Source organism: Mesorhizobium sp. M6A.T.Cr.TU.014.01.1.1, from assembly GCF_004022765.1.
GTDB classification, from domain to species: Bacteria; Pseudomonadota; Alphaproteobacteria; order Rhizobiales; family Rhizobiaceae; genus Mesorhizobium; species Mesorhizobium mediterraneum.
Genome location: NZ_RZPG01000001.1, coordinates 342,889 through 400,559 on the forward strand (window position 1 = coordinate 342,889; position 57,671 = coordinate 400,559).

The window sequence follows — 57,671 nt, forward strand, 5'->3', positions numbered from 1 at the left end:
GACGAACAGGTCGGTGCCGAAGAAATCGAAGAAGTTGACGAAGGTAAACGTCCCGGTGCCTTTTTCCGTGAACGCTGTGTAGATGACCGTGCCTGCCGGAACGATGAGGAACACCCCCAGGAAGAGTGCGATCACCAGCACTGCCGCCGTTTGTCCTGGTCTCGACGATACACGCTGCGAGGGGCTGGAAAGGGCATAGGTCATGCTTGACTCCCGATGAAAGCTGCCGCTCGGCGACCGCGCTGTCACGCGTTCGACCTCGACGAGACGTTCAAGGCGGTCACCCGGCGACGCCGCGAATGACGGCTGTACCGCTCCGGTGGCGCTGCCCGGAAACCGGACAGCCTTCGAGTGGCGCTACGCAGATTGCAGGCGCCGTTACTGGGTGAGCGCCAGTGCCTCTTCCGCCTTGGCCTTGGCAGCAGCGTATTTTTCAGTCGCAAAGGCTGCCCACTGCTGTTCGAGTTGGGCCTGGCGGGCCGTCTTCTGATCGCCGCCGGTGAAGGCGTCGCCGATCTCGGCGCTCGCCGCCTGCTCGGCGCTGATCGGTATTGCAGCAATCATGCCGCGTGCCTCGTCGAGCAGAGTCCGCGCTTGGGCATTCTCGCCAGCCGCCAAGGCGATTTCCGTGTCGTGAATGGCCCTCGTCGCGGCCTTCAGATTATCGAGCTGAAAGGTGATGAGTTGATCGTAGAGCGTATCAACAACGTCGGTGCGCTTCTTCGAGACGTCGGCATCGAAGGAGACCATCGACTGGAAGCGGGCATCCTTGAACGGGTTCGGGAATCCCTCCGGCGCTTTTGCATAAAGTGCTGGATTGATCGGCAACCGGCGGATCGAAGGTTCCAGAAGCACCGTTTGACCCGGCTCCGAAAGCAGATAGTTGATGAACGCCTCGGCGCCCTTCCGGTTCGGCGCGTTGGCGACGATCGCGACGTTGGCCGGGACCACCGTCGTCACCGACGGATAGGCGAAGCCGACCGGAAAGCCGCTGGCTTGGGCCGAGAAAGCGAAGAAGTCGATGACGACGCCGATGCCGGTCTGCCCCGAATTCACCGCATCCGGAACTCCAAAGGAGCGTTCGGTCACCTGCTGCAGATTACCGCCCATCGCCTTCAGCGTGGCCCAGCCCTTGTCCCACCCTTCGCCCTGCAGAATCGTCTCGATGGTCAGATGCGTCGTGCCCGAGCGCGACGGCGCCGCAATCGCGATGTGGTCGAAATATTCGGGCTTCGTCAAATCACTCCATTCGGCCGGTTTCGCCAGGCCGTTGGCCTCGAGATAACGCTCGTTCCACATGATGCCGTACCCGGAAGCGGCGAAACCGAAATAGAACCCGTCCGGATCGTTGACATTGTAGGAACCGACCCTGTCGGGCAATCCGGTGACCGCCGGCGTGAATTTCGCCAACAGGTTCTTACCCTTCAAACTGTCGAAGGCATCGGGCGCCGACGCCCAGAACAAGTCGACCTGGTTGTTGGCTTTGATCTCGTCGAGATATTTGACACCTGAGCTGGTGCTTTTGTTCTGCACATCCAGGGTGAAGCCGGGATTGGCAGCCTCGAAGCCGGCCTTCAAAGGATCTGTCACATCCTTGGAAAACGAGGTGACCACCGTAACCTTTCCGCCATCTTGCGCGTAGGCGTTCATCAATCCGGCAGCCGAAATCAGCATTGCCACGGCAATGGTCTTGAGCATGTCTTCTCCTCCGTTGGCCGCGCCCTTTAATGCGGCGGCTCGTTGAAAGAGGATTGCAACTGCCATGCCAGATGGAAGAAGCCCGCAAACGCGGGTTTTCCCGGCAAGTGATGGGTCACCAAGGTAACATCGACGGTGCTCCGGTTGGGAAAGAACCGTAACGGCCCGGGCACTTATTCCGCCGCATTATCCATTCTGGCGGCGATGTCGAACTTGCGCATTTTCAGATAAAGCGTCTTGCGCGAGATGCCCAGGGCTTCCGCGGTCGCGCCGATTTTGCCGTCATGCGCGGAGAGTGCGTCGAGGATGACCAGGCGCTCGTGGCAATCGAGCTGAGCTTCCAAGGTGTCGGTTCGAGCCGCCGGAACGCGCGCGCCGGTGCCGTCGGCGATAACTTCCTCCAGTCCGAGCACGAAACGCTCCGCAACATTACGCAATTCGCGCACATTGCCGGGCCAGGAACGAGCTGCGAGTTCCGACAGCCTTCCCGCATCGACTTTCGGCGCGACCCAGCCCTGTCGCTTCGCGGCGAGGTCGAGAAAATGATGGAACAGCAACGCGACGTCGCCCCTGCGGTCACGCAGCGGCGGGATTTCAATGCGCGCGATGTCGAGGCGGTAGGCAAGGTCTTCACGGAATTTGCCTTCGGCGGCCAGCTCGTGAAGATTGTGCTTGGTGGCCGAGATGACGCGCATGTCGACCGGCAGTTCCTTGTTGGAGCCGAGCCGCTCGATGGTGCGCTCCTGGAGCACTCTCAACAGCCGCACCTGTGCGGCGAGCGGCATGGACTCGATCTCGTCCAGGAACAGCGTTCCACCATGCGCATACTCGATTTTGCCGATGCGACGTTCGCGGGCGCCGGTGAAGGCGCCCGGCTCATGACCGAAAAGCTCGGACTCGAGCATGGTTTCTGGAATGGCACCGCAATTGACGGCGACAAAGCGGCCGTTCGCATGGCTACCGAAATCGTGAATGGCACGCGCGGCGACCTCCTTGCCGGTCCCGGTCTCCCCGGTGATCAGCACGTCCGTTTTGGCGCCGGCGATGCGCGCCAGCGTATTGCGCATGGCAACCATCGTCGGTGAATGACCGATCACCCGCGTCTCCCATCCGTCCGGCAGCGAAGCCAGGCGAAGTCGTCGGTTTTCCAGGACGATGCGGCGGTGCTCGCGTGCGCGGCGAACCGATTCCACCAGATGGACCGGATCGGCGGGTTTTTCGATCAAATCCCAGGCCCCGGCCCGCATTGCCTGCAGGGCCATCGGTACGTCGCCATGACCGGAGATCAAAATGACGGGTATGTCCACATCGATCTGCTTCGTCATGCTGACCAGATCGAAGCCGTCATGGTTCGGCATCCGCACATCTGAAACGATGATTGAAGTGCTGTCGGAACCGAGGCCGAAAAGCCCCTCCTCCACGGAGGCATGGGCAGCAACGGTCATCCCTTCCAGCTCAAGCGTCTGGCAATATGCCTGCAGCACCTCCGGATCGTCGTCGATCAGGATGACGTCATGCATCTTCATCTCTGGACCTCATCCAGCGTAACAAGAAACCGCGTACCAGTGGGTCCGGTGTCCTTGACCGAGATCGTTCCGTTGAAATCCTTGACAATGTTGTAGGAAATCGAGAGCCCCAGCCCAAGGCCCGATCCTGCGGACTTGGTGGTGAAGAAAGGGTCGAAGATGGAGTCGAGATCTCCCGGTGCGATACCGCATCCCGAATCTCCGACCAAGAGAAATCCTCTCGCACCCTCCGCCCACACCCGGATGCTCACCCGCCTGACTTCGCCCCCAGCTACCGCATCGAGGGCGTTGGCGATCAGATTGACCGCCACCTGTTCGAGCCGCACCGGCTCGGCCAACACTTGGAGTTTCGATTCCTTCGGCAGGGCCAGGTCAAGCTCGATCCCCTCCTCGTCGACACGATGGTCGAACAGGCTCAGCGCGTCCTCGACGATAGCGCCCAGATCGACCGGACCGAGATGCGAATCCGGCCGGCGGGCAAAACGCCTGAGATGGCTGATCTGCCCTCCCATGCGTGTCGACAACGACTTGATCTTGTCGAGATTCCGAAACGCCTGATCTGCCTGCCCACGCTCGATCAGCAGCATTCCGTTGTGCGAATGCGATCTGATCGCGGCAAGCGGCTGATTGAGCTCGTGGCCGATGCCGGCCGCCATCTGGCCAAGCGCCGCCAGTTTTGCCGACTGGATGAGTTCGTCGCGAGTCTGCCGGAAAATGTTCAGGGCGCGGGCAAGATCGCCAAGTTCGTCGCGGCCGCCCGACGGAACCGCCGTGCCGGAACGGCCGGCGCTGATATTGCCGGCGACGCCAGCAAGCAAGCGGATTCGCGCCAGAAGGTTTCGGTGCACATAGAAATATCCGATCGCGATAGCCAGCGTGACCGCCAGTATTGCGATTGCCAGAAGCAGCTTGCGGCCGGTGGCAATCGCCGTCTCCGCGCGAGCGGAAGCTTCGGCAGCACTTGCCTCGGTGGCAACGACTTCAGCCTCGATACGGGCGCCAAGGTCCTGCACCAACCTTCGGTTTTCCGCCGCCAGCGTCTCCAGCCTGCTGGCTTCAGCCATCTCCGAGCGCTTGAGGTTTGGAATCCCGATGTGGACATCCGACTGCTTGAGGACGCGCTCCGCCAACTGCCGGACGGTGATGCTGTCCGGCCAGTCGGAGAGGCTGCGAATGCGGATCGCAAGATCATCAGCACTGTCTCCCAGGAATGCATTTGTCTCCTGCAAGTCTTCAAGCGTGCCGATGTTCACCAGTCGGCCGATCAATCCCGTTGCCAGGTTTGCCTGCGATACAACTGTCAGCAGAGCTTCACTTTTCCTTTGTTCTTCGAGCAAGACCCCACTGTTGAAACCGGTATGGTCAGCCTCTGTCTCCATGTTGAAGCGGACATCTTCGACGAGCGGATCGGCCTCCTCCAGCAAGTCGGCCTGAACCCAGCGGAGTTCGTCAACAGCCGAGCGCATTTCTTCAACCAGGGTAAAACGCTTGCCGGCAGCCAGATCGATCTGCTCCAGATTGCGGTGGACCGCGTCGGCCAGCGGCAGCAGAAGATCATTGCCGACGCTGTTGTTGCCAGCCCCATCCAGCAGCATTTGCAGCGCTTCCAGGCGCTCGGAATAGGATCGCCGTATTTCGGTGTAGGCGCCACGTGTCTGCGCACCGGCAAGGCTCGCCATTACCGCGTTGATGTCGGCCCCCGCCTTAGAAAGGCGTGTAGCAAAGGCGAGCTGCGGCATGTGTGCTTGGGCTATCTGCGACAATTCCCCTGCCAGCCGGACATAGGACAGCCATCCGACAAGGCACGCGCCGACAGCCAAGCCGACGATCACGACGAAGGCGGTGACGAGCCGCGCGCCAATGCCAAAACGCCATTTGCCCTCCGGCTCGGCTGCCCATTGTTTCGCCCCTGCCGGAATCACTGCCTCCATGGTTTGAAACCGGGCCGCGTATACTTGCTGGAGGCTTGGGACATAATCCGCTCGGCTTCGGCGAGATTATGCTCAACCGACGTGCGGACTGCGTCCAAGAACACCGCCTGTTCCGGAGGCAGGGGCAGGCCGGTTGGAATGTCGCTCAGGTCTGCAAGTTCGTTGTCGCCGGCCGCCTGTTCGCGCGGGACGGGCGCTCGGCCCAGATACTGCACCGCCTCGGCCAGTGCTCCTGCGAGTTCGCTGCCCGGATCGTTAATCGCCGCCAGCTCGGCGGCTTGCTTCCACAGCCTTGCGAGAGCAGCGCGTTTTCGCACGATAAATTCGTCGAACACCAAATTGACCAACTGGTAGCGGCGGGCGGAAAAATTGGCGTCGAAGCGCATTCCACGCAGCAGCCCGGCGCCAGCGTGGAGAGCAATGCTGTTCCGATCCGTTTTCCCAGCGAACTTGGGAAGCACAGGGATACGATTGATTTCCGGCTTCAGCAAAAGCTCCTGGCCCTCTTGCGACAGGGCAAAATCGACGAAACGCTCGGCTGCGGCCACGTTGCGGCTGCGCGCGAGGATGGCGATACTGGCCGGCACGAATACGGTATCGGGCGGCAGCACGAATTTCGTGCTGCCGGGGGGAAAATTCGGCGCAGAACCCAGGAAATCGATCGTGATGCCGACGCCAAAACGGCGCTGCGCGACACCTGAGGCGACACCGAAACTGCGTGCCGTCACGGTCGAAAGATTGCCACCAAGCTTTGACAGCAACGCCCAGCCGGCATCCCAGCCATATGTCTGAAGGATCGCTTCGACGATAAGGTGAGTGGTGCCGGAGCGGGAAGGCGCGCTGATGCCGACATGGCCGGAATAGATCGGCAAGGTCAGGTCCGACCAGGTTCTGGGAACCGGCAGCCGGTTCTCCGCAAGATAGGCTGGATTGTAGACAAAACCGTAGCCGGAAAGAGCAAAACCCAGATAGAAACCGTCCGGGTCATTCACAGGGTAGCCGGAAACCGTATTCGGCGCGCCTGTCGGCCGCGGCTCGGTTCGACGCAACTGGCCTTGCTGTTTCAACACCTCGAATGCGTCGGCCGAGGACGCCCAGAATATATCCGCCGGAACATCCGGCTTTTCCCGGATGAAACGCACCGCGCTTGCTGTGTTGCGCTGGACGATGGTTAGTTGAATGCTCGGCTCCCTGGCCGAAAACGCCTTCTGAAACGGCTCGAAGAATGACGGCGGATAGGATGTGACGACGGTCAGGTTGCCTTTGTCGGTTTCCATCGCCGTTGCGGCACCGCACCACAGCAACAGTATTGCCAGCGCGCGCAGTTGCACCGACCAGCTGCCGCGCACTCTTATGCAAGCCGACTTTGATCCGCGCACAATCCTTATCCATTCGGCATGCAGTGGAAAATTCCTAGTGATCGTGGGGGCGGAGATGTTCTTCGCTCTTGTCTCCAACCAGCTGCAAACGGAAATCAACAGCCGGCAACAATGCGAAATGCGACCTCGACCTGAGAGCTTCGGCGGTGGCCTAATAAACCTTGAATGCGCCAACATTCTCCCGCGCCGCGACATCGGTGATCAGCATGTGCCCCGGTGTCTGTACGATCGCGAGTTCGAGTCTGGCGCCGGCCACCACGCTTTGAGCGGTGGCGCTACTGGCCCAGAACACGGGTACTTCGCCTTCCCGGACTTCGACAGCATCGCCCCAATCCGGGTCCCCAATATCTTCGATGCCGATCACCCTGGGATCACCGACATGAATTGGCGCTCCGTGTGCGTGCGGAAAACGTGCGGTAACCGCACGCACGGTGTCGACCTGACTCAAGCGAACCGGGCGCATCGAAACCACCATATCGCCACCAAACACCCCGACTCGCGTCGTCCTGATCGAACTGCGGAACATCGGTGCCACCCTGTGCACGACAAAATTCCTGGGCGCGACGCCCCGCTCGATCAGGGCGTGCTCGAATGTCGATGACGAACCGAGCGCGAAGGCGGCAAGATCTTGCCGCCAGATGTCTAGGATATCCGGCTGCTGGCGGATCAGCTCGCCGAACCGATAGACCTCGTACTGTGGAATGTCGGTTCGGACATCGACGTCGCCGAGCGTTGGCATCGACGGGCTGCCGGCGCGACCCACGGCCACCAGCGGACACGCTTTCGGATTGCTGATGCAGAACCGGTGAAAGTCGGAAGCGAAGCTGCGCGGCACGACGACCAGGCTTGCTTGCAATCTGCCGACAGCCAGGCCTCCGGTATGGCCTTCATAGGCCCCCAGCCTTATGATCCTGCGCAACCGGGCAACATCCACAAGGCGCAGGTCCTCGTAGATCGGCGGCAACAGGCGAGCGATCGATTCCACACGCGTCTCCCTGTCATGGACGCATTCTTGTCCTGTCATGGACGCATTGGTGATGCAGGATCGGCTGGCGACCAGCGGACTGTCAAATCGTCAGAATTTTCTCTGGTCGATAAATCCAGTTTATTACCGCATACCGCTAATATAAATCCGACGTTGCTGTTTTTGGCACAAACAAAGCCAGCCGAATGGACCAAGATCACAGGCAGTCGCGGCAGCCAATGGCCTCGATTTGCTGCGTGTTATCATTGAGGAAACCGAGGTCGCGGCTCATATAGGCAATCAGGAAGGCAGCGTAGAGCACCAGGACGAGGCTGAAAACCAGCGTCTTCACAATAAGCGACAGCGCGAAGATGTTGAGATGTGGTGAGGCGCGCGCGAGAAAGGCCAGGACCAGATCGGAAAGCAGCATGCAGATGATGAGCGGAAACACCATCGTGAGCGCCATTGTCAGCACCTGAGTGAGCAAGCCGAGGAAGACCGTTGCTGCCTCCTCGCTGAAAACCGGCAATAGGCGGTCGATGGGCCACAGGCTGTAGCTGTCGTAGAAACTGTTCAAGGTCAGTTCCAGCCCGCCGGCGGCAAGATAGAGCGCCACCATGATGATGGCGAGAAAGGTGCCTGTGGTGCTGGTTTCGTGGGTCATCATCGGGTCGATCAGCGAGCCCATTGTGGAGCCGCGCTGAAGGTCGAGTATCTCGCCAGCGGCTTCGGCGGCCCAGAAGGGAATTCCCATCGCGATGCCGAGCGTAGCGCCGACGAGAACTTCCTTCAGCATGAAGGCGAGGACCATCGCCAAGGTCAGGTCCGAGCGTCCGAGCACATCGGCGATCATTGGGATCAACGGAAGCGCGAGCGCCAGCGCCACGCCATTGCGCAGCACGCCCGTCAGCCGCACACGCGAGAATAGCGGCATCAACAGCATCAGACCGGCCATCCGAGCCAGCGCGAAAGCCGCAGCAAGAATATAGACTTGGAATTCCTGCAATACCGCGACGATCGGATCCATCTTCAGCGTGTAATGACCGGGAATTCGTCCAGCGCCGTGGAGGCCTGTTGGGCAATCTGCTGGCCGAGCAACGGCCCGAACAGCAGGATGACGACCATGATCGCCACCAGCTTGATCGTTTGGGGCAACGACTGATCCTGGATCTGGGTAAGCGCCTGGGCGAGGCCGACCACAAGGCCGATCACCAGCGCCGCGACGATTGCCGGCGCCGAGGCGAACAGGATAGTCAGCAGAGTACCCTGGACCTTGGTCAGCAGGATGTCATCGGCCATGGCGCGTGATCCCCGTGAATGAAGCGGCCGCGTCACCCATAGCTCAGTATTAGCCCGTGCATGAGCCGGGACCAGCCATCGATCGCGACGAAGAGGAACAGCTTCAAAGGAACGGAAATGAGCACCGGCGATACCATGATCATGCCGAGCGTCATGAGGATATTTGCGACAACCATGTCGACGATGAGGAACGGCAGGTAGAGCAGAAAGCCGATCTCGAAGGCGCGGGTAAGTTCGGACGCAACGAAGGCGGGCACGAGAATGGAAAGATCGTCATCGCGAAGGTTTTCGCGCGCATGTTCTGGCCACAGCCGGTTGGTGCCTGAGAGGAAGAACTGCCGCTCCTCCGGCTGAGTGAAGCGTATCAGGTGCTGTTTCAGCGGCTCTCGCATCAGTTGTGCCGCATTTGCGATGTCATCGGCCGTCTGGAGTTGGATCTGTCCCTCTTCGAAGCGTCGCGACATCTCGCTGATCAGCGGCATCGTCACGTAGACAGTGAGAACCAGCGCAATGCCGTAGAGCACCATGTTCGGCGGCATTTGCTGAACGCCAAGGGCGTTGCGGATCAAGAACAGCACGACCGAGATCTTGAGGAAACCCGTCATCGTGACCACGACGAGCGGCAGCAGGCCGACAAGGCCCACCGCGACCAGAATGCCAAGCAGGTTGGGCGAGCTTTCAAGCATTGCCGAACATGCCGAAGAGACGCACGCCGAGACATTCGCCGATCCGCACGATTTCTCCGCGCCCGACACGTTTGCCGTTGGCAATGACGTCCACTGTCTCGCTCTCCAGCCCGGGGAGCGGCACGATCGTGCCGGCCCCCAGCTGCCTGATCTCACCGATCGGCAGCATGGTGCGGCCGAGTTCGAAAACCAGCGACACCGGCAGGTCGTCCAACGCGGCATCATCGAGTGTTTGCACGGCATCCGGAGCCGTCTTCTGGTTCATGATCCACTCCCATCTTGATCCGTTGAATTGACAGGGCGAAGCCATCAAGCGGGGACCGGCATCGATCAGCTCGACAGGTGCGACCAAGCGCTCTCCGATCACCAGCAGCGCCGTCGACCCAATGCCATCCAAAAGCACGACGTCGCCCGGCCGAAGGCTCTGCAATTCACCGATGCTGACCTCGACCGCCCCACGCCAAAGACTGACGAGTACCGGAACCTTGTCCGGCAACGATGCGCCCTCGCCCGAAATTGCATTGAGAAGCTCGCCAATAGCAGCAGCATGGCCGGCATTGTCGAAGCGGAGAGCGCAGGAAAACGCCCCTTCGCCGCTGTTGACGACGAACCCAAAAGGCGGCGATGCCGTCTTGTTTCTGCCATTCACCGAATCGAGCGCGATCGCTTCCCCGAGCTTTGCCTCCAGCCAGGACAACTCACTGGCGAGGAAGGATTCCAGAAGCAGCGCCGCGTGCCCGGGCGCAATGCGCTCGAGGTCTACGGTAGGGTCGGCCCGCACCAGCCATTTGTCGAGCTGCGCCCGCGGCAGCCCCAACGATGCCTTGGAACCTGCGATCTCGACGCCAATCTTGCTGCTTGGTTCCTGTCCGACAAGCAGTGGCCAGACAGCCTCGATCGTCACGGATTCGGCACCCACGGCTATCTCGACTGGCCGACGGCGGCGATAGAAGGCGTTCAACACGTCGAGATAGATCGCCGCGACCTGTGTCAGCTCAAGCGGTTCTCCGCGAGTCATCCGGGTTGCCGATACCTTGGAAGTCGCTCTCTTTTTTCGTGGCGTGGACTGAAGCATCAGCGGCTCACGACTGGTCGCGCGAGGTCAGCATTCCGCCACGGTCGTCTTCGTCGCCCAGTTCGGTGATTGCCGTCTGCCGGCCCACCGCCCGGCGGGTTAATTGCTCCAGCAACCTGTCCAGTTTGGTGACCGCCTTGAAATGCGAATGGTGACGGCGCCACGCTTCCGCAAGGTCCGCATTGCACTTTTCCTCCGCCGCGCCTGCTGCCCTGCGGCTGTCTTCAAGCTGCATTGCTTCTGCGGCCGCCCTTTCGAATTTTCCTTGTAACCGGTGGAGGCTCGGCATGGTCACCGGTTGGCCGATCATTGCGTCGAATGCGGCCTGCTCATCGGCGACGGCCCGCCGGCGATGCGCCGCAATCGCGTCAGCCGTTTGCTGCACGTGGCTTGCCGCGCGTCTGGCTTCAGCCTGACGTCGAATAACCATTTTCTCCGAACGTTGCTCGCGCCGCTGACGCAGATCCCGCAGCCGGGAGATCATCTCATGCTCTTTCATCGACGATCTCCCGCATCCACTGTTGCGTCTTTTCCATCGGCTCATGGGTGGCTGACGATTGCCGCAGAAAGGCATTGATCCTGTCGATTTTGGCTACCGCCTCGTCGGCAACGGGATCGCTGCCTTTTTCGTATTCGCCGATCCGCAGCAACAGCTCGATGTCGGCGTAGCGAGCGATCAACTCGCGAAGGCGCCCGGCCTGCGCTCGCTGCCGGGGCGACACCACAGTATCCATGAGACGGCTGCGGCTGCGCGTTATGTCAATCGCCGGGAAATGATTGCGTTGAGCAAGTTCGTTGGACAGGAACACATGGCCGTCGAGGAGCGCCTGGACTTCCTCCGCAACAGGGTCCATGGCGCCGTCGCCCTCCATGAGCACGCTGTAGAGACCGGTGATCGAACCGATCTTGCCGGGGCCGGAACGTTCGAGCAGCCGTGGCAGTGCCGCAAACAGCGAGGGCGGAAAACCGCGGCGCGTCGGCGGCTCGCCTGAAGCCAGGCCTATCTCGCGCTGCGCGCGCGCAAACCGGGTGATGTTGTCCATGGCCAAAAGGACGTGCTTGCCCTGATCCCGGAAGTATTCGGCGATCGTAGTCGCGACGTACGCGGCTTTCACACGCTCGATTGCCGGCCGATCCGAGGTCGCCACGACAACAACGGCGCGCGACAGGCCCTCAGGCCCAAGATGGCGTTCGACGAATTCGCGCACCTCGCGCCCGCGTTCGCCAACCAGCGCGACCACGGCAACGTCGGCATTCGTACCGCTCACGATGTCGGAAAGCAGGATCGACTTGCCTACCCCGGGTTCGCCGAAGATGCCGACACGCTGCCCACGCGCACAGGTCAGCAAACCATCGAGCGCACGAATGCCGAGTTGGATCGGCTCGGTGATCATCGCGCGCTCCAGCGGCGATGGCGGGTAGGCATTGACCGGATAGTGGGAAACAATGCCGTCTGGCGACAGGGCGCGGCCATCGAGCGGCTCTCCAAGCGCGCTGATGACCCGACCGAGCAAACCCGGCCCCACCGGGACTTGCAGATTTTTTCCGGTCGGAATCACTTCAGTCAGACTGGACAGGCCGGCAAGGTCCCCAAGCGGAACCAGGACGGCGGATTCGTCGAGCAGGCCGATTACCTCGGCCTTCGTCCTCAATCCTGTCCTCGGATCGACGAGTTCGCAGATTTCGCCGAGCCGAACCTCTTCGACTGTCGCCTGGATGACGACACCCGTTACGCGCCGCACACGCCCCTTTCGAGGTCTGCTGGTGTCCTCGCGCAGTCCCTCTCGCAGATTGGGAACAATCCTGGCAAGCTTGCTGTCGATGCTATCGGCGATCGTGCCAGTCATGCCCGCTCCTTTCCCGCCACTGCGGACGTGATGGCGGCGAGTTGAGCATCGATGCTGGCATCGACGACAGCTACATCGGTTGTGACGAGGCAGGTGCCTTCGGCAAGTTTGCTGTCTGCGTTAATTTCGATTGTAAAGCCCACATCGCTGTCGCGCAGGACGGCATCCAGTTCGTCCCTCACGACGGCCACCGCATTGGGGTGCACGGATATTTTCAGATACTTCGCCCGACGGACCTCCGCGACGGCTTGACGAGCCGCTTTGGCGACGAGAGTGGTGACGTCGAATTCGCCGAGCATGCGCTGCACCACATCAAGAGCCAGGTCGATCACTTCCTGCTCCAGCGTTCCGAGGTAGCGGTCCACCTTGACGGCGGTCTCACTGACCAAGCGCGCGGCTTCCGTGCTGCCTGCGGCTATGCCGTCTTCGTAGCCCTGGGCGTACTCGCTGGCGTAGACCTTGCGCGCGGCGTCCCGCAACTGATCCGCCTCGCGCCGCGCTGCTTCGAGAAAAGCATAGCCGTCACACCACGCTGCGGCTTCGGCCGCACGCAGGATGACGCCGCGCGGCCGCGTGGGCAAATCCTGGTTCGTTGCGGCTTCGCTTGCCATCATGCCGCACCTGCCGCCCGCCGAACGATCGCCGCTCCGGTATCCGCGAAGGGCGCGTCTGGAAGCCTGTCAACCAGATCGTCGGGTGGCAGCTTTAGAAGCACGCGGCGTCCCACCGATGCCGGGGCGGCGTGGCACCACGCACCGATGCATCGCCATCCGTCCGCAAAGACACGATCGCGAATGCCGTCCAACGGATCGAGCGGCCGTGCTGGTCCCGCCAGATCGCGGTGTGTCATCGCGAAAGTACAAAGCGCTTCGCCAAGCTGTTCGTGCAACGCCGCCGTCGTGTGCCCAAGGATGCTGCCGGCGAAGCTGCCCGACCAATAGATGGCGCCGGCGCGAAACGCGATCTGTTCGAGTTGCTCGGCAGACGACAGCGCTATCGTCGCGTCAAGCTCCTCGACCTCTGGCATGGAAGCGTCGAGCCGGTAATGATCCAGCAGCAGCGCCGAAAGTCTGGAGCGTAGCCTCTGCATGCGCAGCATGCGCTCGCAGGCATCCTCACCGATTGCACCCTCGAAGCATTCCGCCAACCGTCGTGGCTCGGCATAGTCGGCCGGCCATTCTAGAAATGATCGCCACTCGATACTGTGGCGTGGCGCAGTCGAGATCGATCCGCTCATGTTTTCTTCACGGACAGCGGTGTTTCGAGCGCATAAACGCCGCGCGGCCGGTTCCAATGGAGGTAGACGAGCCTGCCGGCAAGCGCGATCACTGCGGCACACAATCCGTAGAACAGCCACATCGCCGCGACGACGCTGTCCGGATGCAGCCAAAGCCCGAGAAATGTCGCGAAACCAGTGTCGCCGGATGCCGGGCTGAGTGCCGCCGCCTCGACCGGAACCAGCACCACCGAAACTTTGTCGTAGGTCAGCCCGGAAATGCCGTTGGCCACAAGCATCTTCACTTGCGGTATCAGGTCATTCATCGATGTCGACACGCGATGCCGAATGAAAACTGAAGCCGAGGACGGCACCAATCGCTGCCTTAGCGGATCGTTCTCCGGCAGCACCAGATGAACGCGCGCGGAAAGCACGCCATCGATGTCCGAGATCGTACGCGACAGTTCCTGGCTGAGACCATAAATCATCGCCGCCCGCTCCTCGACTGGCGATGATACGAGGCCGTCTCTCTTGAACACCTCGCCCAGCGTGGCGAACTCCTGTTTAGGGAGCCCGCTCTCGTCGAGAATAGCCATCGCGTCGGCAAAGCGGCCCTTCTGCACTGAGACCGTCATCGTGCCGCTTTTGTCTGACTGGCGTTGCGCTGGGATGCCGTGGCGCATCAGCGTTGCAACGATCTCGTTCGCCTGACGCTGGTCGAGGCCACTGTAGAGTTCGACCGAGCAGGCCTGCAGGAGCAGCATGCTCAGAATAACGACTGCCAAGCGGCACAATGCGCTGCACTTCTTCAAGGTCGGCAGCCATTTCGGAAGGAGGCTTGGGTTCTGCAAAATCCCCCCGCTATTGCTGTTTGACGAGGGTGTTGAGGGACGCAGTCGCGGAAGTCACGCTGTTGCTGGCCAGCGACGCACCGAACACCGCCCATGAAACCGAGATGTAGTTCTGCAGCATTTTTTCAACGATTTGATCGCTGTTGGCTGCTCCGCCATCGTTGGGTTTGTGCGGAGCTTCCGTGCGGGCAGATGCTTCTTCGGGGCCGGCCGCCGGCCCCGCTTCGGAGGCTGGAGATGCCGGCCGGCCGGCGGCATCGAAAGCCTTTTGGAACTGCTCCATCGTTGCGCCGAGCGAATCGAACCCCTTCCTGGCCAGCGCCGAGGGATCGACATTTCCCGTCGCCAACCCCGAACTTTCCAGTTCGGTGAGATAACGGAAGAGTTGTTGTTCGACGAGCGGGCTCGCCGGCTCGGTTTTCACGGACTGCGCGGTTTTGACCGAGGCACTGTTTGATGGCGATGGTGCGACTTGCGCACCGGCAGGCAATGCATCCGCACTGCGATCCGGCGCCTTGAGCTTCGACGCCGCCTGTTTTTCCTGCATGGCGCCCACCATGCGATTGCCCGGTTGCGCGGTGACGGCGACAGCGGCCTGCTGTTGCGAGGCCACGCTGGTGGCCATGTTGGCGAGTACAACCTCAAGGGCGCCGACGGGTGCGATCTGCATGAGCTTGCCTTTCTCTTCAATTATCCGGCTTTTTGGCCGGAAAGTTTTGCGCTTCCGCCTGCCTGCCGCGAAAGACACGGACCGGAATGACACCAGTGTTTTGAGCTGCGCGCGACGCGGAAACCCCGAGAGTCTTTCTGACCAACGAAACGTAGGATGGCGGGCCCGACACGGAGATCACACCGTCCTTTTCGGATACCTTGATCGGAAAACGCGCTTCGCTGATGCCCAGTGCGTCCAACCGTTCGGTCGCTCCGGCCGCCGCCTTGGCGTCCAGCTTGATTATCTCGGTCTGCATTTCGGCTTCCGCCACGACGTTGATCGCCGAACCGTCGAAGTGCCAGACCAACCCGTAGCGCTTGCAAACCGAGTCTAGGAACTTCCGTGCGGAGCCCGCCGGCATGCCAGCGCTGAGACGCCCCTTGACCGAACGACTGACATGCACCGGGGTGCCAATGTTACGCCCGAATTCCACCAGTGCGTCGGCGACCGCCTGGTTGATGGTGATGTATTTGTAGGTGCCGTCCGGCCAGTGCGGTTCGGCAGCGTCCGCACACGCGATGCCCAATATCTGACCCATCACGAGTACTGCCGCGGCCAGCCCCTGCACCTTCACCGCCCTGTGGCGACAATCTGGCCTGCAGGTCTCGCGTTCCGTCACCATCAGTGCCCTAACAAAGTGCAACATCGCTAAAGCTTTCGCGCGGCGTTGCTGGTTTGCCCGCTCATTCACTGTAGTGCGCCAATATTGAAAAAGAAAGTCCATTTGGAATGTCAGGAGACTATCGGTTCCAAACGTTGCGCTCGTATTCCAAACGGGTATGGTGTGCCGCGCCATGTCTCGAGAGCATGTCAGCTGGGCAAAGCAGGAGAATCCACGTGTCGGGCGCCATTCTTGTCGAACCGCTGACAACCAGCTCTATTGCCGCGACACGCTCCACCGCCGACGGTTGCGCGTTGCTGGGCCGGCTAGGCCTGTTTGTAGGCCTTGCCTTGCTTTTCTCCGGGATTGCGCCTCAAGGCGCGCAAGCACAAAGCGGATACGATCCCAGGACGTGGAGCTACGATGAGACGCAAAACGTCCTGATTTCGCCGTCGTACTCCGAGCCGGACTCCGGCTACGTTGACGACCGTAACCGGATGCCGATCCCGCGCGAGATCGTCGCGTCCAGCGAAGCCCAGCCGAAGGGTTCGATCGTCATCAACACCTCCGAACGCCGCCTCTATTACCTCATGGGGAATGGGAAAGCGTTGCGATATGCGGTTGGCGTTGGCAAGGACGGATTGAGCTGGTCGGGCCGCGACAGGATATCGAGCAAACGTCAATGGCCCGATTGGAGGCCGGCGGCTGAAATGGTGGCAAGGGAAGCTGCCAAAGGGCGCGAACTGCCATCGTATGTCGAGGGCGGCCCAAACAACCCGCTCGGCGCCCGCGCGCTCTATATCGGCAGCACCCTTTATCGTATCCATGGGACCAACCAGCCGTGGACTGTGGGCCAAGCCAATTCTTCCGGTTGCATCCGCATGACGAATGAGGATGTGATCGATCTCTTCGAACGCGTCGATGTCGGAGCCCAGGTGATCGTCCGGCATTGACAATCCATTTCGCGCGCCTACCGCTGCAGGCCATCAGACAGATTGTTGCCGATGATCCCGTTCAACATCAAACAGCTAGAAACGTTTCTTTGGGTAGCGACGCTCGGCAGCTTTCGAAAAGCCGCTGAAAGGCTGAACACGACTCAGCCCGCAATCTCCAGCCGCATCGCTGGCCTGGAGGAGGCACTCGGCGTCAAGCTGTTCGAGCGCCATAGCAGCTCCGTCCGGTTGACCGCGAAAGGGCACCAGTTGCTGCCGGCGGCAAAACGCGTTCTTCGCATGGCCGACAAGCTGCAGATGGCTGCGCATCCGGATGCCGGAGCAGGCGGCGTGCTGCGGCTTGGTGTTTCGGAGACGATCGTCCAGACTTGGCTCCCCGATTTCCTACGAGAGTTTCAGGTCGACTTTCCGTTGATCGAGACGGATCTTCTCGTCGATGCGACGACGAACTTGCGCAACGAACTCATCTCGCAGCGAATCGATCTTGCAGTGTTGATGGGCCCGGTTCTGGAATTTCGTATCGAAAACGTCGGAATGCCACCGGTTCCGCTGGTCTGGGTCTGCGCCCCGCAGCTCAAATTGGCGAACACGAATAAACTTACCCTTTGCCAACTGACGCAGTTCCCGATCATCAGCTATGGCCGAACCACACGGCCTTACAGTGAAATCTACCGCAAGCTCAGCAGCGAATTCGACGAACCTCCGCGGGTGTTCCCGGCAAACTCGCTTGCCGCCTCCATCAAGATGACACTGGACGGGATCGGTATCGCGTCGCTTCCGCGCGACCTGGTCGGCGACCATGTCGCCCAAGGCAAATTGCTTATTGTCGACTGCGACTGGCACCCCTCGGACCTGCTGTTCACCGCATCCTATGCGATGGAACCCACAAACCCGGTGGCTGAACATGCTGCCGAGCTCGCCTTGCGTACCGCAAAGGCTTACGCAGTCCGGAAAGACAACGCAGTCGTAAAATCGCCAGCCGACGGCTTCGCCAAATTGTTGCGGGACTACGCCGGCAGATAGATCCGGTCTCCCTCGAAGATCGCCTCGGGGCGAAGAATGTGGTCCATGTTCAAGGCCACAGTCTTTGCCACGTCCGCTGATCTGCTCCTGGCGATCAGCCCAATGCTCTGGCCAAGCCGGGCATCGACCCAACGATAGCCTTGCGCCTCGAGCGCGGGATTCGTTCTGCCGCGTGCATTGCGCGACCCTTCCGGATGTGGCTCGACATACTCGGCCGCGACCCATCCGTTGTGGAGCTTTTCGTCGGCGCCGTATCCCTCAATCGGAAGCCAGGCACCGTCGTTTGCATTCGACGGTCCACCCGTCTGCTGAGCGAGCGTTCCGGGTTCAAAGACGCTTATCACGTCCGCCTGTTGTCCGGGCTCTGCCCTGACGTTCAAGCCGTCATCGGCGAGCACGACGAGTTGCGGAAACGGCTCGGCAGGGTTCTCAGGTTCCGGTTTTGCCTTCCCTGGAACCTCATCGACTGGCGGCGCGACGTCGTCGGCCGGATCGATGTCTTCATCGGGATCGCTCGCCGGCGCGGCGTTGTTCCATGGCTCGGAGCGAAGCGCCGACCATGAGAACAGGAACATGCCGATGCCGAATGTGACGCCGAGCGTGACACGATCCGCCATCGCCCAGCGGGCATCGGATTTCGCAGCGGCAGCGACTTGCTGATCGGTGATCGGCACCGGTTTGCGATTGCGGAGATCGGTTCTTACCGCCGAAGCCCAGAATTCCGCGCATCCGAACGTAAACATGGTGCCGGCCGCGATATCGACCGGATCGCCGGTCTTGATCGACTGCCACATATAGGCCGCCGACCCCGCGATATAGGCTGGTCCGGCGATGTGCTCGGCAGCGTTGCGGAGCACTGGACGTTGCGTGACGACCTGCAGGGAGGTCTTCGTGCCATAGATGAAGTTGCCCACCGAATACGTGCCATTCACGCCGAGATTGGTGCCTTCCACCGAAGGCAGCAACGCGCCCGGCGCTGCCGCGGAGAAAGTCAGTCCTCCAATCGCGTTGAGCGTGCGCCCGAAACGCGTGTTCATTCCGGTCGCATTCGGGAAGAACGATTGCAATGTGAACACCGTACCGCGCACGGAGAAAGCGACGCCGCCGATGGTCAAGGCCCAACCACGCGGCAGCGTGGTCCACATTGCGGTTGACACTCCCGCCATAACGCCGAACGTAAGCAGCACCTGCTTGAGTTCCTGCTTGCGCGCGGTCTTTACCAATTGCTTGAGTTCGGCCGTCTGCTCGGCTGTCAGCTGTTTTTTGTGCGTGGCCCGGAATGTGGTCAGTTGAAGGAGCGACAGGGCCCCCAACTGTTCGCTGTTCATTCCCAGCACCTGATCGGGCGAAAATTTGCGTAACTGGCCAGGACTCATCGATCGAAGCTGGTCGGGCGTCAGCGCCGCGATCTGCCTGGATGTCAGTCGCCCAACCTGCTGAACCGTCAGAGCACCGAGCTGGCTGCCGGTCAGCGCCGCGATCTGCTGCGGTGTCAGGCTCGCGATTGTGCCCGGCGACAATGCCGCGATTGTCTCCGGCTTGAAAGCGGCGAGATGGTCAGCGCCGACCTTGCCCAGCCGACCAGGCTTGATAGCGCCAAGTTGCGCCTTCGTAAGCGAATTGAACTGTTCGGCGGTGAGTATGGACAACTGTTCCGTGCTCAAGCTACCGATCAGCTCCGGCTTGAACAAGGCGAGTTGTTCCCCGGACAACGCCGCCAGTTGTTTGGTTGTGAGCGCCGTGAACTGTTCCGGTGAAATCGCCTCCAAATGCTCTTTCTTCAGCGAACCGACCTGTTCAGGCTTGAGCCCCGCGATTTGTGCCGGTCTCAGGGCCTTGAACTGTTCCGTAGTGAACGCGTTAAACTGTTCGGACGACAGCTCGGCGAGTTGCGCCGGGGTCAGCTTCTTGGTCTGGGCGACCGTCAAAGCGGCGAGCTGTTCGGGTGAAAGCGCAGCAACCTGCTTGGAGCTGAACTGCGTAATGCGCCCCGCCGGAATGGCATTCAGCAAGTCCGGTTTGATCGCCCGCAATTGTCCGGGGGTCAATGCGCGCAATTGCTTCGGCTTCATCGCCGCCAGCTGCTGCGCCGAAAGCCAGCCGATCTGCTCGGGCGTCAACCCGCCGACCTGCTCAACACTGAGCCGGCCGAAGAGGGCTGGCGCCATTCCCTGCAGTTGAGCCTCCGCCAGCGTCGCCATGTCCTCGCCGGACATCTGCTTCAGAGCCTTGGCGTCGGGCGCCGGCTTTGGGCTTGCTGCCGGATCGGGCAAACTGCCTGGCACGTGCTCTTCCGAAGCGCCCCGCATCCACGGCAAAACAAAGGCCTCGCCGGTCTCGGAATCGCGCACCAGTTGGTGCGACTTGTGCATCAGCGTCGGTTCATCGCCGCGCGCAGGCGCTCCCTCTGCCGGCGGCACATAGACGCTGTCTGCATTGCGCGGTACCGGCCCAAGCCGGGTCGCCGTTATCCACTCGCCGTACTCGTCCCTGATGCGGATCGGTCCGCTGCCACGGTGGCCCACTTGCAGGGAAAGGAAGGTCACTACGCCATCAGCCGCGTCCGACCGCAGGAATTTGCCGTCGGCAATGACATCGCCGAAATCCTTTCGAAATTGCGCGATCGCCCTCGCCTGGTCAGGTCGCGCCTGCTTTTCCAGCTCGCCCAGGAATTTGTCGAGTGAGGCCTTGCCGCCCTTCGGCACAACCGTCGCCGCCCCCGCGGGGGTATCGCCAAGGGCATGCGCAAGCCAGGCGGGAACAGTGATCTCCACCGGCTTGCCGTCCACTCCGTCGAACGTCAGGACGGCATTCTTGCCCTTCGCGATGGAGGAAGGCGCCTTTGCCGCGCTGGACTTGAACTGCACCCGCACCTCGGCGCTGTAGGCAAAGGGGCCGGACGGGAGGGGAGGCGTGGAAAGCGAGGCCGTATAGCGCGTGGCCGGCGTGCCGTAGGAACCGTAGAGGCCCTGGTAGATGTTGCCGTCCATGGGCATGGATCTGGATTGTGGCGGCCGGTTGGGCTGCATCCCCTCCGGAAGCCAAGACTGAACCTGGCCCTTTACCTTGTAGCTGGCTGACGTGGTCATCTTGTCGGGATTGAAGCCGAGCACGCCCGGCAGCCTGTTGTTGTCGTTGAAGATCACGTCGATCAGCATCGCATCGGGATTGCCCATGCGAACCGTCTCGCCCGTCAAAAGATTGATATCCTTGGACGGTGTCTTGCCGGGCACCGCCGAGAGGCGAAAACCGCTTGCTATCGGATTCTCGACAAACGAAACAGTTTTCGCGGGATCGATCTCGCCAGCCGCGACAAGAGCGCGTATCGCGTCGACATCGCCCGTTTTCAACGCGGCGACAAGGTCGGACGCTTTGGCCGGATCCTTGACCGTGAACCGCACATGCAGAGTGGTCGAACCCAAAGCGGCTTCGATCTGATCGAATGCCTGCTTTGACACGACATCGCCGGCCTTGAGTGTGTCTTTCACCGGTGATTCCGGGCGCTTCTCAAAACCTGCCCTCGGCAGCTGATCGACCGTATCGACATGATTGGCAAGTATGGGCAGGCGCAGGCCCGCCTTGAATTCGGTCATTACCCGGTCGAACGGTAGCGCGCCTTGCAGGCGCACATGACCGCCGTTGCTTTCAGCGGGGACGCCGAAGAAATCATGCTCGCCGGGAGCAAGCGACACCTCTTCGCCTTTCAGCGAAGGGGTATAGCCCAGCTCGATCACGGTGGCGGCGCCATCCTCGTCTGGCGTCTTTCCGGCCACGCGGACATCGCGCACTCGCGCGTTGTAACCAGCCTTGTCGGTGAACAGCGCTTCCTGGGCTACCTTCGCCAGATCATTGGCGCGGACCGGGAATGCCGTTTGATTGGAGACCGGCCAGACACCGGCCTGCAGGCCGGTGATGTTGAGGTATTCCCTCGCCCGGAACGACACAACGCCCTGTGTGCTGAGCGCGTCTTTCAGCGGCGCCATGCTTTTCTGGCTAAAGCTGTCGAGGATCGTCCATCCGATGACGCCAAAATCGGTTTTTGTGCCGATGCCGAACCCGACCGCCGAGATGGTTGGCGAACCGATGCCCACGAACTCGCCGGTATTCAGCCGTACCCGGAAGGTGACGCCGACCCGGAAGTCGGGCAATACGTCCTTCAGCGACTTCGCCGGCAGTTGCAAACCGTCCGGACCATAGCGCTCGGCCATTTCACGCGCGGAATAATACCCGGATTCCCGCTGGTATCTGGCCAACAACTGTTCAGGCGTCAGGCCGTCGAGATAGGCCGAACGTGTCCTGGGATCCTTGCCGCTTGTGTAGGTGTACTCTCCTGGATTGCGCTCCGGCGTGCCGGAGAACGTTTTTGTCGCCGGATCCCAGACCAGGCGGCCAAGGCCGCCATTGCCGCCCGAGGCGGTTGGCACAACAATGGGTGGTTGGCCGCCTTGCCGTCCGACAGGCACGTTGGGACCCGCCACATTGACCACGATCGGCGCTGCCGGCGGATTTGCTCCCTTTGGACCGCCGGCCAAGGGTGGCGATGGCGGTTGATTTGGCACATGCGGGATTGCCGGCGCCGCGTTCGGCGGCACTGCCGCATTGGGGCTGGCGGGGGATTGGCCGCCGGAACCCGGCCGCAGGTGGCGCAGGCCCCGGATGCCGAGCCCGGTGCCGGCGATGCCGGTTCCAAGACCGGTGATCGCGTTGGCCAGTTCAAGGCCCGTCATCTGGTCACCGTTGGCCGCCAAGTCGTACCCCGATGCAACCAGCAACGGCGCGCCGACGATCATGGCGCCGACATCCATGCCCCAGGCTGCCTTGTTGAGGGCGGCGGTGGATTGCATGTAGGTTTGGGTTTGCTGCGCAAGTGGAGAACCCGCCTTTGTCGCGCCGATGCTGCCGCGGAAGGCTTGCGTCCACGTCATTGAGGTCGTTCTTGCCATACCAAATGTGCGGAAAGCGCTGGACGCCGTCGGCAGGACGGTCGTGACGACGCTCGCCACGTTCATCATGGACTCAGTGTCGCTCCATTCGCCGCCGTGATTGAGGTGGTTGACCTGCCGTATCACCGCCCGCGTTCCCAGGTAGGCGGCGCCGCCGTAGGCCAGGGGTGCCGCCACCGGCGCAAGCGGCGTGAACGAGGCGATGGTGGCCAAGCCGGTGCCGATGCCGATCACCGGGTCCACGACCCGGTCCATGACCGACACGTTGCGCGCCTTGACGACCTCGAGCGCCACGTTGCCGTCATCGCCCGCCTTCATCTCCAGGCCCTTCGGCGCGACCAGCTTGCCGTGCTCGCTGAACTGTATGTTGTTGTCCTGGAAATCTCCGAGATTGTCGAACGCCCTGCCGGTGCGGTCGACGTAGCGAACGCCGTCGCCATTCTTGACGGCGAACAGGGTCACCTCTTCCGTCGACGCGCCATCGCTCACGTAGAACAGGCGCACCTTGCGCACTTGTGCATTGTCGCCGCCGATCTCGCGGATCTCATCGGTGACATCGGCCAGGATGTCGCGGTCCTGTTCCGTCGAGGTGTCGAGATGAAGCGCGGTAGTGACGTCCCGGTCGAGCGCATCGCCGTCCAGCGGGCGGAACTGGTTGTCGAAGCCGTTCTCTAGCAGGCTCTGGAACTGGGGTTGAAAGAGGCCATCCAGCGTTTCCTGCTGGTGCCTATCGAGATAGGCCTTGTCCGAATAATTGTTGCGATCGTGGAGCAGGCCCGGCTCGCGGGTACGCACATCGTGCCAGGTGGCGAATCCGTCGACCTGCCGGCGCAGCTCCTCGGTATTGTCGAACTGGTCCTGGGTGTCGTCGAGCTTGATCCTGGCGACCGCCAGCCTGGGATCGACCCAACGCCCTTGGCTGGAATCGTCTGGATCGAGATCGATCCAGACCGGCTTACCGGCTTGCGTCAGCGCATCGATGCCGTTCTTCTTGACCTGGGCGGCAACATCCGGCGCCACCTTGATCGTTTGTCCGCCAACGGGGATCGCGACCGGCTCGACGCCGTCGGGCAACGTCCCTTTCGGAGGGGTCACGCTTCCCGGCCCGAAATCGGCGAGTGCCTTGTCATAGTCGGCTTGAAGCGTTTTGAGCTGCGCCGTCAGGTCCTCCAGGCCGTTGCCGAGTTGATCGGAAAAAACCGTGTTGAGGTCTTTGCCGGCCTGGGCCTCGGCCATCCTCGCGCCCTGAAGCCCATCCGAGCCGCAGCCAAGAAGCTCCTGCCACTGCCGGTTGAGCGGTCTGTCGCGGTATTCCTCAGTCGTGTTCTTGTCGCTGAGGTTGACGGTGAGTTTCTGTTCGGTGGTGCCTTCCTCGAAATGATTGATAACCGAAATCTGGCCGTCTTCGTGGTATTTTATCTCCTGCTCTACGAACTTGCCGAGATAGTCGCCGCCATAGGTGCTGTGTTTCTTGTCCGGTTCGAACAGATGCTGATTTTTCTTGTTGTATTCAACGAGCAGCTGGTTCTCGAGGGTTGTTGCCTGCGCGTTTACACCGGCGGCATTCGCATGCGCGCTATAGAACGTCTGATAGGCTTCGGCGAGCTCAACCTGGCTGCCAGCCGCCTCCTGCATGCCCTTGAGTTTCTTGAATTCTTCGGAATCCGGCGAGACCCCGAGAAACTCTGCCTGGCCGACCATATAGTCGACCGTGAGTTTGTCGCCCTTGCTCATATGCAGACCGATATCGGCGAAGAGCGATTTTACGCCGGCATGGTCGGCAAGCCCCTGGGCATATTCGGCATGGCGATCGACACGCGGACCGCCGGCTGGATAGGCGGCAGGCGCGTTGGGATCGCTCAGAGGCTTCAGCTGCGCATTCTTGGCGATCGCATCCGCGAGGCCGCCTTCGGCGCTCTCATATTCGATCCGCGCGTTCGTCGCATTCTCCAGAAGTGTGTTCGCTTTGGTGAGCCGGGCATTGGCCTCGGCCAGAGTGCCTTTCGGTTTTTCCGGGGCCCAGATGAGATCGTGGGGAGCAAGTGCCTTGTTGATGAGGGTCAGGGCTCCCGCAACCGCGTCCTTATAGGCCGGGTCGAGCAGATAGACGTCGATCTGCGTCTGCTTCTGGGTGGACCGCGCTTGCGCCTCGGTGACCCGTGACAACGCCGTGTTTTCGGCGATGATCGCCTTGCCGACTTCCGGGTCGACCCAGCGATAGACGCCATCAACCTTTATCGGAATCCATTTGCCGCCTGACGGTGCGTTGCCCGGCGGCGGAGCGCCAAACGGGTCGATGACCTTGTTGCTTTCATCGCGCGTCGGCGATGCCTCAATGCCCAGCCCGTATTTGTCGATGAGCTGCTGCTTGTCGACACCCTTCTGCTTGGCGGCCGCCAAAAGGCCTGGCAATGCGTCTCCGGCGAACACACCCTCCACAAATGTCTTGACGATCTGGCCTTCCCTGGCGCGCGCCGGATCGCTGCTATTGGGGTTGACCGACATCAGCGTCTCGGCCAGCGCCGCGTTGCGACTACCGGCCTCGATCTTCAGGTCCGTACCCAACTTGTCGTCGTGCAGCGTCATGCTACCGTCGGGATGCGTCGTCAGCGTATAGCCATTAAACGTGACCTTGACGGTCTCGCGGGTGCCGTCGTTGAGCTTTTCCGCCGTCGTGGTGGTTGTGCGGCCCTCCTTGTCGACGACGATCTTGACCTCGGTATTCGCCTTCGGATCGACGATGTTCGTCGTGCTCTCACCGGTCTTGATGTTCTTGACGCTATGGCGGGTACCGCCAAAGCCGTCCACGGAGTGACTGGTTTCCTTGCCGTCGACAACAGTCACGACGGTCCGTACATCATGCTGATATTCGTTTCGGTACGTGACCTTGTCGCCCGTGTGCGGATCGACGGTCTCGACGGTCTGGATGTCTCCGTTGTCGCTTTTCGGGTCGGTCGACTTGACCTGCAGGCCGCTCGCCTCCAACTCGGCGACCACCTGCTCCCGGGTCAGCCCTTGTTCCGTAGCGATCTGTTCGAGGCTCTTGCCTGCGGCAAGCCCATCCTTGATTGCCTTCGTGCTGTCTCCGCCGGGGTCTTGCTTGGCGGCCAGCGTCGTTTTGCGACCATCGGGAGAGGTCACCACGGTCACCGGCAATGCAGGACCGCCCCCCGGCGCCGTCGTCTCGACCGTCGCGCCATTCGGCCGGGAAGTCCGTGTCGTCACCGTGCCGCTGCCGAGATCGTCCTCGTATCGCGTGGTGATGGCGCCGGTGTCGGGGTTGTAGCTGTTTGTTTGCTTGCGGCCAAGTCCGTCGCGAAGCGGCGTGGTCGTCTCCGCGCCACCCGGGCCGGTCACCTGCGCATGATAGTTGTCATGCTGAAGATCGTAGTATTCGGTGACGGTTTTGCCGCTGCCGTCGGTTATCCGCGTGGTCCGCACATCGCCATTGTCGCTGGTCGGGTCGGTTGTCGCTACCGTCATGCCGCCAGCTTTCAGCGCAGCGAGCACGTCCTCTCGCGTCATCCTCCGGTCGGCAGCGATGTTGTCGATGCTTTTGCCCTCCGTGATGTCCTTGACGATGCCGCTGGCCGTGGCTTGCGGGTTCTGACCGGGGGCCCCGTCCAGCGTCACCAGCCGCGTGCCGTTCGTGGCGCTAAAGGTGGTCGGCATCGTGAAAAGCGCCGGCGTCGTCTCACCATTGCCGGACGGACTGCCGGTGGTGCCGTTGACGCGGGGCGCGACGGGCGTCGTAGTCGGCGGGGTCTGCAGAGAACTCAGCTCGGATTTGACTTGCGAAAGCCTTTGACGGGCGTGCGCCGCCCAGTCTCGCTCGCCCATCTTGTTGGCAAGCCTGATCTGCTCCTGCAGCCTGGCCGCCTCATTTTGAAGCCTCGATGTCCGATCGGCATTCGTTTTCGACGTGACTTTCTGGGGTGGATTTGGCGGATTTGAAGGCTTCAGAGTAATCGGGCGGACCATCGAACAATCTCCGGAAACACTTCAAATCCTGTTCCAGCAGTCAGTTACCGTCACGCCCCCGCGCCCGACAAGTCCGTCGGACGGCTATCGAGACGGCTTCCAAAAAACATCAAGCGCCTCGAGTTCGCGCTCGACATCCTTCGCATTCTGATCGGTACTTGCGCCGGACTTGGCCGCGATCAGCGCGGCCAGTATTTCCGCCGCAGCCAGGGCCGGTGCCATGCTTCTGAAAAAGGATTGCGAACCGCTGGTCACCAGCACGCTTTCGTTGGCCATACGGGCCAGCGGCGAAACGCTGCTGTCGGTAATGGCGACGACCGCCACGCCCTGCCTGGTGGCTTGCCGCGCCGTCTCGATGGTCATCCGGCAATAGGGCGCCATGCTCACAGCAAGCACCGCGTCGGCCGGACCGGCTCCACGCAGGAGATCGATGCCAAGCCCTCCGGCCGCATCGAGCAGTACCGCCCGCTTTCCGAGTTGCGACATCGTGTAGGAAAAATGGTGCGCAACAGAATGCTCCGAACGGAAGCCCAGACTGAAAAGGCTACGGCAGCCGGCAAGAACCTCGGCTGCGGCCATCAGCTGCATGGCGGTGCCGTATTCGCCAAGGCTTGCGATTTGTGCTGCGAGCGTGTCGGCAACGACGCCGGCTATAGCATGGCCGCCATCGCCGTTCGCCCTGCGATCGAGGCCAATTGATCCGCCAGCGGAAAAGCCCGGCGCACGCATTGCCTTCGCGTAAAGGCTGCGCATATCTTCGTAACGGTCGAGGCCAAGCCACCGCGCCAGTCTCATCATCGTCGTGTGCGAAACGCCGGCCTGATGCGCCTGTTCGCGCATCGACATCAGCGCGACATCCTGCGGATGATCCAGCACAAACCGGGCAGCTATCTGCAGCTGCGGCGGCATTGCCTCAAATCGTTCCACCAACTGTTCCGTCAAAGGACCTTTTTCCATAACCCTTACCCCATTCACCCCTCATGGAGATTACTCTTGGATCGCAACAAACGCAACATATGGAACTTCCATCCCAATTGCATTCCAAATGGACTTCCATTTCGGTTCGCGCTGACATAGATTGTGGTGGTGAAGCACCTTGAGTGCCTCCGGCATTTTTTGGGTCTTCGAAGTTCAACCAGATGAAGGACGAGCGAGATGGGAGACGTACCAGGTATCAACAACAACACTCAGCTGACACCGGAGCAGCTGCTCGAGAAGCAAAAGGCTCACGATATCAGAATGCTTGGCCTGAAGTTCGAATCGGCAATGCAGGAATCCAAGCAGGCAGCGATGAACCGCATGGCGGAAGGAATCGCCCGAGCGAGTTCGTAATAGCGTTGTTCATGTGCGCCGCCTGGACCTGGGCGGCGCACATGCTTTGTCCGGCATTGAGAAACTTTTGCACACCAGCCCGGTGTCAAATGGGTGGATGGAAGGGCAATCGGCATGACCGCAAAATCGACTCTCGGACAGTGGAACGCCGCATTGCCGCAGCTTTTTGCCGGACGCTCTGACAGGCAGCCGGCAACGCGACCAGCCATCCTGGAGATCGTCGGCGGGCTGCATAGCGGTGCCAAGGTGGAATTGGAGGAAGCCCTTTACACGATCGGCTCCAGCGTCGGGTCCGGCATAGTTCTGAGAGATTCGGGGATCGCTGCCGAACATGCCCGCCTTCGCCGAAAGGCCGGCCTTGTCGAGGTCGAAGCTGTCGGAGGAGATGTCGTCCTGGCAAACGGCGATGTCGTGCCCATGGGACATGGCCGCCGCTGCAAATTGCCTTTCGAAGCATCGTTTGGGGAAGCCCGGCTGAAGCTCACCGGCCCCAACCAAGCCGAAGTACCGTCACGGTTATCGAGGCGGTCCTGGCTGGTCGCCGCGAGTTTGCTCGCGGTCGCATTCACCGGCGTCGTGGCGGCCAACAGTCTGTCCGTGGCCGGCTCCGAAATAGCCGGTTCGGATGCGGGATTGACGAAAGCGGCGTTCGTCGACGGCATACCACAACATGGGCTCACCGACGCCTCGCATGCCGATAACGGGCCGACGCCGCCGGCAACCGCCGACGCCGCCGGCAGGCAACTCGAACGTCAATTGGAACAGGCAGGGATCGATGGGCTCGCCATCGAACAGTCCGCCGGCCGCCTGACGGTTTCAGGCACCATTCCCGCGCCGCGGCTCCAGGCCTGGACCGACGTCCAGTCGTGGTTCGACCGGACCTATGGAGAGCATCTGCTGCTTGCCTCGGACGTCACCACCGGCAACGCCGACGCGCGCGCCCCGCGTCTGACCATGCAAGCGATCTGGTACGGCGAGCGGCCCTATATCATCACGACAGAAGGCGCGCGCTACCATGAAGGCGCCTTTACCGATGACGGCTGGACCATCGAAAGCATCGGCGAAAAACAACTTCTGCTGACCAAGGGTGGCGCCAAGGTCGCGCTGAAATACCAGTGAACCGTCGCCTGGAAGGGCCGCGCCTCGATTCGGCCAGACTGGATACATCTGGGCGCGGAGCGCAGCATGCCGAAAGCCTTCGCAGCCAGCCCATCAATCGGCGGCGGCTGAATGGCATCGGCAAAACCACCAGCCGGACCAATCAAGCGGGTGCAGCCAAACAGTCCGACCGACCGGAGGCAGCCGATTTTCAGACGTCTCAGGATGCTGCGGGCACATCTCTGGAAGACGCCCTCATCGATTTTGTCATGCCGCGCATTTCCGACCCGGTGATCCTGCGACGGTCGGTCTCGATCCTCCAAGATTGCATTACCCACCTAGTGCCCAATCTCGATGGAGGCGAACAGCTCAAGGATCTGGCGCGAACGCTGATGTGGGACGAAATCGGCCGCCATCGGGATCTGCTTGGCCAGTTGCAGGGAGGAGACGAGACCTGACCGACCCGCATGACACGGTCCAGCTCTTGCACGTCTTGGGCTATCTCTACGGGTGTCATGGGCAGGTGAAACGGGGAGCAGCCTATCTTCTCATCGCCGCCCAGCTCTCCCCTGGAAACCCCGGCGTTCTGCGCACGCTCGCTCACCTGCTCATACTCGACGGCGAAGCAGACAAGGCGCTCGCCACGATCGCTAGATTGGAGACTTTGGAAGGCATGGAACATCCCACGCTTGCTTTGCTGAAGAGCCGCGCGCTGCTGGCAGCGGGCCGCAAGGCGGAAGCACGCGCCATGTTCCGGACGTATCTTTCGCGGCGGGGGGACGACTAGCCGTGTTGGATCGAATGACGCAAGTGCTTGCCAGGCTGTCGCGGCGCGGCGATCTCGTCATCGCCATCCTGATACTCGTCGCGATTGTCATGATGATCATACCGCTACCGACCTTCGTGGTCGACACGCTGATCACGGCCAACATCGCGCTCAGCGTGCTGATCCTGCTGGTTTCATTCTATGTCGTGCAGCCACTGGAATTTTCCTCGCTGCCCTCCGTCATTCTGATAGCAACCCTGTTCCGGCTGGCGATCACCATCACGACGACGCGCCTGATCCTGCTTCAGGCCGATGCGGGCGACATCATCACAGCCTTCGGAACCTTCGTCGTCGGCGGCAGCATAGCGGTCGGCTTGGTGATATTCCTCATCATCACCGTGGCCCAGTTCATCGTTGTGGCAAAAGGCGCCGAGCGCGTCGCCGAGGTTGCGGCGCGGTTCATGCTCGACTCCATGCCCGGTAAACAGATGAGCATCGACGCGGAATTGCGCAACGGCGACATCGACCAGGCCGAGGCCCGCCGGCTGCGCCAGAAGCTCGAGCGTGAGAGCCAGCTGTTCGGTGCCATGGACGGCGCCATGAAATTCGTCAAGGGCGACGTCATCGCTGGCATCGTCATCATCCTGGTCAATCTTATCGGCGGTTTTGCGGTCGGCACGCTCCAGCATGGCATGTCGCTCGGCGACGCTGCATCCACCTATTCACTGCTGACCGTTGGCGATGGCCTGGTTGCCCAGATCCCGGCACTGCTCGTGGCAGTGGCGGCCGGCACAATGGTCACGCGCGTCGCCGGAGCCGACAACCAGGGTGACCTTGGTCGCCAGATCACCGGCCAGTTGCTGCGCGACTCGCGCGCGCTCGCGATCGCCGCCGTGATCATGGTCGGGCTCGCCCTGGTGCCCGGCTTTCCGTCATTCGCCTTCCTGGCGCTCGGCGCGGCTTTCGGTGGTGGCGCATATCTCATCCGCCGGCAAAGCCCGAAACCCGATGCCCTGGAAGCAAGCTTGCCGATTGCGGCCCCGCAAGAGCACATGCTTTCCGATGCGAGTTCCGGCGGCGACATAGAGACGTTGCAATCGTCATTCCGGATCATTGCGCGTCTTGGCCATGGTCTCGGCAACGCGATCACCGAATCCGACTTCAGCGCCCATGCAAATCGCGTTCGTCGCGATCTCTTTCGGGATCTCGGTGTCGATGTGCCGGCAATTGGCTTCCATATCGACGAAACCCTGGCGCCGCAGCGCCTCCGCATCGACCTGGAAGGCGCCCCCGTCCTGGAAGCCGAGATACCTGCCGGCTGCGTACTGGTCGAGGGGGACGACGCGCATCTTGATCTTATCGGCGTCGCCTTTGAGGAAGGTCCGCCGGTGGCCGGTCGTCCCAACACGATCTGGGTCGACGAGGCGAAGACAGCGATTTTGAAGGAAGGCGGTCTCAGCTTCCTGCTGCCCGCCGAAACGTCTGCCAAATGGGCGTCGTATGCACTTCGACTCTATGCCGGTCATTTCGTCGGCATACAGGAAACGCGTCGGCTGCTTTCCGACATGGAACAGGACTACGCGGACCTGGTGAGGGAAGCGCAAGACGCGGTACCGTTGCAGAAGATCGCCGAAGTCTTGCGGCGACTGGTCGCAGAAAATGTGCCGATCCGTAACTTGAGGCTCATCCTGGAGGCGCTCATCGAATGGGGCAGGCGCGAGCAGGATGTCGTGCTGCTGACCGAACATGTGCGCTCAGCGCTAAAGCGGCAGATCAGTTTTCGTTCAGCCGACCGCAACAACATTATCGCAGCTTACGTGCTACAGCGGTCGGCCGAGGACGTCCTGAGAGCGGCGGTGCAGTCATCGCCCACGGGCACTTTCCTCGATTTTTCCGGCGACGATACGCAAGCGCTGGTAACGCAGATCGAGCGTGCGCTCGCGCAGGCGTCGGTCGGGGCCCTGCCAGCGGTACTGACCGCAGCGGACGTGCGCCGCCACATGCGCAGCCTGCTCGTGCATCACGGCCTGGAGCTTCCAGTGCTTTCCTATCAGGAGCTCTCGTCCGAGTTCAACGTACAGCCACTCGCCACCATAACCGGCGGGTCACGTCAAAACGGCCGGCAGACCTCACACTCACTCCCAGCAGGGAGAGCGGAGAACGGGGCGATCCCATGACCGAGCCAGAGGGCGATGCATGCTCAAGAGGGGGACAGAATGAGGAACCACGATTTGGCTGCGGGTATTCGGCCGGCTTTTGGTCCGATGGAATGCCGCTTGCTGGCTATCGCGGCGTTTTGGTATTTCGTAGCGCTTTTTTGTATGGTCACGGCGGGGTCGGCGCAGGAGGTGACGCCATTGCCGAGCCGGCCGATGATCGACCTGCCCGTCGGCCAGGGGCGCATCCTGCGTTTTAACGAACCGGTCGAATCGGTTTTGATCGCCGACACCACGATCGCGGATCTGCAGGTGGTTTCAGCCGACGTGGTCTATGTATTCGGCCTGAAGCCCGGGCTTACCAACCTGATCGCGATCACCGCCGATCAGCGCATCGAAGCGACCGCGCAATTCCGCGTTTCCGCTGAGTCGGCACCGGCGAACGAGGCGAAACAGGCATTGCAGCCAACCTCCTCGACGGAGCTCATGATCTTCGGCAATCGTATTGTGGCGACCGGGCAGACGCGCAGCGTCGAGGAAGCCGTCGATGTTGACAACGTTGCCCGCACCTATTCTCCGCCGGAGGCGCCGCCGATCAACGACACCACGATCCAGGGGTCCCAACAGGTCAACATCCGCGTCCGGTTCGCGGAAGTCTCGCGCAGCGAGTTGCAGTCCTACGGCGTCGACTGGTCGGTCGGTTACAAGTCCAGCGGCTTCGAGTTCAGCATGTTCCAAGACAACGCCGTGCCGTCAGCCGACGGTGGAAACTTCGGCGCAGGCATAGAACAGGCAACCGGCTTCAACTTTGATGTGCTGATCGAAGCTCTGCAACGCAATGGTATCGTCAAGATACTAGCCGAGCCGAACTTGACTGCCGTCACAGGCCAGACGGCGAGCTTCCTGGCCGGCGGTGAAATCCCCGTTCCGGTGCCTCAGAGTCAGGACACCGTAACCGTCGAATACAAATCCTTCGGTGTTTCGCTGACCTTCACGCCGACGCTCATCGGCCGCAACCGCATCGGCCTTCATGTTCGTCCCGAGGTCAGTTCGATCTCGACCAATGCTGCCGCAGTCAGTGTCAACGGCTTCAACCTGCCGAGTTTCGTCGTGCGTAAGGCCGACACCATCGTGGAAGTGGCCAGTGGCCAGACATTCGCAATTGCCGGGTTGTTTCAGCAGAATTTCACCCGCAACCTGGAAAAGTTTCCCGTGCTGGGAGACGTTCCGGTGTTGGGCGCCCTGTTCCAGTCCCAGCGTTTTCAGCGGGAAGAGACCGAATTGGTCATCCTGATTACTCCTTTTCTGGTCGAGCCGGTCAGCGATCGCAGCCTGGTGACGCCGATTGATCGACCGGCCAAGCGGAGACATTCCAAGGACCCGTCCGCGATGGGCCTGATTGTGAAGTAGCGGGAGGCCGACCATGACCAACGTTTTTGTTTTCCGCACAGCAATGCTCGTCTTTCCGTTCGCCGCGCTCGTGGGCTGCGTCAACGGCAAGCCACCGCCTGAGGACTATTCATCCGGCTACAGCTATGTCTCGACCAATGCGAGTTCGCAAAAGGGCACGGATAGCGCAGTGCTCGCACCCGACGCCTGTCTCGACGAACCGGCCGATCTCCCCCCCTCCCCGGCAGCGACGGACTTGACGATCGTTTCGGACGTCGGGCCGCATCTGCCGGCAGGTTGCGCCAACGCCTATAATCTTCAACGCATGGCCGAAAGCCAGCGTGACCTGGTCGAAGGGCGGCGAATGGGCTCGGCGGCCGCGGCGCCCACTGCAAGGGCGGCCCGACGATACATTTATGGAGAAGACACCCCCGTCGGTGGCGCCAATGAGAGTGGGGCGGCTGCACAAGCGCCGCTTCAGGAGGACAACTGACCGATGGGCCGGCGATGCGCAGGCGCGCCGGCTGTAGCGCCGAGATACGAGCGTGGCCTCGCCTCCGCAGAACTAGGCCGATATCGAACCGAGTGCCTTTGCCCTCGCCTTGATGGTCGCCTTGCCCCGGATCGATTTGGCGTTGGCGAGCAATGTGTTGACTTCTTTCGTCGTCAGACCGGTAGGGGGAGCCGCTCTCACCTGCTCGGCCTGCCCGAGCAGGCCGTAGACGACCACCACATTGCGTTTGTGGTGCAGTTGCGCGCCCGGCGCCGAAGCCACATGCTGAACGAGGGGCAGCGCCGTCGCGGCATTGCCCTCCAAGGCAGCGGCAAGCGCCATATTGGTCTGGATATCGAGGTCGCCCGGCTCCAGTGTGAGGGCATGCGCCAGGGTGGCCTGCGCCTCCTCAACCTGTCCGGCGAAAATCTGGGCGACGCCCAGCCTGTTGTAGGCACGGCTGGTGTTGACGATCGGCGCGGCTTGCGCAAGGGCGCGGATGCCTGCCTCGACATCCCCCGAATCGATCATTGCCGAACCGAGCCCAAGCAATGCCGGTCCATCGTTGGGTTGCTTGGCGAGAGCCCCGCGGTATGCCTTCTCGGCTTCGGCCGTATAGCCGGCGCGCATATAGGCCTCGCCTGCCTTGACGAAGGCGACAGGCTTCGCATCGGGCATGGCCGTCGCGCGTTGGTAAAGCGCGATCGCCGTGCCGCTTTCACCGCGCGCTTCAATGTCGGCGGCCAGCTTGAGCAACCGATCGGACTGGGTCGATGCGCCCTGGGTTTCGGCATCCGTTGTGGGCTTGGCTGTCTGGCAGGAGGACAACGCCATTGTCGTAACGACAGCCATGAACACGATACGCATTCGCATATCCACCTCTCCGTTCAAGCCCGCGCCGACCTTACACACGGCAGCAACTCATACAAGAACCTCATGCGCGCTGAGATCGTGATATGAGCGAAGAAGCTGAGGAAAAAGGCTTACCCGCCTCGGACAAGAAACTGCGGGAAGCGCGCCGGAAAGGTCAGGTTCCGCAAAGCCGCGACCTCATCTCGGGCTTCACACTCTTTGCCGCCCTCGCCTACCTGTTTTTCGTCTGGCCGACGATGTGGGAATACCTGGACCAGCTTGTGCAGATCGTGGCCGGGTCGGCAAACGGCGCGTTCAAGGAAACCAGCGTGAGGGCGGCCCGCCATGCCACCGTGGCGCTGTTCGTCATCTTGGGGCCGATGGTCGGCATTATTGTCATACTCACGCTGGCGTTCGGCGTGATCGCCACTTACGGGCCGGTTTTTTCTTTCGAACCGCTCAAGCCACAATTCGACAACATCAGCCCGGCAAAGGGCCTCAAGAAAATCGCGTCATTGCGCAACGTCATTGAGTTCATCAAGAGCCTGGCAAAGGTCGTCATGCTGGCCAGCCTGTTCGTGATCGTCATCGTGGCCTGGCTGCAGCCGCTTTTCGACACTCCCGCATGCGGTGAATCCTGTCTTGAACGTATGATCATGGCGGTGCTCACCCCGCTCGGAATTGCTGGCGCCCTTGCATTTGTCGCCATCGGCATCGTCGACATGCCTATCCAGCGATGGCTTTTCCTGCGCGACATGCGCATGACCAAGACCGAATACAAGCGCGAGTTCAAGGACCTTGAGGGGGATCCGCTGATCCGGCAGGAGTTCCAGCGTCAGCGGCGCGAGACAGTGTCAAATCCGGTGAAGCTCGGCTTGAAGAATGCAATCCTGGTCATCGTCGAACGCGACCGGCTGGTGGCGCTGCGCTATGTCAGGGGGGAAACGCAGGTACCGGTGGTCGTTGCCAAGGGGCAAGGTCGCATCGCCGATGAGATGGTCGCCGAATCGAAGCGCCTTGCAATCCCGGTCGTCGAGGACCCCTCGCTCGTAGGCCCTCTGTTCGACACCACGCGCACCGGCGGCTATATCGATGAGCAACTCTTCTCACCCGTGACCGGCCATCTGGTGCGGCTCGGATTGACATGATGCAAACCGATCACCCGGCAATTCAACTTTTCAACAGCGTGATTTCAGCGCCGGTGTGAGAACGTTACACCAACGTTCAGCGGGCGATGCTGTTTCATTCTCCAAACCCGATCATCATGGCCTTCATCGGTCGAACGGACATGGATCAGCCGCGCTGCCGAGACGGGCTGGACCTAATGCGCCAGCTCGGCAGTCCTCCAGAGGCGCCGATCATCGTCATCACCGGTCAGCGGCGCGACGAGGCGGACCGTGTCATTGCCCTGAAGCTCGGTGCCGATGACTATGTGACGAAGCCCTTCAGTCTCAGGGAGTTGCTGGCACGGGTGCGCGCAGTGTGGCGACGATCGGAGGCGGGACAACGCTGGCGCAGCAAGACAAGACACATCCGCCATCGCTTCGTCGGTTGGGAGATCGACATGCGGACAAGTCGCCTGGTGTCGCCAACTTGCAAGGCCGTACCGTTGACAGTTGGGGAATTCAACCTGTTAACCGCGTTCCTCAGGGCTCCGCAGCAGGTGCTCAGCCGGGAACAACTGCTGGCAGCAAGCCGATTGACGACGAAGAGGTCTTCGACCGCAGCATCGACGTGCAAATCGTGCCGCTCCGCCGCAAGCTCTGATCCGAGCGTGCCAAAACTCCTCACGACGGAACGGGGCGTCGGTTACACTCTCGCAGTCCCGGTCTCGATATCACTGGACGAATTTGCGCTTCTTTTTGTCGCCGCTCGTCTGGTTTTGGCAGTGAGGGCGCTCCGTCTCACCAAGGAAGCTCGACGCTGACGGCCACTGCCATGTCTCTGTCACCAAACTGATGGGAATGCCATCGCAACTCCAGTGCGGCGTGTTTCAGCTGTAACCAAATTTTCGAATCCTGAAACCATGTCGTAGCGCCGCTCCCCGACTGTGGTCCTCCCCAAAGGGCAGTCGCCTCTCCTGCCCACTGCGGGGATGCAGGCCGTTGCGGGCCGGCGAGACATTTTTTTGGAGAATGACAGATGGCGATTCGTCCGATCATCTACAAACCCGCGGTTTATGAGCCGACGGTGAGTGCGAAGGACAAGGCGTTCGATGCACAATTGAAAGAGCGGCAGATGTTGGCGTTCCCAGGCAACAGCCAGCCGCGCGTATCTCAGACAACGTCACGCCTCTCGTCAGGCTCGAACAGCTCCGGCAGCGAAGCGCCAATAATGTCGGCGTTCCTCACCCAACGGCTTTTTGCCAACGCGAATGGAATGCAAACCGTTCCGGTCAAGCTCGACGGTCGGGTCGATCAGGGACAGGCCCAGGCGGACCGCGTCGTTGCGGATGTTATCCGTGGCAAAAGCATCGACCTGATCGCGAAGCAAACCCTACCGCACGTGAAGGATAGCCAGGCTGCCAGGGAGCAGATCCTCGACCAATTGCGCGCGGCTGGCCTACGGGTCGATGCGACAGAAAACAACATCGGGCGCACGACGGCAATTGCGGACCCGACGACCGGCAAGACCGTCACCGAAACTCACGACCTCGAGAAAGGCAATTATACCATTGAAGTGAAAAGCCGTGACGGCAACGTGGTTTCCTCCTCGCCGCTCAGAGATGGGCTCGGCCGCAAGCAGGCCAGCAGCCGCGACGAGAAAACCGGCGCGATAACGACGCGCTACGAAAACGATATGGGGGACGGAACGGTTGTCGAAAGGACCTCGAGACCGGACGGCTCGGCTATCGAGAAGACTACGCACAAGGATGGGAAGACGGAAGCCTGGTTCATCTCGTCCACCGGCCACCGGATCAGATTGGCGGGAGAAAGGAGCGTCGCGGAACGGAATGGCGATCAGGTGAAAAAGGCGGTCTTCGAGGATGGCGCGACCATCGCACAGGTGGCGCGCAATCGACGGATGACCGAATCCGAGGTGATCGCCCTTCTGAAATCGGGCGGCGTGAGGATTGAGACCACCGAGCCTACTTCCGACAACGGCGACACTAGAATGATAAAGATCGTCGATCCTGCAACCAACAAGATGGTGATTGAAGGCTACGATTATCAACATGACGAGCCGTACAGACGGGTGATCGACGGGAACGACGTTTTCGACGTCAAAGTCCTTGACCCAAATACTGGCGACACCACGAGAATGAAAATGGTAGGCGCTGCGGGCTATGCCCAAAAACATGCCAACGATCAGCATTCCACGGTCAATGGCTACGAATCCAGGATCCGACAGCTGGGCACCCTGATCCAGCAGGCGAGGAAGGAGGGCGAGCCCACTGCGGGGCTGGAGAAGGAGCGGACGCAACTAAGGGCTACGCTCGAAAAAGCGAAGGTGGATGAAGGTGTTGCACAAGGCGGAGCAACGTCCATCCTCGCTGCCACGCAGCAGGCTGAAACCGGCAAAATTGTCGGTGAGGCGTACGAGCGGCTTCAGAAGACCAAGCCTGGAACTGCGTCCCACGAGCGCGCCAAGGACATCTTGGAGGAAATCCTGGGTTTCGCGGACCGCGTCGACCGGAACGTGCACGCGGCCGACAAGAACCTCCGCCTGCTGGAGGCCGGACAAGATTGGCTGGAGAAGGAAACGGTCCGCGCGCAGGCACATGAGGATCTGCAGAAGGCCTTCCAACAGTTCAAGAAGAGCTGGCAATGGAATGGATTGGACGACGCGACAATCCGACAAAAAGAGCGCGCAGGCGAGCGGCCTTTTAACCCATACAGGAACGAGCAGGAGGAAAATGCCGCGATTTGGAAAAACTTCCAGAAATCGCGGGAACTCGACTATTCATCGTACCAGCCGGTGTGGCGCGCATACGAACAGGCGAGCGACGCGGCCCTGCGTGCGCGCATCGATTTGGGAAACGCTGCGATCGCCAAGACCGCGGCCGACCTCCACTTCCTGCAAGGCGAGACCATTCACCTTCGCAGTCTGGAGCAGGCTTGGGTCAAGGCGCATCCGAACCAGGATCCTGCCAAATCGCCTTTCCAGAAACTGCTGCAGGAGACGCAAGGTCGAACCGGAGCGGTCGCTGACCATCGCAAGAAGCTGGTGGACGACCCAAGTTTCAAACATGACAACAACCTTCTGCACCTGCCGGCGGAACAGCGCCATGACCCCGAAAAACGGAAGGAAGCCGAAGTCGGCTTCGTCAGAGAGGACCCCCAGGCAAACAGCGCGGAAATTCAGGCGCTCCAGGCCAAGGTAGGAGGTCCGATCACCGGGCGGGATTCGGCCAGGGTCCGCGCGATGATCAGGACCATGGTTCAGGGCATGGGCGAGGCCGGCCGGGAGGTCGACGTCAAAAAGGTCGAGACGCAGATCCTGAGAAGCCCTCAGATCAATGGCGACGACCCGGACAATGCCGGCGATCTCACGGTCCGACCCATCGTCATGCGCTACGACGCACCTGGCGTCTCGATCACGACAGGTCTTTTCGAGGTGGAGAACCGCCAGGGAGAGACCCATTACGTCGATATGGCGGGCAAGGTGTTCGATAGCCGTCAGGACTTCCTCGACAACAACAACCAGTTCAAGGAGGAGGGCATCCTGGTGATGCCGACCCGCCTGGACACCACTCGTCGCCCTGACGGCACCATTGCTTACGAGGCCGTCAAAGCGCAGTACGACTCGGCGTGGGAAAAATGGGGCGATCCCATCGTCGGCATCGGAACCGCCGTCGCAACCATCGCTTCGTTCACTCCGGCGGCGCCCGTCGCCGCGCCGCTCGCCTACGCAGGGGGTGCCTATCTCGGCGGGCGCGCGCTCGTCGGTCAAGTGAACCATCTTGAGCACGGCGGCTCGTGGGGCGACAAGGAATCGAGGATGAACATGCTTTCGATCGCCACCACGGCGCTGCCGTTGGCAGCAGGCGGGGTGCGGACCGGCGGCCTCTTGGCTCGGACAGAATTGCCGGCCAGCCAGGCCGCGAAAGGCGGCTTCGGTGCAATTCGAACCAAAGATGCCACCTTGGGCGTGGGCAAAGTTCGCGTGCATCTGCCGAAGACATCCTACGCGGACGATGTCGGACGACAGCTGCAGAGCGGCGGCAAGCTGAATGCGGCCGCTCGCGGGATGGATGGGGCGGCCATCGTCGCCGGTGTTCCGCTGATACGCGAATCTGCCGAACAGCTGGCCGCGAATGGCGGTGAAATGTCCGGCCTCGAGCTGGCAAATTCCGTCGTCGGTCTGGGAACCGGCATCGCCGGAACGGGCCTTGGCGTGCGCGGCTTGCGGACGAGTAGGAGCCCGACAGCAGGCTCGGCGCAGAGGGAGGCAAGTTCGCCCAATCAGCGACCGCAATATTCTGGACTGGAACCACCGCAGCGCGGCGGAACGATTGACCTTGCCATCAGGGGCGAGAAACACACTGTAAGAGTCCTCGGGCCACGCCCGCAGAATCCCGCCAGAGTCTACGTTCCACCGGAAATCGGCCTGCGGCCAACTGCCGACACGTTGTACAGCCAAGGCTACACGCATGAGCTTGTCATGCGGCAGGGTAGCGAACCAGGCATCGTTCCCATCGTGGGCGGCAGTTCACGCTTGCTTGGTCCGAAGATTGATGAGGCAGCATTTGAGCAGGCCAGAAACCAGGCCGCTGCGCTCCTGCCGGATCGCGCAGCGCTGACGGGCCGGCTCGAGGAAGCGCGGAACGAGGGATATCGCTTCGGTGTTTCTACAGGACGAGATCCGAAAACGGGAAGCCGCAACGGCATCGATCCTAAGAACAGGGTGATAACAATCGACCGCCGCTATGCTTCCGATCCAGTGAAATTCCTGCGTTCATTGGGTACGCAGCTTTCGCGCGTGCCAGATTTGCCGTACTGGCCGGGCGGACGTCCCCCGAGCGAACTCGTGGGCGAGATCAAACACGGGAAATATACACGTTCCGGCCCCTCAGAAAGGACGGTTTTGGTCCGCGGTGATACGCGTGCGCCTGGCCACTTCAACGCGTTCGCGGAGCCTTTTAGGCCGCCTGGCACTTTCCAGGGTTCGAGGCTGACGGCGAGCGACGCACTCGATTTCTCACGAGGTACGTACGAGGGGGAATTGGGGGGAGTCCCAGCGAGCGAGGTCCCTTGGGTCGCGCGACAGTTTGCGGGAGGCACGGCGACAAAGGACAAAGGCTCAGGCTATGTCTATGTTTTCAAAGATCCGACTCAAGGCTCGAGCCGTGACCTGAACGCGGAAACCGTAAGCTATAAAATCAATGATGTGGCCCATGACCTTGGCAAGGAAGTTTGGCTGTCGTTTGAACACGAACACATGCTTTCGCAGATTCCGCCGGAATACATTATCGGGCGAAGGCCTGTTGAAAACGGCCGGTTCGTCGGCGAGTTCGAGTACAATCCGAATGCGGTCTGGCGAATTGACGTCGGAATTGATCCCGCAGGAGAAACAATAAGCGTTCGAGTGGAGGAGGTGCGTGGGTCGCTTCCAGAGAGTCCCGACGCTGTATTCGTACCCGAGAAAGCCGGATACACAGACAGATTTGCTCGGGATGTGTCAGGCAAACCAAGATTCACGCACGAGCTCATTCGAGACCAAGTGACGAGGAAATATTTCATTCAGCCTATCGTGACGGAGGCTTCCGAATGACGCTTGGCAGTCAACTCAAGACCGGAAGGAGTGGGGGAATCGATCGTTGTTACGGACGTGGCCCGGACGGCGTGTAAAACAGGAGGTCACTCGACATGAAAAAAGGCCCCTTGACCGATATGCTGGTGGAAGAGCTCGAGACGATGCCGCCGCAGCTTAAGGCTGCAGCTCGATTCGTGCTGGATCAGCCCAGCGACGTTGCACTGATGTCGATGCGCGAACAGGCCCGCCGCGTCGGTGTTTCGCACACAACAATGGTCCGGCTCGCAACGTGGCTCGGGCTGGACAGTTACGAAGAATTGCGCGCTGCCTATGCAAAAGCGCTGCGTGCGCCCGAAAATGCCTCGGTCGGTTCAGACGATCGCGTCAGGCAACGGACGCTGGCAAGAGGATGCTCCCCCGCCATCCGGGTTGCCAGCATGCTCGCCGCCCACACAGCCAGCCTCGGCGATCCGGGCAGCGCAGAGCAGTTCCTGGCTGCGGCAGCGGTTCTCGCCGGTTCCCGGCGTCTTTTTTGTCTCGGCCTGCGTTCGGCCCACACGGTCGCCCGCCATTTCGCCTCCGTAGTATCGCAGATGGATTACCACGCAATATTGCTCGATCCGACAACCGGAAGCGGGTTGGAAGCCATTCACCGAGCCGGACCGGATGATGTCTTGCTGGGGCTCGGCTTTGCACCCTACAGCAGCGCAACAATTGAACTCGTGGAGCTGGCATCGCGCCGAAGTGTTGCGATCGTGGCGATTACTGACAGCAGGGCATCGCCGCTGGCACGTTTAGCCCGCGAAAGCATCATCGTCCCGACAAAGTCGCAATCCTTCTTCCAGAGCATGGCGCCGGCCCTCTCCGCGGTCGAAATCCTGGCTGTGCTGATCGCGGAACGAACGGGAAAAAATATCGAACAACTGCGGCAAGCGGAAGAGCAACTCGCGGCTTTTGACGCTCGTCGCAAGCCCTTCCCGATCGATCGTCAGGGCAGATCGGTAGCTGCGTAAGGCGCCCGTTTCGAGGGCGGCGAAGAACTTTTGGGAACGGCCGTGCTCGTAGCCGTAGCCGCAATCATATCTCGCTCTTCCGGCGGGCGAAGCATCAACTGAAGGGCCTTGGCCAGACGGACATCGACGCCGTCGCGCCAGTCGCCTACTGAAAATTGCAAGATTGAACGTATACTAGACGAATTCCGCGATGGGCCTGTTCCAGAGCACAAGCCCCGCCTTTTCTGCGCCAGCGCACCTAATTCTACTCCGGCTCCCGTCAGCATCTTGCGCCCTCAAGAGCAATTCGTATCGTCCCATCAAGCCGCTTTGGGAACTGTAGCGCCCATAGTCGACCTTCATGAGTGACCCTTCCTCGCACATGCGGGCGAGGTAGCAGCGGGGAACGCCGATATCGGTCAGGCCTTTTGTTCGGGCTTCGCCCTTCTCAAGGGCGAGCGAAACGGCACGTTCCCTCAATGTCGAGCTTCGGCCCGCCGGCGGGCCGGATCCGCTCGGCGCGATCCCGCTTCCGCGTCCTCGCCGAGGACTCTGACGTAGTTTTGAGGGGAATCGGCAACACATAGTTCGCAGTCTCATTCAGCCCTGGGAGGCACTCGACGCCTTGGAATCGCTATCGGGCGGATTCCTGGTCGCGAGCAAGGCTCCTAAAGTCAGTTGAGTCCCTTTGACGGGCCTACTCTGCGGTTCGCACCGTCAGCGAGAATGGCGCACTGAAGGCGCATAGCAGGCACGCAAAAGGGCTCGCCGCTCCATTTGCGAAGCGACGGGCCCCATGAGTGCCGAGCATTGGGGTACCCGGCATTGCTGACCGTGCAATTGCGGTGCCATACAGATTGGCCCATTGCGGGGCACCAGCGCGTTAGGACGTCCGAAGGGTAAGCTGACTGTCCTGGGAGTTAACACGCCGGTGCCTGCGTTAGGCTTGCCGCCTCCTGCTGACGCCGGCGCTCGTTGGCTTGGCAGCCCAAGAGAAAGTCGTCATGCTCCGATGAAAGTTCTTGGCGCTTGGCCAGTAGTTCTTGAGGTCATTATGTGGATGCCACTACGGATTAGAGAGGCAGTGGAGATTGGCAGGCACCGACGCATGATCAGCGAAATCGACCGGGCCTGCGATGTCGAACTGGCGGGTACCAAGAGCGACGACCGCGCGAAAGTTGAAGACCGACGTCGCTGGGAAACTTCGTTGTACGTTGACCAGATTTGAGGCGATCAAGACGCCGAGGCTCTTGCGGAAAGCGAATAGTCTGTGATTACCCGAGCGAGGACAGCCCGGTCTGGGAGCGGTCGGATCAGCTACATACCTGGCATTTGACGACGATCGGCTATTCCCAGCTTCGAAAAGCGATCCGGCAAGAGCGCCGGGACCGGCGCGAATGGGCAATCACGTGGGCCGGCGTGATAATCGGCATCATCGGTTCGCTCACCGGCATGTTGGCGGTGTGGCTGGCTGCGCGAGGACAGTAATTTTTCGACCGACGCAAGCTTGACGAACCGCTCACTGCCTCGATGCTTGCCGGCGCGAATGCTCGATAATTGGTTATGGTCACGAGCAGAACTTTGAGAGATTAAGTCAGAAGAAGGCGGCTCACATGGCGGCGGTCATGGTGCAACTGGCCACGTTGCTGGTGCCTACATCAAACTTTAATGCCGACTAGGCAGCGCCGGTGCTAATTTGACTACGGGGGCTGCTCGGGAGGAGCGCCCATGGAAGTTCGAGATCTGGTTGCCAGATGTCGTTCAGTGCGGAATCGCGCCAAGCACACCTACCGCCCCGATTAGGCCGATCCGGCCAATCCAAGCGTCCCTCGCCGAAGTGTCATCAAGGTGCCCGACCCCACCGCATCGACCGCGCCTATCCGGCCTGCGTCCGAGATGCAAGAGGCTGATCATTCGCCCGCCCTTCCGGCCAACACTGAAATGCAGTGTTAACGGCGTTCGCGGGTGAGACGATACGGCCGCAGCTTGAAAGTGTAGGGTACAGCTCGCTGCCAGGCACGGAGGCGGAAATGAAATTGCTTGGGATTGCGCTCTTGTGTACGGGAATGATCAGCATAGTAATGCCGGCCGTTCGCGCTGAGGATCAGCTTGTTCCGCCTAACCACGTAGAAGCGCCAGAGTCAGCAGTTCATTGCGAGGGCCAAAACTGCCTTCCACCAGCCGATGACCCTGTCGAGGAATGCAAGGGGCAAGATTGCACGCCGGCTCCGCCGGTTGACCCAGGTCCGCAGATTGAACAGGTCGACTGAACAGCATCAGCCGAACACCCCAACTACGAAGGTGATCTCGATCCGTGGAAAGGTTGGATTTCAGGTCCTCTCCCTCCGCCAGGATGTACCAACGGAAAGTAAGGCTCACATCTTGCATCACGGCCGGCACAGCCCTACTCCGGATAACAATGTTGGAACAGTCGCCTGGCCCCTGCATTGCTCTTCAGACACGTCTTTGATCATTGCTTGAGGAACGCGCCCGTGTAGGTCTGGCCGGCAAGCCTAACGGTTCCGGCCAGGGCTCCATCGGGCCGCATGACAAAACTGACGTCTGCGCCATTCGGTAGGCGCTCAAGCTTCAACGTAGTCCCCACAATTCTTCCAGCGCCGGCGGCCTCTCCCGGATGGTTGTCGCCCAGATTTCCCCACGCATAGGTGACCGTCACCCTCCCATTGGAAGAAATCGTCTGAACAGCAAGTTTGGCGTCATACATCCCATCCAATCGTCCGGCCCACAGACCCGAAAAAGCAGCATACTTTGTCGGAACGTCCTTGTCAGGGGGAGTGACCGCCACGGATTGATCCATGATTGCAGAGCCGGAGGGAACAGCGGCAGGATCCGAGGCAGTCTGGGCAGGAATGTTACCAGGTTCCAACGCAGGTTCGAGAGTGGGTTGCGGCGTTTCAGGAGCCGATTGGCACGCGGCTAAGGCAAGCGCCGCGAAGCCAAGCATTGCGTTGCACATTCGTTGTGCCATCTTCTGGTGCCCGGCCATCTTTGAATTTATCGCAGCATGACCTTATCGCGCGTTTTCACAACCTGTGTCTATGCAAGCTGTGGTCGTAGCGTCCAACCGCGATGTACGAAGCTCCGTGGCTGTACGGCAGAGCCGAATCCTCGGCCGGCTCGGTCGCACCAAAGGCGGCCGTTTGGCCAAATTAAGTCTTTTAAAGCGGGAAACGGTGGTACCATTATCCCCGAGCGCGCCAAACGCAGCCGGCGAGCCAAACGATCCGTTGGATCGAACGGCCCAGCCATCCCCGCGGCGCCGGTTTGCCTAATCTCGTCATGCCGCCCATATAACGGCTCGAACGTGCCCATCCCGAGGCCGGTTTCTGCGCTCACCTTATTTTTCCAAGGATACTGTCCGATGTCTGCGACGCCGTACCTTTGGTCAAAGTCGTGACGGATCCCTCCACCGCCACTCGATCAATGTCCCTCGCAAGTCTGGGATGGACGGATTTGTTCGGCGATCAGGTTGGTCCGCATGAAGCAAACCTCATCCCAACGCGTATTGCCATGGTGCACCGTGACCGCCTGACCGGCATATCTCAAACAGGGCAAATGGATCTGACATTGCCGATGCAAACGAACACTGGCGACTACGCCGTTGGCGACTGGGTCCTTGTCGACCCCCACACCCACCTGCTGTATCGCCGCCTGACCCGCAAGACAGTGCTGGAACGCCGTACTCAGGGCACCAAGAAGCCGCAGCTTGCCGCGGCCAATGTCGACACTTTGTTTATCGTCACGTCATGCAATGCTGATTTCAACCCCGCCCGGCTCGAGCGCTATCTGGCGCTGGCGAACGAGGCCGGAACAACTCCGGTGATCCTGCTGACCAAGGCCGACACCGTGGCTGACGCCCGGGAGTACGAAAAGCAATCTGCCGCACTGCAGCGGGGGCTGATCGTAATCACGTTGAACCCCCGCACGGCTGGTGCCGCAATTGCCTTAGCCGCCTGGTGCGGCTCAGGACAAACAGTTGCACTCGTCGGTTCCTCCGGCGTGGGCAAATCGACGCTGGTGAACACGCTGGTCGGATCAGCGCAGCTATTGCCTCAACAGACCGGAGACATTCGCGAACAAGATGCCAAAGGACGCCACACCACCACCTCGCGATCTCTGCACCCCATTGCAGGTGGCGGGTGGGTGATCGATACGCCAGGAATGCGAACGCTGCAGGTTAGCGATGTGGCTTACGGCATCGACACACTGTTCGCCGAAATTACCGAGCTTGCCCCGCTTTGCAGGTTCCGCGACTGCACTCATGCTCATGAACCGGGCTGTGCGGTACAAGCAGCTTTGGCCACTGGCACGCTGGATCCTGAGCGTCTTGCCCGCTGGCGCAAACTCTCCGACGAAAACCGCAACAACACGCCAGTTCAAACTGGACCTCGTGGCAGCAATTTCACCAGCGGTCGCGGCAGAAGGCGTTGAGCGAAAAGGATTGAGCTCAAGCAGGGGAATTTACTATTTCTACGGCCGAGAACCGGCCAGGGCGCAGGCGGATCTTGCCACACCGGCAATGCCTATTATGCGATCCGGGCGGATCTGGCCGAGCGGCGCGGCGGCGGGGCCATTTGCGCCAAGCGGCAAGCAGGTTTGACATGACCAGATGGCCTGCCCGCTGGTTCGCAAGTTCCTTGGCGAGCAGGCGCCCGAAGCAGCACAGGCCGCAGCCGACGATTCCGTATCGAGCAGGATACGCGGAAATCAGTGTGGGCCAATCTCGACGCCGCGGCGTTCCACCACTCAAGGGCCATGCCGACAAGGCCCGCGGCTTTACCGGCTAGCCGTGCGCGACGGCCCCCGCGATTTCATTGAATATGTCGCGGCTAGCAAGGGCCTGCGCGCCCTAGGCGTAACTCCATAGGGCGCTGCCGCGGGTATAACTTGCTGCGGTCTACCGGGCGGCAAAGGGCGGTGATCCTGAAACTGTGATCATCCAAAGACCACGCGGCACCCGAAGTTCTGGCCCCATTCGGCCAGTGCCGCTTCACGCGAAGCGAGGGCCTCACTTTGCCGACGGCCCGGAGGGAGCCCCGGGCAACGACATTGGTCAAATCCGGCATCCGGCTTTCTCATCAGTGCCGGCGAGCCAACGGACCATATTCGCCATGAGTTTTCCGTAGAACGACCATCCGAGAAAATCCTGCGAGAGCCAATGCGGGCCGATATCGGTTGCCCAGGCAATCGTGCGGCCGCGGCCATGGTCGCGAACGGCAAGAAGCGGCCAGTCCGTGCCACGATGGTGGCAGGTCGCCAGAAGACCAGACAAGCCGTCCTGCCTGAATTCCAGCTTGTTCATGCCGAGGATAGGCGGCAACGGCCCCTCCACCCCGGAAAAAATTGGGTGGGACGATTGCAGGATGGAGGCCTGGAGGCCTTGCGGCACCTCCATACCGTCGCAAAAGGGCAGACAGCGGACCGGCAGCACATCTTCGACCGGGGTGTCATGGAACCGCGCCGTCCCGAACATGCCCTGAAAGCCCATGTAACCGCCAGCCAGCATCAGCCCGCCGCCGCCTTCGACATAAGCTTTGAGTACATCGAGGCGGTTGACGCCGACACGCCCGGCGCGGGCATCCGGCGTGACCAGCAACGTCAGCGCGCCGACGTCCGAGATCACCACCACTTGATATTGGGCGAGCGCATCAAGGTCATAGGGAAACTCCGCGGCGCAGCGCTCGCCGCCGATCTGCGTGACGGCGATGCCTTCGGCGGCCAGCGCGGCGTTGAAAGCCGTCGCGCCATTTGTCGACGTCGCACTTGTAAGCACATCACTACCGATGGCGACCGACGTCGTTGCCGAAAAAGTTTCGCCTGCAAGCAACATCTTCATTTCCGCCCCGCACCGTTTTCATTCGAGAGAGTTAGGAAGGGCGCCGGATAAATCCGGCGCCCTGGGGCTTGACCTCGACAGAGTCAGAACTTGAACTCGGCCAAATTGTCGGGTGTCACGATCTTGGCCGGACCAAGGATCAGTTCGCCGCCGGCGCCAATCGTGTATTCGCCGAGCCTGCCTGCTGTGAACTTCTCACCCTCCTTGCCGGTGATCTTGCACTGCGCAAGTGCCTGGGCTGTCTGATAGGTAAGATACCCAAGATCGGTGACGTTCCACCAGATATCCTGAGCCGCCCCGTCCTTGATGTATTTCGAGATCAGAGTGGCCGGCGCGAGGCCGGTCAGCTTGACCTTGCCGATCATGCCCGCCTCCTCGAGTGCACGCGCGGCCGCCGGAAGGCCAATGCCTGCTGGGACGATGATCACCTTGAGGTCCGGAAACGCCTGGACCAGCGCCAACGCCTGTTGCTGGTTGATTTGTTCACTTTCTTCGCCATAGGCCACCTGCACCAGCTTCATTTTGGAGAACTTCGGCTCGGCAGCCATCTTCGCCTTCATGAAGTCGATCCAGGCGTTCTGGTTGGTCGCCGTGGGTGTCGACGACAGGATCGCGAATTCGCCTTCACCACCGCTGAGGTCGAATGCACTTGCCAGCATCATTTCGGCGAGACTGTCTCCCTTCACCTGATTTACAAACACCGCGCGGGCGTCCGCGGCCACATCGGAGTCATACGAAATCACCCTGACGCCCTGTTGAACGGCGCGCTTCAGCGCAGGCGCGACGGCATTGGCGTCGTTGCCGGCAATGGCGATGACCCCGACCTTCTGCGACACCAGGCTGTTGATGAATTCGATCTGCGCCTCAGCAGTCGCCTGCGATGGGGCGACCTGGGTAACGGTGCCGCCAATTTCCTTCGCTGCCTCTTCTGCGCCTCCAAAAGCCACTTTGAAGTAGGGGTCGGTATCGAGCTTGGGCAGGAAACCGACCGATACCGGTTCCTTTGAGCATTCCTGGCTGAAGGCCAGCGAGGTCGGCGCGAGCAGAACCGCGGATGCGAGCAGGGCTAGTCTAAACGCTTTCATTGTGACTCCTCCGTCAGAATTCGGGCTTGAAGGAAGGGGCCCGAGATTACCCCTTGGTTTCGCGCAAGACGCGCGATCTGCTGAGCCTCTCCCGTGCGGAGCGCCAGTTATTGCCGACCAGCAGCGAGCCGATCAGAAGCAGGCCGATAATCATGCCCTGCGCATCGCCGCCGATCTGGTTGAGCGCCAGCACGTTGCGAAGGATGGCAATCAGGGCCAACGCAAGCATGACACCAGTTAGGCGCCCCCTGCCGCCAAAGACGCTGACGCCGCCGAGCAGCACAATGGTGATGACGTCGAGCTCCATGCCGAGCGCATTGTTGGCGCGCGCGTTGGAGAGGCGCGCGGTATAGACGATGCCCGCAATGGCGGCGACGACACCCGAGACGACGAACAGGTTCAGGACCATCCGGCGGGTGTTTATGCCGGAATAGCGCGCCACTTCGGGGCTGCCGCCGAGCGCGTAGATGCGCTTACCGGTCGGCGTCTTCTGGAGCACGATCGCAAACACCGGCGCCAGCACCAGGAAAGGCATGATGGTCCACGGTATCTCGGTGCCCGGCAGGTTGTTGATGCCGAAATCCACGACTGCAGGCGGCAGGATGTTGACCGAGCCGGTGCCGAGAAGAATGTAGCCAATACCTCGATAGAGCGCCATGGTGCCGAGCGTCACAACCAACGACTGCAGTCCAAGGCCCGACACCAGATAGCCGTTGAAAGCGCCGAGCAGACCACCGGCGATGAGCGTCAGCGGGATTGCAGCAAGCGTCGGCACGCCCGCTTGGACCAGTAAGCCAAAGACGACGGACGTCAGCGCCAGCACCGAGGCGATCGACAGGTCGATTTCGCGGGTGATGATGAGCAGCGTCATCGGCAGGATCAGCAACGCCTTTTCCGAGGCACTCGCGGCCAATTGCGAGAGATTGAAGCCAGAGACGAAATTCGGCACGAAGATCGCCGCGTAGAGGAAGATGGCGAAGCAAGAGGTCGCCAGCAGGAGATCCCAAAAGTCGATCGATCGGATGAATTTTTTCATCTCGCCCTCGCCTGTCTTGCCTGCTCCGCGCGCCGCACGATGAAGGTGTCGATGCCGATGGCGACCAGGATCACCAGCCCGTAGACGCCCTGTAGCCACAGCGGGTCGACGCGCACCAGCGTCAGTCCGTTCTTGATGACCAGCAACGTGAGCGCTCCGAGGATGATGCCGAGCAGCGTGCCCGAACCACCGCGGATGGCGACGCCGCCGACCACCGCCGATGCGATCACGGTGAGTTCGAAACCGAGCGCGACGCGGGCGTCGATGGTCGCATAGCGGGATGCCCACAGCGCGCCGCATAGGCCGCCGAGCAGGCCGGCCATGCCGAAGGCCAGCAGAATGCGCCGGTCAACGGGGATGCCGATAAGACGTGCGCCGTCCGGATTGGAGCCAGCGGCGAACAGTTCCCGCCCGACCGCAGTGCGATAGAGCAGCACGTAGCCCAAGCACAGGATGACGATGGCCATGGCGACGATAAGCGGCACCCCGGCGATCTTCAGGCCAGTCATGTCGAGCCAGGCTTGCGTTACTTCATCTGCGCTGATCTGGTCGCCAGCTGCCCAGATCGAGTTGAAGCCACGAAAAATCGACATCGACGCCAGTGTGACGACGATGGCTGGTATCTTTCCCCTGGTGACAACAAGGCCGTTGATCAGGCCGGCGACACCACCGACGGCGCATGCGGTCGCGAGACCGATGCCGATGTCGAGCCCTGGATAGGCCTGAACCATGCTGGCCGCCATGTAAGCCGACAGGCCAATCACCGCAGCGATAGAAAGGTCGATGTTGCGGGTGATCAGCACCAGCATCTGAGCGAGTGCTGCGACTACGAGCAGGGCAGCATCCATCGACACGGCGGTCAGGTTTGCCGCACTCACCATGCGCGGGTTGATAATGGTGACCGGGATGGCAACCGCCAGCATCGCGGCGAGCAGGCCGAACTCTCGTCGCTTCAGTATGTCGAGTGGTCCTTTTCTCTTCTCCACGCGGGCGGCTCGTTCCGCCTGTGCTGCCGGGCCGGCGCTTTCGTTGGCCTTCGTGGCTGCTTCCAGCACCTTTTCCTGGGTGGCTTCGCCCCTGGCAAATTCGGCCGTCTGATGACCTTCGCGCAGGACGATGATGCGGTCGCACATGCCGATGAGCTCGGGCATTTCGGAGGAGATCAGGATGATAGCCATGCCCTGCGCGGCAAGGTCGGCGATCATCTGATGCACTTCCGCCTTCGTGCCGACATCAATCCCTTGCGTCGGCTCATCGAGGATGAGGACGCGCGGCTCGGTGCGCAGCCATTTGGCCAACACCACCTTCTGCTGGTTGCCACCGGACAGTTCCTTCACCGGCTGCCCGTATCCGGAAAAGCGAAGCTTCATGCGCTTCAGCCAATCCGAAACCAGACCGATCGCGCGGTCCGTGCCGTAGAGGCCGGAGCGAGCGGCCCTGTCGAGGACGGGCAACACCGCGTTGTCGAGGATAGAAAAATCCATCACCAGGCTCTGGCCCATGCGGTCTTCCGAGACATAGGCAATACGCGCATCCATGGCGTCGCGCGCCGATGCGAAGCGCACAGCCTCGCCGTCGATCAGGATTTCGCCGACATCCGGCTGGTCGATGCCGAACAACACGCGCGCGATCTCGGTCCGTCCGCTGCCGACCAGGCCGCCGAGCCCCAGCACCTCTCCAGCGTGGAGCTTGAGGTCGATGTCGGAAAAGCCGCCGGCGTGCGAAAGCCCCCTCGCCTCCAGCACTAGCGCGCCGGTGGCGTGGTTTCGTTCCGGATAGAGGTCGGTTACGTCGCGGCCTACCATCATGCTGATGGCAGCCGCGCGGCCAAGCTCGGCCTTCGGCTTGACGCCAATGAGGCGCCCGTCGCGCAGCACCGCGATACGGTCGGCGATGCGGAAGATCTCGTCCATGCGGTGGCCGACGAACATCATCGCCACGCCATGCCGCCGCAGATCGGCGACGACGGTGAACAGCCGCTCGACCTCGCGCTGCGACAGGGCGGCCGTCGGCTCGTCCATGATCAGCACCCGCGCGTCGAGCGACAGGGCGCGGGCGATCTCGACCAGTTGCTGTTCGGAGGTGCGCAAAATTCCGAGCCGGGTTTCGGCTGGCACGTCGAGGCCGACTGTCGCTAGCACCTTGCGTGCCCCGGCAAGCATGGCGGCGCTGTCGATGCCGCCGAAGTGGTCCCGCGGCATATGGCCGAGATAGATGTTTTCCGCGACCGAAAGATCGGGGAACAGGCCGGGATGCTGGTGCATAACCGCAATTCCGGCGGCCTGGGCGTCGTGCGGTGTGTGGAAAACCACAGGCGTGTTATCGACTTCGACATGGCCACCGGTAGGGGCATGCACGCCGGCCAGCAATTTCACGCAGGTGCTCTTGCCGGCCCCGTTTTCGCCAAGCAGAGCCAGCACCTCGCCCGAGCGCAATTCGAAGGATGCATCCTTGAGGGCAATCGTGCCACCGAAGGCCTTTGTCGCCTGAACCAGGGCAACGGGGACAGCCACATCCCTCTTTGCCGCGGCATCGGCTTCGCCATATGCGCCCAAGTGCAGCACTTTTCCTCCCTGGTCTTCTTTTTTCAATTTGCTATATTAAATAGGCCCAGGCGGCAACAGGAAATTGACTTCTATGGCCCCTATGGGCACTGTCGCGTCGCGCAGGGTCGCGGCCGAAGTGCCTCGACCGCAGCGGCTTCAGAGCTGTAAGCGGCCATCGTGGCTCCGCGGGAAATAATGGGGAAGCGCCAGTTTTGTCCGGAAAAGGCAGCAATTCGGTCAAGGTTCGGCATTATAATGAGCGCTTCGTGCTTGATGCCATCCGCCGCCTGAAGGAGGCATCCAAGTCCGATCTGGCGCGCGCCGCAAATCTGACGCCGGCCGCGGTCGCCACCATTGTCGACGGGCTGGAGTCGTCCGGATTCGTAAAGCAGGTGGGAAAAAGGTTCGGGCAACGCGGATCGCCGTCCACTCTCTATAGGCTTATCCCAGAGCGCATCTACAGCGTTGGTATCAAGATCGGCCGGCGCGCGCTGGAAGCCGTGCTCGTCGACTTCGCCGGCGAGGTCCGCTCCCGCGAGTCGCACGAATATCGCTTTCCGGACCCCGATCTGGTGCTCAAGGCCGGCAACATGTCGCTGGCCAATTTCAACAAGCTGGTCGAGGGGCTTGGCGATGCCAGCATCGTCGGTGTCGGAATCGCTTCGCCATATTTCCTCGGCGGCTGGAGCGAGGAGCTCGGCTTTCCCAATGACCTCGGTAGCCGCTGGGAAGCGATCGATCTGTCTACTTTCTTCGCTACAAAGCCGAAGACCCCAGTTTTCGTGGAAAACGACGCATCATCGGCGGCGCTCGCCGAACTCATCCAGGGGAGCGGCGCGCGGTTCCGCGATTTCATGCATATTTCGATCGACACCTTTGTCGGCGGTGGATTGGTGCAAGGCGGCAAGGTCCATACCGGACCGCACGGTAACAGCGCCGCGCTCGGTCCTTTGCCGGTCTCGCCTTCAAGCCTAGATTCTGTGGCAGCCAAGCCGGCGCGTTATCAAAGCCTTCTGCATCGCGCCTCAATTTATGTGCTGGTCAATCATCTCAAGTCGCGCGGCGTCGAGATCAATCGTGTTCGAGAACTGGATCCATTGCCGCCGGGGGCGCGCGAGCCCCTGTCCGAATGGATCGACGATTGTGCCAATGCGCTGGTCGAGGCGATCATCGCCATCACCTCCGTCATCGATATCGAGGCGATCGTTCTCGACAGCATCCTGCCGCGGCCGATCCACCTCGAGCTGCTGGCAAAGGTGCAGACCCAGTTCAACATGATCAGCGCCATCGGCATCGTGGCTCCGGAAATCGTGTCGGGACAATTCGGCCCCGAGGCCTCGCCGATCGGCGCAGCGATGTTGCCGTTCTCGGCACTGCTGGCCCCCGACAGCGGCGTGCTGATGATCGGCAAGGACAGAACAATGTTGCTGGGCAGCCTTTCGAGGCTTGCCAGCCAAAGCCAACCAGCAGGAACCTCAGCGATTTCAACGAAATGATCTGGTGCTGCGAGGGAGGACTGACTGATCTCTTCGGCGCTCGGTGAATGTCGCTGCACGCAACACTTGGGTCTGGTTCTACAACTTAACGACTGCTTTGCGCCAACAGCGGACGCTTGGCGCCAATGTGCCAAACGTCTTGATTGGGCCGATGAACGAACCCGCTGCGCGGGAGGGCGCCTGCGATTGAGGTAGAGATCGGGGACCGGTCGTCGCGCCTGCATTGAGCGTTGTTCGGCGGCGGCAGAGCATGACGGGCTTCTTCAACAAGGAGCCTGACCATGACCCATTCCGCTCTCGATGCCCCCATCGGCCCTTTGCGCCAGCGGTTGACCGACGACATGAACATGCGGCGTTTCTCACGGGAGACGCAGCGCAACTATCTCCGCGACATCGGACGCCTGGCGACGTTCCTCGGGCGTTCACCAGACACAGCGACCACCGACGACCTGCGCCAGTTCCAGATCGAGCAGCAGGACGACGGTGTTCCCGTGCCGACGATGAACAGCATTGTGTCGGCGCTGCGCTTCTTCTTCACGCATACGGTCGATCGTCCCGATCTGGCGCGCAAGCTCGTTCGTCTGGCGCACCCGCGCACGCTGCCGGTGGTGCTGAGCCGCGACGAGGTCGCCCGGCTGCTCAACGCCACCACCTGCCTCAAGCACCAGGCCGCCCTGTCGGTCGCTTATGGCGCGGGCCTGCGCGTGGCGGAGGTGTCGACGCTGAAGATCGCCGACGTCGATAGTGAGCGCATGCTGCTACGTGTCGAGCGCGGCAAGGGCGGGCGATACCGGAACGCCATGCTGTCGCAAGACCTGCTCTTGTTGCTGCGCCAGTGGTGGAAGGTCGGACGCCAGCAGGGCGTGATGCACCGCGACGGCTGGCTGTTTCCGGGGCAGCATGCGATGAAGCCCATCAGCACCCGCCAGCTCTATCGCGTGGTCGTCGAGGCAGCGCAGGCGGCCGACATCGCCAAGCGCGTCGGGCCGCACACGCTGCGCCACAGCTTCGCGACCCATCTTCTGGAGGACGGTACCGACATCCGGGTCATCCAGGTGCTGCTCGGGCACGCCAAAGCTAAATAGCACCGCCTTCTACACCAAGGTTGCAACCCGCACGGTGCGCACCGTCACGAGCCCGCTCGACAAGCTTGGCCTCTTCAAGCCGGAAGAGATCTCACCCGACGGCTGAGCGTGCGCGCCTCGATCGAGGTTGCCGACATCTTCCGCACTGCCGGGCCCGCCTACCGGGCCGCCCATGCAGGGCATCTGACACTGCAGCAGCTCAAGGTCATGTCGGCGATCGAGCACTGCCGCACCGCGGCCCTTGGCGGTCACGTGGAGGCCTGCGAGGACTGCGGCCACTGGCGCATCGCCTACAACTCCTGCCGCAACCGGCACTGTCCAAGGTGCCAGGGTGCCGCGGCGCGGACATGGCTTGCCGAGCGCGAGGCCGACCTGCTGCCGGTCGGCTACTTCCACGTCGTCTTCACGCTGCCGGCCGAGGTCGCCGACATCGCCTTCCACAACAAGGCGGCGGTCTACGACCTGCTGTTCAAGGCGGCGTCGGAGACGATGCTGACCATCGCGGCCGATCCGAAGCATCTGGGCGCACGCATCGGCATCACCGCCGTGCTCCACACATGGGGTTCGGCGATGACGCATCATCCGCACGTGCACATGATCGTGCCAGGCGGTGGCATCTCGCCGGACGGAAGCCGGTGGATATCGTCGCGTCCCGCCTTCCTGCTGCCGGTGCGGGTGCTCGGCAAGCTGTTCCGCCGGCTGTTCCTCTCCCGGTTGGTCGCGCTGCACGACGCTGGCCGGCTCGCCTTCTTCGGCGCAATTGCTCATCTCGCGGAACGGCGGGCATTCCTGCGCCATCTGTCGCCGATCCGGAAGAAGCGCTGGGTGGTCTACGCCAAGGCGCCCTTCGCCGGCCCGGAAGCGGTGCTCGCCTACCTGTCGCGCTACACCCACCGGGTGGCGGTCTCGAACAGCCGCCTCATCCGCCTCGACGAGAGCGGCGTCACCTTCCGCTACAAGGACTATCGTCGCGAAGGCGCCGACCGGCAGCAACTCATGACGCTCGCGACCGACGAGTTCATCCGCCGCTTCCTGCTGCATGTCCTGCCGCGTGGCTTCCATCGCATCCGGCATTGCGGCCTGCTTGCCGGTTCTGCTCGCAAGGCCAGCCTCGCGCTTGCTCGTGAACTCCTGAACGTCGCCGCACCGTCCGACGATGACACCACGGACGAACCGGACAACTTTCGCCCGCCATGCCCCTGCTGTGGCGGCCGCATGATCGTGATCGAGGTGTTCGAACGATGGAGGCAGCCGCGCGGACCGCCACACGGTTCCCCGTCGACCGGGAGCAGCACGCCATGACCCAGCATGGAAAGGTTCAGCCTTCAACTGCAGGCACTCAGCCTCCGGCAACGGATCGACGCACGTCTATGGTGATTATCGACTCCGACAGAGCCGCGCCCAGCCGCCCACCGTTCGGACAACACCGCGCGGAGGCGCAACGAAGCGGTCTGTCCGCATTCACCCCAGAGCTCCTCGACGGCGGTCGCGCCATCGCCGACATCTGCCGAAATCCGAAATCCCCATAGCCATCGCCTGTGGCCCGCGGGTTCCTTCCTCGGGGACTTTCGTACGCCTGCCGGCGCCCGAAACTCTTCACGGAAGCGGACCGGCTGCAATCATCGCGGAACTATCAGAAAGCGGAAGTAGCGACAGCAGCAGATCGCTCATCTCACCCCGACAAACGACGCGTGGTGACCAGACGGGCGGGACGCCAAGCGTGTCGTCACGGTTGGGCGGAACGCCGCCGAGCGGCGTCCCACGGCTTCGTTCACAAGCCTAGTTCTTGACCACGTCCTCCAGGAAGAACCGGCCCAGCGGATTCTGGTAAAAGTTCTCGATGTTCTTACGCGAGACGTTGATGAACGGGCTGTAGTACAGATCGATCCAGTTGACGTCCTCTTTGGCCATCTTCTGCAGGTCGGTGTACATTTGCTCGCGCTTGGCCGGATCCATCTCGGTGCGCGCGGCCGCGACCAGCTCCTTGACCTTCTCGTTGTTGTAGCGGGTCATATAGTTCATGTTCGCGTCGTGGCCGAGCACGAAGGTGGTCTTCTGGTCTGGGTCCAGGATGTCGTTGGTCCAGTAGTTGACGCCGACGTCATAG

General features: G+C 61.4%; 42 protein-coding genes and 1 pseudogene (2 of these 43 only partly in view). 17 read left to right on the forward strand and 26 right to left on the reverse strand.

What is annotated here, in order from left to right; genetic code table 11:
* From EN885_RS01605 to EN885_RS01685, 17 genes are all read right to left on the reverse strand, one after another.
* Window positions 1–204: the beginning of an iron ABC transporter permease gene (locus EN885_RS01605; protein WP_128242399.1), read on the reverse strand. 1,506 nt of this gene lie to the left of the window's left edge; 204 of the gene's 1,710 nt are visible here — the first part of the coding sequence; it begins with the start codon at window positions 202–204; its stop codon lies beyond the left edge, outside the window.
* Between the two features lie 174 nt (window positions 205–378).
* A complete protein-coding gene (locus EN885_RS01610; RefSeq protein ID WP_128242400.1) occupies window positions 379–1,698 on the reverse strand; it encodes an extracellular solute-binding protein in 1,320 nt (439 codons plus the stop codon).
* Window positions 1,699–1,871: 173 nt separating this feature from the next.
* A complete protein-coding gene (locus tag EN885_RS01615; RefSeq protein ID WP_206616793.1) occupies window positions 1,872–3,224 on the reverse strand; it encodes a sigma-54 dependent transcriptional regulator in 1,353 nt (450 codons plus the stop codon).
* The gene (locus tag EN885_RS01620) at window positions 3,221–5,155 is read right to left on the reverse strand and encodes an ATP-binding protein (protein ID WP_128242401.1); all 1,935 of its coding nucleotides are present in this window, start codon (window positions 5,153–5,155) and stop codon (window positions 3,221–3,223) included. Before EN885_RS01620 ends, EN885_RS01615 begins: the two co-directional genes overlap by 4 nt.
* Window positions 5,143–6,534 carry an extracellular solute-binding protein gene (locus EN885_RS01625; protein WP_245492966.1) on the reverse strand — a complete coding sequence of 464 codons (1,392 nt, stop codon included), beginning with the start codon at window positions 6,532–6,534 and terminating at the stop codon, window positions 5,143–5,145. The genes EN885_RS01620 and EN885_RS01625 overlap by 13 nt, the downstream gene beginning before the upstream one ends.
* 151 nt (window positions 6,535–6,685) lie before the next feature.
* Window positions 6,686–7,519 carry a DUF1445 domain-containing protein gene (locus tag EN885_RS01630; protein WP_245492967.1) on the reverse strand — a complete coding sequence of 278 codons (834 nt, stop codon included), beginning with the start codon at window positions 7,517–7,519 and terminating at the stop codon, window positions 6,686–6,688.
* Between the two features lie 196 nt (window positions 7,520–7,715).
* Window positions 7,716–8,525 carry a type III secretion system export apparatus subunit SctT gene (gene sctT, locus EN885_RS01635; protein ID WP_245492968.1) on the reverse strand — a complete coding sequence of 270 codons (810 nt, stop codon included), beginning with the start codon at window positions 8,523–8,525 and terminating at the stop codon, window positions 7,716–7,718.
* 2 nt (window positions 8,526–8,527) lie between these two features.
* Entirely contained in the window at window positions 8,528–8,797 is a 270-nt protein-coding gene (locus EN885_RS01640) for a flagellar biosynthetic protein FliQ (RefSeq protein ID WP_128242404.1), read from the reverse strand.
* Between the two features lie 32 nt (window positions 8,798–8,829).
* Window positions 8,830–9,483 carry a type III secretion system export apparatus subunit SctR gene (sctR, locus tag EN885_RS01645; RefSeq protein ID WP_128242405.1) on the reverse strand — a complete coding sequence of 218 codons (654 nt, stop codon included), beginning with the start codon at window positions 9,481–9,483 and terminating at the stop codon, window positions 8,830–8,832.
* Window positions 9,476–10,501: a FliM/FliN family flagellar motor switch protein gene (locus EN885_RS01650; protein ID WP_164897753.1), complete on the reverse strand. Its 1,026-nt coding sequence runs from the start codon at window positions 10,499–10,501 to the stop codon at window positions 9,476–9,478. The genes sctR and EN885_RS01650 overlap by 8 nt, the downstream gene beginning before the upstream one ends.
* Before the next feature lie 64 nt (window positions 10,502–10,565).
* Window positions 10,566–11,057, reverse strand: a complete 492-nt coding sequence (locus tag EN885_RS01655; RefSeq protein WP_164897754.1) for a YscO family type III secretion system apparatus protein — start codon at window positions 11,055–11,057, stop codon at window positions 10,566–10,568.
* Window positions 11,044–12,405 (reverse strand): FliI/YscN family ATPase, encoded by a 1,362-nt coding sequence (locus EN885_RS01660; protein ID WP_128242408.1) that lies wholly within the window; start codon window positions 12,403–12,405, stop codon window positions 11,044–11,046. The genes EN885_RS01655 and EN885_RS01660 overlap by 14 nt, the downstream gene beginning before the upstream one ends.
* Complete coding sequence (gene sctL, locus EN885_RS01665) at window positions 12,402–13,019, reverse strand: type III secretion system stator protein SctL (protein ID WP_245492969.1); 618 nt, start codon at window positions 13,017–13,019, stop codon at window positions 12,402–12,404. Before sctL ends, EN885_RS01660 begins: the two co-directional genes overlap by 4 nt.
* Window positions 13,016–13,642 (reverse strand): SctK family type III secretion system sorting platform protein, encoded by a 627-nt coding sequence (locus EN885_RS01670; RefSeq protein WP_128242409.1) that lies wholly within the window; start codon window positions 13,640–13,642, stop codon window positions 13,016–13,018. The genes sctL and EN885_RS01670 overlap by 4 nt, the downstream gene beginning before the upstream one ends.
* A complete protein-coding gene (gene sctJ, locus EN885_RS01675) occupies window positions 13,639–14,406 on the reverse strand; it encodes a type III secretion inner membrane ring lipoprotein SctJ (protein ID WP_245492970.1) in 768 nt (255 codons plus the stop codon). Before sctJ ends, EN885_RS01670 begins: the two co-directional genes overlap by 4 nt.
* Before the next feature lie 76 nt (window positions 14,407–14,482).
* A complete protein-coding gene (locus EN885_RS01680; RefSeq protein ID WP_128242410.1) occupies window positions 14,483–15,142 on the reverse strand; it encodes a hypothetical protein in 660 nt (219 codons plus the stop codon).
* 16 nt (window positions 15,143–15,158) lie between these two features.
* Window positions 15,159–15,908, reverse strand: a complete 750-nt coding sequence (locus EN885_RS01685; protein WP_245492971.1) for a type III secretion protein — start codon at window positions 15,906–15,908, stop codon at window positions 15,159–15,161.
* Between the two features lie 113 nt (window positions 15,909–16,021).
* On the opposite strand from EN885_RS01685, the gene EN885_RS01690 reads away from it, so the two are divergent.
* Both EN885_RS01690 and EN885_RS01695 read left to right on the forward strand, forming a co-directional pair.
* Window positions 16,022–16,738, forward strand: coding sequence for a L,D-transpeptidase (locus EN885_RS01690; protein ID WP_245492972.1), 717 nt, complete (start codon window positions 16,022–16,024; stop codon window positions 16,736–16,738).
* A 51-nt stretch (window positions 16,739–16,789) separates the two neighbouring features.
* On the forward strand, window positions 16,790–17,761 hold the full coding sequence (locus EN885_RS01695; protein WP_128242412.1) for a LysR family transcriptional regulator: 972 nt from the start codon (window positions 16,790–16,792) through the stop codon (window positions 17,759–17,761).
* Here the strand turns inward: EN885_RS01695 and EN885_RS01700 are convergent.
* The gene (locus EN885_RS01700) at window positions 17,746–26,685 is read right to left on the reverse strand and encodes a DUF4781 domain-containing protein (RefSeq protein ID WP_128335153.1); all 8,940 of its coding nucleotides are present in this window, start codon (window positions 26,683–26,685) and stop codon (window positions 17,746–17,748) included. The two genes, EN885_RS01695 and EN885_RS01700, sit on opposite strands and share 16 nt — an antisense overlap.
* An 84-nt stretch (window positions 26,686–26,769) precedes the next feature.
* Entirely contained in the window at window positions 26,770–27,612 is an 843-nt protein-coding gene (locus EN885_RS01705) for a MurR/RpiR family transcriptional regulator (protein ID WP_245492973.1), read from the reverse strand.
* 228 nt (window positions 27,613–27,840) lie between these two features.
* Here EN885_RS01705 and EN885_RS33455 point away from each other — a divergent pair, with 228 nt between their 5' ends.
* The 7 genes from EN885_RS33455 (at window position 27,841) to EN885_RS01735 (ending at window position 33,919) form a co-directional block, all read left to right on the forward strand.
* Window positions 27,841–28,017, forward strand: a complete 177-nt coding sequence (locus tag EN885_RS33455; protein ID WP_164897755.1) for a hypothetical protein — start codon at window positions 27,841–27,843, stop codon at window positions 28,015–28,017.
* A 114-nt stretch (window positions 28,018–28,131) separates the two neighbouring features.
* Window positions 28,132–29,136 carry an EscD/YscD/HrpQ family type III secretion system periplasmic domain-containing protein gene (locus EN885_RS01710; protein WP_128242415.1) on the forward strand — a complete coding sequence of 335 codons (1,005 nt, stop codon included), beginning with the start codon at window positions 28,132–28,134 and terminating at the stop codon, window positions 29,134–29,136.
* Entirely contained in the window at window positions 29,133–29,573 is a 441-nt protein-coding gene (locus EN885_RS01715; RefSeq protein WP_245492974.1) for a hypothetical protein, read from the forward strand. Before EN885_RS01710 ends, EN885_RS01715 begins: the two co-directional genes overlap by 4 nt.
* Before the next feature lie 65 nt (window positions 29,574–29,638).
* Window positions 29,639–29,902, forward strand: coding sequence for a hypothetical protein (locus EN885_RS01720; protein WP_245492975.1), 264 nt, complete (start codon window positions 29,639–29,641; stop codon window positions 29,900–29,902).
* Window positions 29,903–29,916: 14 nt separating this feature from the next.
* Window positions 29,917–32,058 carry a type III secretion system export apparatus subunit SctV gene (sctV, locus tag EN885_RS01725; RefSeq protein WP_128242416.1) on the forward strand — a complete coding sequence of 714 codons (2,142 nt, stop codon included), beginning with the start codon at window positions 29,917–29,919 and terminating at the stop codon, window positions 32,056–32,058.
* Between the two features lie 39 nt (window positions 32,059–32,097).
* Window positions 32,098–33,447 (forward strand): type II and III secretion system protein family protein, encoded by a 1,350-nt coding sequence (locus tag EN885_RS01730; RefSeq protein WP_128242417.1) that lies wholly within the window; start codon window positions 32,098–32,100, stop codon window positions 33,445–33,447.
* Between the two features lie 13 nt (window positions 33,448–33,460).
* Window positions 33,461–33,919: a hypothetical protein gene (locus EN885_RS01735; protein ID WP_245492976.1), complete on the forward strand. Its 459-nt coding sequence runs from the start codon at window positions 33,461–33,463 to the stop codon at window positions 33,917–33,919.
* A 72-nt stretch (window positions 33,920–33,991) separates the two neighbouring features.
* Here EN885_RS01735 and EN885_RS01740 read toward each other — a convergent pair whose 3' ends face one another.
* Complete coding sequence (locus EN885_RS01740) at window positions 33,992–34,792, reverse strand: tetratricopeptide repeat protein (protein ID WP_128242418.1); 801 nt, start codon at window positions 34,790–34,792, stop codon at window positions 33,992–33,994.
* 83 nt (window positions 34,793–34,875) lie between these two features.
* Between EN885_RS01740 and EN885_RS01745 the strand changes: the two genes are divergently transcribed.
* From EN885_RS01745 to EN885_RS01760, 4 genes are all read left to right on the forward strand, one after another.
* Window positions 34,876–35,919, forward strand: a complete 1,044-nt coding sequence (locus EN885_RS01745; RefSeq protein WP_128242419.1) for an EscU/YscU/HrcU family type III secretion system export apparatus switch protein — start codon at window positions 34,876–34,878, stop codon at window positions 35,917–35,919.
* A gap of 86 nt (window positions 35,920–36,005) precedes the next feature.
* Complete coding sequence (locus tag EN885_RS01750; RefSeq protein ID WP_128242420.1) at window positions 36,006–36,698, forward strand: response regulator; 693 nt, start codon at window positions 36,006–36,008, stop codon at window positions 36,696–36,698.
* A gap of 215 nt (window positions 36,699–36,913) precedes the next feature.
* Window positions 36,914–41,485, forward strand: a complete 4,572-nt coding sequence (locus EN885_RS01755; RefSeq protein ID WP_128242421.1) for a DUF4781 domain-containing protein — start codon at window positions 36,914–36,916, stop codon at window positions 41,483–41,485.
* A 95-nt stretch (window positions 41,486–41,580) separates the two neighbouring features.
* Window positions 41,581–42,480 carry a MurR/RpiR family transcriptional regulator gene (locus EN885_RS01760; RefSeq protein ID WP_245492977.1) on the forward strand — a complete coding sequence of 300 codons (900 nt, stop codon included), beginning with the start codon at window positions 41,581–41,583 and terminating at the stop codon, window positions 42,478–42,480.
* A 2,449-nt stretch (window positions 42,481–44,929) separates the two neighbouring features.
* Here EN885_RS01760 and EN885_RS34050 read toward each other — a convergent pair.
* A complete protein-coding gene (locus EN885_RS34050) occupies window positions 44,930–45,424 on the reverse strand; it encodes a hypothetical protein (RefSeq protein WP_245492978.1) in 495 nt (164 codons plus the stop codon).
* A gap of 479 nt (window positions 45,425–45,903) precedes the next feature.
* Between EN885_RS34050 and rsgA the strand changes: the two genes are divergently transcribed.
* Complete coding sequence (gene rsgA / locus EN885_RS01775; RefSeq protein ID WP_164897767.1) at window positions 45,904–46,911, forward strand: ribosome small subunit-dependent GTPase A; 1,008 nt, start codon at window positions 45,904–45,906, stop codon at window positions 46,909–46,911.
* 622 nt (window positions 46,912–47,533) lie between these two features.
* On the opposite strand, the gene EN885_RS01780 is transcribed toward rsgA, so the two are convergent.
* From EN885_RS01780 to EN885_RS01795, 4 genes are all read right to left on the reverse strand, one after another.
* Window positions 47,534–48,310, reverse strand: a complete 777-nt coding sequence (locus EN885_RS01780; RefSeq protein ID WP_245492979.1) for a glutamine amidotransferase — start codon at window positions 48,308–48,310, stop codon at window positions 47,534–47,536.
* 89 nt (window positions 48,311–48,399) lie between these two features.
* Window positions 48,400–49,401 carry a rhamnose ABC transporter substrate-binding protein gene (locus tag EN885_RS01785; protein ID WP_128242424.1) on the reverse strand — a complete coding sequence of 334 codons (1,002 nt, stop codon included), beginning with the start codon at window positions 49,399–49,401 and terminating at the stop codon, window positions 48,400–48,402.
* A gap of 46 nt (window positions 49,402–49,447) precedes the next feature.
* A complete protein-coding gene (locus tag EN885_RS01790; RefSeq protein WP_128242425.1) occupies window positions 49,448–50,437 on the reverse strand; it encodes an ABC transporter permease in 990 nt (329 codons plus the stop codon).
* Entirely contained in the window at window positions 50,434–53,001 is a 2,568-nt protein-coding gene (locus EN885_RS01795) for an ATP-binding cassette domain-containing protein (RefSeq protein WP_245492980.1), read from the reverse strand. Before EN885_RS01795 ends, EN885_RS01790 begins: the two co-directional genes overlap by 4 nt.
* A 248-nt stretch (window positions 53,002–53,249) precedes the next feature.
* On the opposite strand from EN885_RS01795, the gene EN885_RS01800 reads away from it, so the two are divergent.
* From EN885_RS01800 to EN885_RS01810, 3 genes and pseudogenes are all read left to right on the forward strand, one after another.
* On the forward strand, window positions 53,250–54,479 hold the full coding sequence (locus tag EN885_RS01800) for an ROK family transcriptional regulator (RefSeq protein WP_245492981.1): 1,230 nt from the start codon (window positions 53,250–53,252) through the stop codon (window positions 54,477–54,479).
* 281 nt (window positions 54,480–54,760) lie between these two features.
* Window positions 54,761–55,670 (forward strand): annotated as a pseudogene (locus EN885_RS01805) (tyrosine-type recombinase/integrase).
* A 2-nt stretch (window positions 55,671–55,672) separates the two neighbouring features.
* Window positions 55,673–56,866 carry an IS91 family transposase gene (locus EN885_RS01810; protein WP_126106633.1) on the forward strand — a complete coding sequence of 398 codons (1,194 nt, stop codon included), beginning with the start codon at window positions 55,673–55,675 and terminating at the stop codon, window positions 56,864–56,866.
* A gap of 477 nt (window positions 56,867–57,343) precedes the next feature.
* On the opposite strand, the gene EN885_RS01820 is transcribed toward EN885_RS01810, so the two are convergent.
* Window positions 57,344–57,671, reverse strand: partial view of an ABC transporter substrate-binding protein gene (locus tag EN885_RS01820; RefSeq protein ID WP_128242498.1) — the end only. The gene runs 1,172 nt beyond the window's last position; 328 of the gene's 1,500 nt are visible here — the last part of the coding sequence; its start codon lies beyond the right edge, outside the window; the stop codon is at window positions 57,344–57,346.

Excerpts from the sequence above, each read along its gene's own strand:
- sctL (WP_245492969.1), bottom strand. The coding sequence starts at position 13,019 with ATGATGGCAAGCGAAGCCGCAACGAACCAGGATTTGCCCACGCGGCCG.
- EN885_RS01760 (WP_245492977.1), top strand. The coding sequence starts at position 41,581 with ATGAAAAAAGGCCCCTTGACCGATATGCTGGTGGAAGAGCTCGAGACG.
- EN885_RS01740 (WP_128242418.1), bottom strand. The coding sequence starts at position 34,792 with ATGCGAATGCGTATCGTGTTCATGGCTGTCGTTACGACAATGGCGTTG.
- EN885_RS34050 (WP_245492978.1), bottom strand. The coding sequence starts at position 45,424 with ATGCTTGGCTTCGCGGCGCTTGCCTTAGCCGCGTGCCAATCGGCTCCT.
- EN885_RS01685 (WP_245492971.1), bottom strand. The coding sequence starts at position 15,908 with ATGGACTTTCTTTTTCAATATTGGCGCACTACAGTGAATGAGCGGGCA.
- EN885_RS01710 (WP_128242415.1), top strand. The coding sequence starts at position 28,132 with ATGACCGCAAAATCGACTCTCGGACAGTGGAACGCCGCATTGCCGCAG.
- sctR (WP_128242405.1), bottom strand. The coding sequence starts at position 9,483 with ATGCTTGAAAGCTCGCCCAACCTGCTTGGCATTCTGGTCGCGGTGGGC.
- EN885_RS01780 (WP_245492979.1), bottom strand. The coding sequence starts at position 48,310 with ATGTTGCTTGCAGGCGAAACTTTTTCGGCAACGACGTCGGTCGCCATC.
- EN885_RS01745 (WP_128242419.1), top strand. The coding sequence starts at position 34,876 with ATGAGCGAAGAAGCTGAGGAAAAAGGCTTACCCGCCTCGGACAAGAAA.
- EN885_RS01730 (WP_128242417.1), top strand. The coding sequence starts at position 32,098 with ATGAGGAACCACGATTTGGCTGCGGGTATTCGGCCGGCTTTTGGTCCG.
- rsgA (WP_164897767.1), top strand. The coding sequence starts at position 45,904 with ATGTCCCTCGCAAGTCTGGGATGGACGGATTTGTTCGGCGATCAGGTT.
- EN885_RS01615 (WP_206616793.1), bottom strand. The coding sequence starts at position 3,224 with ATGAAGATGCATGACGTCATCCTGATCGACGACGATCCGGAGGTGCTG.
- EN885_RS01790 (WP_128242425.1), bottom strand. The coding sequence starts at position 50,437 with ATGAAAAAATTCATCCGATCGATCGACTTTTGGGATCTCCTGCTGGCG.
- EN885_RS01610 (WP_128242400.1), bottom strand. The coding sequence starts at position 1,698 with ATGCTCAAGACCATTGCCGTGGCAATGCTGATTTCGGCTGCCGGATTG.
- EN885_RS01655 (WP_164897754.1), bottom strand. The coding sequence starts at position 11,057 with ATGAAAGAGCATGAGATGATCTCCCGGCTGCGGGATCTGCGTCAGCGG.
- EN885_RS33455 (WP_164897755.1), top strand. The coding sequence starts at position 27,841 with ATGGGAGACGTACCAGGTATCAACAACAACACTCAGCTGACACCGGAG.
- EN885_RS01680 (WP_128242410.1), bottom strand. The coding sequence starts at position 15,142 with ATGCAGATCGCACCCGTCGGCGCCCTTGAGGTTGTACTCGCCAACATG.
- EN885_RS01750 (WP_128242420.1), top strand. The coding sequence starts at position 36,006 with ATGCTGTTTCATTCTCCAAACCCGATCATCATGGCCTTCATCGGTCGA.
- EN885_RS01670 (WP_128242409.1), bottom strand. The coding sequence starts at position 13,642 with ATGAGCGGATCGATCTCGACTGCGCCACGCCACAGTATCGAGTGGCGA.
- EN885_RS01660 (WP_128242408.1), bottom strand. The coding sequence starts at position 12,405 with ATGACTGGCACGATCGCCGATAGCATCGACAGCAAGCTTGCCAGGATT.
- sctT (WP_245492968.1), bottom strand. The coding sequence starts at position 8,525 with ATGGATCCGATCGTCGCGGTATTGCAGGAATTCCAAGTCTATATTCTT.
- EN885_RS01755 (WP_128242421.1), top strand. The coding sequence starts at position 36,914 with ATGGCGATTCGTCCGATCATCTACAAACCCGCGGTTTATGAGCCGACG.
- EN885_RS01640 (WP_128242404.1), bottom strand. The coding sequence starts at position 8,797 with ATGGCCGATGACATCCTGCTGACCAAGGTCCAGGGTACTCTGCTGACT.
- sctV (WP_128242416.1), top strand. The coding sequence starts at position 29,917 with ATGACGCAAGTGCTTGCCAGGCTGTCGCGGCGCGGCGATCTCGTCATC.
- EN885_RS01650 (WP_164897753.1), bottom strand. The coding sequence starts at position 10,501 with ATGACTCGCGGAGAACCGCTTGAGCTGACACAGGTCGCGGCGATCTAT.
- EN885_RS01735 (WP_245492976.1), top strand. The coding sequence starts at position 33,461 with ATGACCAACGTTTTTGTTTTCCGCACAGCAATGCTCGTCTTTCCGTTC.
- EN885_RS01785 (WP_128242424.1), bottom strand. The coding sequence starts at position 49,401 with ATGAAAGCGTTTAGACTAGCCCTGCTCGCATCCGCGGTTCTGCTCGCG.
- EN885_RS01620 (WP_128242401.1), bottom strand. The coding sequence starts at position 5,155 with ATGGAGGCAGTGATTCCGGCAGGGGCGAAACAATGGGCAGCCGAGCCG.
- EN885_RS01695 (WP_128242412.1), top strand. The coding sequence starts at position 16,790 with ATGATCCCGTTCAACATCAAACAGCTAGAAACGTTTCTTTGGGTAGCG.
- EN885_RS01700 (WP_128335153.1), bottom strand. The coding sequence starts at position 26,685 with ATGGTCCGCCCGATTACTCTGAAGCCTTCAAATCCGCCAAATCCACCC.